This window comes from Actinomadura sp. NPDC000600 (genome assembly GCF_040492135.1).
Classification (GTDB): Bacteria; Actinomycetota; Actinomycetes; order Streptosporangiales; family Streptosporangiaceae; genus Spirillospora.
Window position 1 is genome coordinate 1 of the sequence record NZ_JBEUPD010000039.1, and the last position, 55353, is coordinate 55353.

A 55353-nucleotide genomic window follows, 5' to 3' on the forward strand; every position below is an offset into this window, starting at 1 on the left:
CAGGTATGTGCGCTCCGTGCCGTCGTCGAGCAGCAGCGGTTCCTGACCGTCCCAGCTCAGCTCCAGCATGCAGCCGCGCTGCCCGCGCTCGGGGCGCGCGGGTGGCCGGGCCCGGTCGTTCTCCGCCGGCGTTCAGGGCTTGCGGAGGACGCCGCCATACTCGCAGAAGTCGCGTCCCATCTTGGAGGCCCCGACGAAAGGGGTGAGCTCCTCCGGGACGGGGGGCAGGGGCGGCTGGTCGGGGTCGGGCCGCCACTGCATCAGGTTGACCAGGCCGGGCTCGACCGGCTCCAGGCCGTCGCTCAGGAGCGCGTCGACCTCGTCGCGGTTGCGGTTCTGCCACGGGATGCCGGCCGCGCTCATCCGGGCGTCCAGGTCAGCGGCGCGGTCGGGGTCGGAGCACACGATCTGGGAGAACGCGAGGTGGCTGCCGGGCACCGCCCGGTCCATGACCGTGCGGATGATCCCGCGCGGGTCGTCGGCGTCGGTCAGGTGGTGGCCGACCGACAGGAACAGCACCGCCAGCGGCTCGTCGAAGTCGATCAGGCGCTCGACCTCGGGCTCGGCCAGGATGGCCTGCGTATCGCGGAAGTCGGCGGTGATGACGACGGTGGACCCGTCGCCGCCCAGCAGGGCGCGGGCGTGCGCGAGCACGATGGGGTCGTGGTCGACGTAGACGACGCGGGCGTCCGGCGCGAACCGCTGGGCGACCTGGTGCACGTTGTTGTCGGTCGGCAGCCCGCACCCCATGTCCAGGAACTGCCGGATCCCGGCCTCGGCCGCCAGGTAGCGCACCGCCCGGTACAGGAACAGCCGGTTCTGCCGGGTGATGTCGATCGACTCGGGGAAGGCCGGCGCGGTCTTCAACGCGAAGTCGCGGTCGACCTGGTAGTTGTCCTTGCCGCCCAGCGCCCACCCGTACACCCGGGCGGACGCCGGGACGTCGTCGCGGATCTGGACGATCGATTCGTGCTCGTTGCCTGCCACCCTGCGCTCCCGCTCTCCCAGAGGTAGTTCGCTCACCGTAGCCGGACGCCGGGCCGCCGAAGGCACGCTTGCGATCTTTGGCCGCCGCCCCGTCCGCGCGGGCCGGCGCCGGGCCGTGGACGAGCGCAAGAACTGCTGGTCAGGCCACAGGTCTGTCCCTGATCGGCTGGATGGGAACGGCCCCGCCCAGCCGCAGACTCGAGGTAGCGGACGGTGCCGGGAGCGTCACCGCCGCCGCGCCCGGCGGCCCAGCGAAGCCGGATGCACGCGAACGAACCAGGAGGACCCCCATGAACCAGGAGATAGAGCACATGGACGAGGTGGACGTCCACCCCGCCGTCCACGCCCCCACCGAGCCCGACGAGCGGGAGGTCCTCGAAAGGCTCTACGGCCCGCCGGACCGCGACGGGTTCTTCCGCGGCCCGCCGGTCGGCGAGGAGGGGAAGGAGCGATGACCGCGGTGAAGATGGTCGCCGAGGCCCGCAGCACGATCGGCATGTCCGGGCGGCCGAACCCCATCACCCGGGAGTACGCCTCAAGGCACGGCGACGAGTACCTCCGCGCGGGCTGGTGCGACATGGCCGTCACCTACTGGGCGCGGCACAGCGGGAACGCCAAGGCCGTCCTGCCGGCGGGGGACCGCGCCTACACCGTGTGGCACGCGCGGGACTTCCAGAGGATCGGGCGCTGGCACAGCGGGACGGTCGAGAACGTGAACGCCGCGAAGCCCGGCGACATCGTGTTCTTCGACTGGGGCGGCACCGACGACATATCGGCGATCGACCATGTCGGCCTGGTCGAGTTCTCGCTCGGCGGCGGGCGGCTGCAAGCGATCGAGGGCAACACCGACGACGCCGTGAAGCGCCGCATCCGCGGCGCCGCCGACATCGCCGGCTACGGCCGGCCCGCCTACGACGACGACTGGACGGAGAAGATGGTGAGGAACCTCCCGATGCTGGCCAGAGGTGACACCGGCGAGGACGTGGAGACCATGCAGGGGCTGCTGCTGGCGCGCAGCCACCCGGAGGTCTCCATCAGCGGCACGTTCGACGCCACGACCGAGGCGGCCGTGAAGGCGGTGCAGCGGTGGGGCCGCGTCGACGACGACGGGATCGTCGGCCCGCTGACCTGGCCCGTCCTGCTGCGCGTGTCCGACCCCCTGGAACCAGGGGCCAGATGAGCCGCCGCGAACGACCGGCCGCCCCGTGACCGGACCGGGGTTCAGCGCGGCCCCGGCGACCGCGCCGTGATCAAGGGGAGGCGCTCGCCCGGGGGGCGCCGTGGAGGCCCTGTTCGGCGGCGTAGGCCTCAAGGCGGTCGGCCAGTTCGCGGGGTCGGCTCAGCGCGGGTGTGTGCCCGCCGTCGATCTCGTCGGGGGTGACGCCCAGGCGCTCGCGGGCGACGCGGCGCAGGTAGCCGGCGGGGAACAGGCGGTCGTCGCGGCAGATCAGCACCCGCGTGGGGACGTCGGGCCAGGCCCGCAGCGGCGACGGTTCCCCCATGCGGGCCTCGGACTGGGCCCGCGACCGCCGCATCGCCTCCTCCGCGAGCTCCGCCGGGACGTCCTGGTAGAACACGGCGACGGTGCCGTCGTGGCTCTCCCGCTCCTCCTGGCCGTATCGCGTGTTGGCCCAGTAGTCGCCGGGCGGCTCTCCGGGCGCCGGGATCATGGGCGCGACCAGGACGAGCAGCCGAACCGCCGCCCGGCCGCAGACGAGCGGGGCCGTGAAGCCGCCGAACGACTGCGCGACCAGGACCAGATCGGTCCGGTCGCCGACCGCTTCGACCACGGTGTCGGCGTACTCGACCAGGCCGGCCGAGTCGTCGTCGCAGGGGAGGTCCGGCGAGACGGCCTCGTGCCCGCGCGCACGCAGTTCGGCTTCGACCAGATGCCAGTACCAGCCGACATCGCCGGCGCCGTGGACCAGGACAAAGGTGGCCACCCTGCCTCCCGCTGCTCGGATGCCGAGAGGTTAGGCGACGGCGCCGACATTCTCGGCCGCCTCCGGCAGCGGAGCGACCCGTCTCGCCTTCATCGCGCTGTGCCGCGCCCCCGTGCGGCGGCGGCGAGCCCGGCCCTGCGTCCGAAGAACGACCCCTCGCCGAGCTGGGTCCCCGAACAGTAACCGGCGCCGTCCTGCGCGATGTTGGACGCGCAGGCTCCGGCCGCGTAGAGCCCGCCGATGACCGACCCGTCCCCCCGCCGCACCTCGCCGTCCACCGTCGTGGCCATGCCGCCGAGCGTGAAGCCGGCGTAGAGGGCGGTGCCGAGGGTGAGGTCGTAGACGCCCCAGGGGCCGTTGGTCTGCGGCGCCAGCCAGTCGGGGTGCTTGTGGAAGTCGGGGTCCTCGCCTCGCGCGGCGTACTCGTTGTACCGCGCCATCGTCGCGGCGAGCGAGCCGGAGGGGAGCCCCAGGCCCGCCTCCATCTCCTCGATCGTCTCGTAGCCGTCCTTCAACACCACCAGGGGCATCCGCTGCTCCTCCATGTGGTCGCTGTCGGCGATCAGGTAGGCGGCGGCGTCCGGCTGCTTGAGGACGAAGTACGACGTGCGCGCGTGGTAGCCGTCCTCGGCCGCGAACCGCTCGCCGCGCTTGTTGACGATGAGGCCTTTCACCAGTGAGGACGGCGGGTAGAAGGGCGCGGTGATGAAGGGTTCGTCCATGTGCTCCAGCGCGGCTCCGGCCGACTGCCCCAGCCGGATGCCGAGGCCGTCGTCATAGGTGCTGCCCAGCGTGAACAGCTTCTCGCTGAGCGCCGGCGTGTAGGCCGCGACCATGTCCGGGTTCATCACGAAGCCGCCGGCCGCGAGCACCACCGCGCCGCACGCGAGGACCCCGGACCGGTCGAAGTTCCTCCAGGCGACGCCGGTGACCGCGCCGCCGCCGTCGACCACGAGGTTGGTCGCGCCGGTCTCGTAGCGGACCTCGACCCCGGCCTCCTCGACCCGGTCGCGCAGCAGGTCCATGACCATCTTCGTGCCGTCGGTGTCGCCGGGCACCGGCACCTTGTGCCCCCGGGGCGCCGGGCGGATCTCCTCGCGGAACGGCCACACCTTCTCGTTGCCGGTGAACATCAGGCCCTCGGTCCCGGGCTGGATCACCGCCTTGCCGGGGAAGTAGGACCGCTCGAACTCGAAGCCCAGCGCCTCCAGCCAATCGAAGTGGGCGACCGATCCCTCGCAGTAGGCCCGGATCTTCCGCTCGTCGGGGTCCTTGGAGGTCGCCGTCAGGTAGCGCGCCATCGCCTCGACCGAGTCCTCCTGACCGGTGGCGCGCTGCACCGCGGTGCCGCCGCCGAGGTAGAAGTGCCCGCCGGACATGCTCGACGTGCCGCCGTGGACGGCGGCCCGCTCCAGCAGCAGCACCCGGGCCCCCGAGCGCGCGGCCTCCAGCGCGGCGCACCCGCCGGCGATCCCGAACCCCACCACCACGACGTCGAACCGCTCGGCGTCGTCAGGGAGATCCGCGGCGGGGACGACCTGGGGGACGGCCAGTCCGGGGGAGGTATGTGAGTTCATCGGTCCGTCTCTGGTCTCTCGGTCCGGTCGGACGGCGGCGGAGCGCCTGCCGCGCGTCAGCTCTTGTGCGGGATCTGCTGGACGGTGCCTCCGTCGACGACGAACTCCGAGCCGGTGGCGAAGGACGACTCGTCGCTGGCGAGGAAGACGACGAAGGAGGCGACGTCCTCGGGGAGGCCGGGGCGTCCGAGCGGGATCGGGACCATGTCGTCGGGGATGCCCTCGGTGAGCGGCGTCCGGATCAGCCCGGGGTGCAGCGAGTTGACCCGGACGCCGTGCGGGGCGAGCTCCACGGCGACCGACTTGGTCAGGCCGCGCAGCCCCCACTTCGAGGCCACGTAGCCGTGCGCCCAGGAGGTGCCGCGCAGGCCCTCGATGGAGGAGTTGTTGATGATCGACCCGCCCCCGGCGGCGATCAGCGCGTCGGCGGCCGCGCGGATGCCGAGGAACGGGCCGGTGAGGTTGACGTCGATGATCTGCTGCCACTTCTCCGTGCCGAACCGCTGGATCGCCGCGCCGTTGGCGATCCCCGCGTTGTTGAACAGCACGTGCAGCGCGCCGAACTCGTGGACGGCGGTCTCGACGGCCGCCGTCCAGTCCTCGGCGCTTGTCACGTCGAGGTGGACGTAGCGGCCCGCGTCGCCCAGTTCGTCCGCGACGGCCTTGCCCTCCTCGTCGAGGAGGTCGCCGATCACGACCCGGGCGCCCTCGGCGGCCAGGGCCCGGGCGCTGGCCGCGCCGATGCCGCGGGCGCCCCCGCTGATCAGGGCGACCTTCCCGTCCACACGTCCCATCGCTCGTGCCCTTTCCGTCGGGGGTGTCTAGTCGGCCAGTGCCGTCGCGAAGACGCCGCGGGCGGTGCCGAACGGCAGGTCGAGCGGCGTCCGCAGGCCCGGCGGCGCCGCGACGACCTCGGGGATCGCGTTGACGATGCGCCCGGCGCCCGCGGCGATCGCGGCGTAGTTGTGGTCGCCCTTGGCGCTGGTCGGGCAGACGTCGACGCGGTAGGACGGTTCGCCGACGATTTCGAGCCGGTAGGAGCCGCCGTCCTGCGCCGGCTGCGGCCAGTCGGGGCGCAGGTCGCCGCGGAGCCTGGTCGTGTGGTCGACGACGAGGACCTCCCTGCCGCGGGCGACGCCCCGGATCTGGAACCGCACGGCCGCCATCCCGCCCGCGGGGATGTGCCCGGCGGCCACGTCGAACGCCTCCGGCGCCGGCTCCCGCTCGTGCCACTCGGTGATCTCGTCGAGTTCGAAGCCGAAACCGCGGGCCAGCATCCGGAGGCTGACGCCCCACGACGCGGCGAGCATCCCCGGCCGCAGGATCTTCGGCAGGTCCGTCAGGGGGCGGCCGAAGCCCATGAAGTCGAACAGGACCGGACCGCCGTCGTAGGTGGCGTAGTCGGCGATCTCCGAGCAGACGACCTTCTCCACCCGCTGGCAGGTGCTGGCGATCGCGAAGGGCAGCAGGTCGTTGACCCAGCCGGGGTCCACGCCGGTGACGAAGAGGCTCGTCCCGCCCGCCTGGCAGGCGTCCTCGACGGGACGGATCATGCGGTCCGGCAGCAGCCCCCAGGGGTAGATCAGCGGCACCGGCGAGGAGGCGACGATGTCGCTGCCCGCGGCGAGGATCGTCCCGATGTCGGAAAGGGCGCCGGACAACCGGGTCTCGCCGATCGCGCAGTAGACGGTGCAGTCCGGCTTGGCGGCGAGCGCCGCCTCCAGGTCGGCGGTGGCCGCGACCCCCGTGACCACGTCGAGGCCGGCGAGCTCGCCGGCGTCCCGCCCGACCTTCTCGGGATTCGACACGACCAGCCCGACCAGCTCGAAGCGGGGGTCCTCGATGAGCTGCCCCAGGGCGATGCGGCCGACGTTGCCGGTGGCCACGTGCAGGACGCGGACGGCCGCGGGACCGGTCACCGCGCCGCCTCCGGAGAGCCTCCAGGCTCCTGGGTGAGGTGGTCGCCGCGCTCGACCGGCGGCGGCCACAGCGTCGAGGTCAGCTCGTCGTAGTGGTAGTGGCCGGGGACGCCGTGCCCGGCCACCTTCATCCGCTTCAGCAGGGTCTCGGGCGCCTTGCCGGACTCGATGATCTGCATGAACGTGTGGGCGGTCGAGGGCATGTCGAACCAGTCGCGCTGCCAGGCGATCTTGATCTGGCCGGCGTCGGGCCCCTCGGCCTGCCGCGCCACGCCGAACCAGGAGCCGCCGATCCCGAGGACCTCGTACTCCCGGCCCGTCTCGTCGTTGACGATCCCCGAGCGCTGCTTCCAGAAGCCGACGATCATCGCCTTCTTCTCGTCGATCACGGTGGCCTGGTAGTCGTAGTGCCAGCCGTCGAGGCCGTCCATCTCGATGCCGATCGCCCAGTCCCGGATCTGGTCGCGGCCGACGGCCATGAAGTGCTCGTCGGGGCCGTACATCCAGCCGTAGGTCGCGTCCTCGGCGTAGGACTCGGCCAGCACGCGCCAGTCGCCGGTCCGCTCGGCCTCGCGGTTGGCCGCCAGCCAGGAGTCCCAGAACTCCTCGATCTCGGCGCGGGTCAGGTCGCTGGAGTCGCTCACGTCGTTTCCTCAATCCTCTTCGAGAGAGAGCGCGAAGGCGGGGCAGTACTTCACGGCCGTCGCCACGTCCTTGCGGCGCGACTCGTCCGGACGCTCGACGAGGACCTCGACCACGTCGTTCCCGGCGTCGAAACCGAACACGTCGGGGGCCTCCAGTTGGCAGAGCTGGTGCCCCTGGCACACGCTCGTGTCGGCGACCACGCGCATCGGCCTCACCTTCCCTCGCGCCGGCGGTACCTGACCCGGCAGGGCTGCCGGAGCTGGATCACCATCTTGGACGTGTCGTCCCGGTAGGAGTCCAGGGGCTCGACGGGCTCGAACGAGAAGTCGCGCAGGACGACGGAGAAGATCGCCTTCATCTGCATCATCGCGAACGCGTTGCCGACGCAGCGGTGCCTTCCGGCGCCGAACGGGATCCAGCTCCAGCGGTTCTGCAGGTCCTCCTGCCGGGGGTCGATGTAGCGGCCCGGGTCGAAGTCCCCGGCCTTCGGGAAGTCGGCCTCGATCCGGTTGGAGACCCGCGGGGACGCCGCGATCAGCGTCCCGGCGGGGACGGTGCTGCCGAGCACGTCGAACTCCTCGCGGACCAGCCGCATCAGGATGATCAGCGGCGGGTGCAGGCGCAGGGTCTCCTTCAGCACCGATTCCAGTACGGGGATCGACCTCAGCGCCTGGAAGGACACCTCGGTCCCGTCGGCGTAGAGCGCGTCGAGCTCCGCGGCCACGTCGGCGAGGATCTCCGGGTGGCGCAGGAGCTCGATCATCGCCCAGGACGCGGTGCCGCTGGTGGTGTGGTGCCCGGCGAACATCATCGAGATGAAGATGCCGGTGATGTAGTCGGCGCTCATGTCCAGCGAGATGAGGACGTCGAGCAGGTCGCGCTGGTCCCTGGGCACCTTGCCCCGCCGCTTGCGCCGGTCGATGATCCCCCCGACCAGGGCGACCAGTTCCTTGCGGGCCTCGTCCCGCCGCCGGAAGCTGTCGATCTCCGCGTACGCGTCGACGTAGGCGATGGCGTCGGTGCCGCGTTCGAGCTCGTGGTAGTGGTGTGCGAACGAGCTGTCGAGCTCGTCGCGGAACGGCTTGCCGATCAGGCACGCCGAGGTGGTGTAGATGGTCAGCTCGGCGAAGAAGTCGAGGAGGTCGATCTCCCCCTCGTCGCCCCAGTCGGCGACCATGCGGCGGATCTCCGCCTCGATGGTCTGCGCGTGGCCGCGCATCATGTCGCCGCGCAGCGCCTGGTTCTTCAGCATCTGCTGGCGCTCTTCCGGGGACGCGTCGAAGACGACGCCCTTACCGAAGATCGGCGTCATGAACGGGTACGCGGCGGCCTGGTCGAGCAGGCCGTCCGGGGCCCGGAAGAACACCTCGTTCGCCTCGGCCCCGCTGACCATCACGACGTCCTTGTCGGCGAGCCGGAAGCGCCCGACGTCCCCGCACTCCTCGCGGACGCGGTGGAACAGCCCGATGGGGTCGACCCGCATCTCCGGCAGGTGCCCCGTGCCCCGGATGATCTCTGGGACCTCGGGACTCCGGTCGTCCAGGGCCATGCTCACCTCGGGGATCGCGGCGAGCGGCCCGCTCCCCCCGGTCTCGGCAGCAGTCATGACTTCTCTCCACGGGTGTGCACGCCCGGGGGCGCGGCTGCGTGCAAAGGGAATAGAACGCGTTACCGAGTATCGGCGCGTTCGCTGGTCACCTGACTGGACATGTGTCCACCTTAGACGCCGACTGCGCGACCCGGCAAGAGTCCGCGGCATCCGGGCAGGCGTCCGGACACCTGTCCAGTCACTCTTTCAGATTAAGTGGAACGCGTTCTACTATGACGCCATGCGCAACGGAGTCGTGCTCTTCACCTCGGACCGCGGCATCACGCCGGCCGCCCTCGCGAAGGCCGCGGAGGAGCGCGGCTTCGACACCTTCTACGTGCCCGAGCACACCCACATCCCGGTGCGCCGCGAGGCGCTGCACCCCACCGGCGGCGAGGCGCTGCCCGACGACCGCTACCTGCGCACCCTCGACCCGTGGGTGTCGCTGGCGACCGCCGCCGCGGTCACCGGGCGGATCGGCCTGGCGACCGCGGTCTCGCTGCCGGTGGAGTCCGACCCGATCACCCTCGCCAAGACGCTCGCGACGCTCGACCACCTGTCCGGCGGCCGGCTGACCATCGGCGCCGGCTTCGGCTGGAACACCGACGAGCTGGCCGACCACCACGTCCCCGCGGGGAGGCGGCGCACCGTCCTCAAGGAGTACCTGGAGGCGATGCGCGCCCTGTGGACCGAGGAGGAGGCCTCCTACGACGGCGAGTTCGTGTCTTTCGGGCCGAGCTGGGCCTACCCGAAGCCGCCGCAGGGCCGCATCCCGGTGATCATCGGTGCCGGGGGCGGCCCCAAGACCATGAAGTGGATCGCCCGCAACGCCGACGGCTGGATGACCACCCCGACCGACACCGGCATCGCCGCGAAGGCCGACCTCCTGCGCAAGGAGTGGGCCGAGGCCGACCGGGCGGGCGAGCCCGACGTGCGGATCCTCGTCGCCAAGAAGCCCGCGCCCGAGGACTTCGCCGACTGGGAGGCCGCCGGAGCCTCCGAACTGATCTGGGGCGTACCGGACGCCGACGAGGCGACGGTGGTCAAGTACCTGGACAGGACGGCCGCGCGGCTCGGCCTGGCCTAGCAGCCGGTAGCACGCGGCACGCGGCCCCGTCCCGCCAGACGCACCGGGCGCCGTCCGTCGCGCCTTCCGCAACCTCCGCCCGACCGAAGACCAAGGAGATCCGCAGATGGCCCACCCGCCGGGCCGGTACGCCGGCCTGACCCGCGAGGAGCTCGCGGTCGTCGTCCCCGAACTGCTCCTGATCGGGCAGCTCATCGACCGCTCCGGGATGGCGTGGTGCATCTCCGCCTTCGGAAGGGAGGAGATGGCGCGGATCGCGATCGAGGAGTGGGCGGCATCGAGCCCGATCTACACGAGGCGGATGCAGCGGGCCCTCGGCTACGCGCCCGAGGTGCCCGGACGAGGCGACGTCCCGACCATCTTCAAGGGCCTCCAACTCGACATCGGCGCTCCGCCCCAGTTCATGGACTTCCGCTACACCGTGCACGACCGGTGGCACGGCGAGTTCCACCTCGACCACTGCGGCGCCCTCATGGACGTGGAGCCGATGGGCGACGACTACGTCCGGTCCATGTGCCACGACATCGAGGACCCCACCTTCGACGCGACCGCGGTCGCGACCAACCCGAAGGCCCAGGTGCGGCCGATCCACCGGCCGCCCCGCCGCCCCGCCGACCGGCACCCCCACTGCGCGTGGACGGTGATCATCGACGAGTCGTACCCGGACGCGCAGGGCATCCCGCTCCTCGCCGACAACGAGCGCTCCCGCGCCGCGACCCTCGGCCTCGCGCCGATCGACCCGGCCGACGACGGGCTCGCCGACTACTCCGGCCCCCTGCTCTCCGACCTCGACTTCGCCGCCTTCTCCCGTTCCGCCCTGGCCCGGATCGCCGACGAGGTCTGCCTGCAGATGCACCTGCTCAACCGGGCCTTCACGCTCTCCGTGGCCAAGCGCGCCGCCGACGCCACGGAACTGCTCCGCATCCGCCGCAAGCAGCTCGCAGGCATCGCTGGAATCGCCGCGGAACGGCTCCTCCGAGCCTTGGACCTGCCGCGCGGCGCGGAGGGAGCGGCCCGCCTACTCGCGCTGCACCCGATCCTCAATCCCGCGGCCTACGTCTATGCCGACCTCGACGGTGTGAAGGTCGTCGTCCGTCCATCCCCGGCGCATGAGGACGGCGCCTGGATCTCCCTGTGCGGCCCCCAGTGGACGACCGCGCTCCAGACCGTCGTCCGCGCCGTGGACCCCCATCTCGACGTCGAGGTCACCGGCCTCGGCACTCAGGAGTGGCGGGCGACCGTCGTCCGCCGCGACCAGCCGGCACCGGAGGCCGACGAGGTCGCCGTCGTCCGCTTCAGCACCGGCGCCGCCTTCACCTTCCAGCCCCGCCGCTCACTGCCGATCACCCCCGTCTGACACCACCTCCCACCGACTCGACGTAGGCCGGAGCCCGCCCCCGAGTTGGAGTGAACGCCTCCGCAGAAGGACCTTCGACCCTCCCGAACGCCGACTTTGGCCGCTGCCGATCACCCTTTTCGCGGGAGCACCGTGGAGACGTCCCACCAGAAGGCACGAGCCGAACCGCGCGAGGAGCGACACGGCCCGCCCTGGGAAGAAGGAGGGGGCCACGATGATGTACGGCGATCACATGAACGGCTGGGGCTACGGCTTCATGACCGTCGGCATGCTGCTGTTCTGGGCCCTGCTGATCCTCACGATCATCCTCGTGGTCCGCTACCTCCCCGGCAAGGACCACCGACCGCCCCCGCCGCCCCCGCGGTCTCCGCAGCCTCCGGCCGAGGGCGCCGAACAGATCCTGGCCGAACGCTTCGCCCGCGGCGAGATCGACGAGAAGGAGTACCGCCACCGCCTCGCCGTCCTCCGAAACGACACCACCCCGACCCCGAACCCCTGACAGACACCCACCGAGCGGCCACGGGAAGCCGTTCGGAAATCACGGTGCACGTGCCCGGGTCCCTCAGGCCAGCAGTGGGTTAATAACGCTGTAGAGGCCTTCGACCAGTTCGGGGCGGTCGTGAAGCACCTCCTCCAAGACCACCCGCCAGTACCCGGCTTCTTTGTAGTAGGCGTCTTCCCGCTGAAGCCGGAGGCGGGTTTCGAGCAATCGCGCTTCGAAGCCCGGCCCAAGGCATCGGCCGACCTCACCGCTCATCCACCAGCACAGATCGCTTCCGGCGGCCGTCACCAGAACGCGCGCGGCATCGAACGCCACCCGTTGCGGGCTCACGGCGGTCATGGCACAAAGCTACGATCAGCCGTTCGCCCTGTCGATCGCCCCCCGAATTCGGTCAGCCCCGTTCTGCGGCAGTGGCGCGCCCCCTTGCGGCAAGTCGCAGGAACGGAGCCGGCAGATGCCCGCCCCTGCGCAGGACCGCACAGCAGTCGCACTGCTGACGAGCGAAGTCCGGCCCCCGCCGCAACTCGGCGAACGTCCTCGCCGCGGGACACAGAAAGGCTCGCGGCTTACAAGGAGGAAACGTCTGCCTCCCCAGGATGGAACGGAACCGAGCCAAGGGGAAGGTGATTCACGTGAAAATGCTCGCCAGAGTGTTGGGCGCCTCGGCGGCCGCAGCCGTCTGTCTGACCACGGGAACCGTGGTGCCGGCCACCCCGGCGGATGCCAGTACGGGTAAGTGCATCGATTACCTCGAATCATACGGCTGGGTGGCCAATTCCAAGATGCTGAAGGCCTGCCAAGTAGGCGCCAAGGGCGACACCAAGCAATGCATGGCCAAGCTGATGGGCCAGTACGTGCCCAAATCGATGGCAGCCGCGGCCTGCATCCGGGCGAAGAACTAGCAGCGAAACAAAAGGACGGCGGCCGAAACCGGCCAATCGCCGCAGATGTTGGCGGCCTTTGGTTCTCCCCGACGAGAGTAACGTGTTCTGTCAGTGTCGGGAGAAGCCTTTACCGAACGGACGGCAGAGATGCGTCCTCACTCCTTCGCCGCGCCCTCTCCTCCCCGTGAACGGCGACTCCGGCATGGGCGATGGCCAGGGGATACGGCGTCGGAGTGCGGGCCCGTCGCGGATGCGGGCGCACCGTGAAGATCCTGACGAAGATTGTCGTCGGCTGGAAAATCGGCAAGGGGAACAAGGCGTCCCAGCGCGGCGACCACGATCGCGCGTTCACGTTCTACCGCTCCGCCATAGGGAAGGCTTCCGGCTCGGGCTATGCCGCGGGTGAGATCCTCGCCCGGCTCGCATTGGTGACCGAGTTGGAGGAAACGGGCGCCCCGGGCGAGCTCTCGGTGCCGGAACTGGAACGTCTCGTCGCCCTCTCCAGGACCACCGACCGGGTACCGATGCTCGGTCGTACCGCCCGGATACGGATGGAGGCCCTGGAGGCGCTGGTCGGCTGCGCCGTCGAGAGCGGCGATCGGTCGGTGGAGGGCGAGCGGCGTGCCGCTCTCGCCGAAGCGGCCGAAGAACTGGGGGAACGCGGTCCCTGGATCGATGCGCTCCGCGGGCTGGGCACTTTTTGGGCCGCGGACGACGCGCCCCGGAGCGCCGCCTGCTTCGAACGGGCGCTCGAGGTGTGCGCGCTGGTGGCCGACAAGGCCCGCGAGGCGGAAGTACTCGGCGCCTGGTCCGTCGCCGCCATGGAGCAAGGGGACCACGACCGGGCCGGTGAGCTCGCCGAGCGGTCGATGGAACTGCAGCGCAGGACCGGTATACGCGCTGCGGTAGGGACCTCTTTCGCCCGCTTCGACGACTCCGCGCGACGGGCGGTGGTGCGCGCGAAGGAATCGGCCGCCGAAGTCTCGGCGCCTGCCATCCAGGTCGAGCACCTGCTGCACGCGCTGCTCCAGGACGACGTCGGCCCCTGCCCGGCCGTCTTCCAAGCGCTGGGAGCGGACCAGGCCGAACTGATCGCCGCCGCGGCCGCCGACCGGGGGCGGGGAGACGCCCCGTCCCCCGCGCCGCTGCCGTTCTCCGATGCCACCCGTGCCGTCCTGCGGCGGGCCGATCGGATGGCCGAACAATTCGAGAGCGTCCTCATCTCGACCGCTCACATGCTCCTCGCGCTGCTGGACGTCATCGAAGGCAAGTCCCCGCAGCTGCTGGCCGCACGCGGGATCGGCCTCGCGGAACTGCGCAAGGCGGTGGAGCAGTGCTCTGCGACGCGAGCGGACTAGGGGCCGCCGGCCCAGGAGGACCGAGGAGAGTGCGATGACGGGGCTCTTGACGTTGGTCTCTGTCGTGCTGGTGGCGGCGGTCGCCCCGTCCTTCCTGGACCGGGGAGTCCGGGAACACCGCTTCTACCGAGGCCAGGACTGGCCGTGGGTCCAGATGCTGACGCGGATGGAGGACGCCGGGATCCGCTTCATCGACGTCGGACCCGTCGGCCGCACGATAAGGCTCCAGTCGCTGATCGTGTACGTGGTGCCCGCCGCCGCGGTCGGCCTGGTGGTCGGCGCGCGGGCGCTGCTCGGGTTCCCGAGCCCGGTGATGATCGGACTCGCCGGGCTGATCGTCGCGGGCTACGGTGCTCGGGACGACGCCACCATGCGAAAAAGGGGATACGTGACACGGCCCGCGGCAGCGCCGTCCACTCGGTGGCTGCTGATCCTGGGTTTCGTGCTTCGCCTGGTACTCGTGCTGCTGGCGGTCCTGGCCGCCGAACGGGGCGTGCACGCGGTCAACGAGGACGACTGGCTGATCGGGCTCGGCCTGATGACGGCCGCGGTGGTGGTGCTGGGCTTCGCGCACCTGCCCGCGGAACGTGCCGAGAGGCTGGCGAGCGGCCGCGCCGTCGAGGACGATGCCCCGGCGATCCTTCTCCTGCGCTCTTTCGAAGACGACGCGATCCGCGTCCGCAGCCCCTGGACGCTGCTAGGGCTGACACGCGCGGTACTCCCGCTCCGGTCTCCTCGGTTCGAGGAGTTCATCACCACCGCGCTTCTCGGAGAGGACGGCCGGTTGGTCGCCATCGGGCGCCCGGGGGAGCGGCTTCCCGAACTCGGCGCCGTGCGCTCCTACCATTCGATGGACGGTTGGCGGGCGGCGGTGCTGCGAACCGCGACACGAGCAAAAGCCATCGTGGTCATCGCGGGGATGGGCGATGAGCTCTCCTGGGAGATCCGGCAACTGCGGGAATCGGACCTGCTCGCCAAGGTCTTGGTGGTGTTCCCGCCTGACAACGAGGAACGCACCCTCCTCCGACTGCGGCGTGCCACAGAAGCCTTGGCAGGCGACGCGACAGGACCCGTGGAATACCGCTACGACGCCTTGACCGCCCTCACGTGCGACAGGTCCGGAGACTTTCGCCACTTCCTGGCGCCAGGCCGTGATTGGCCCGCCTACCTGGCCACCATCACCTGGTTCTTCGCCTTCCTCGAAGGCAAGATATCTCCGCCGGAAGGACGGCGCCTCCCCGACGGCCGGCAGGAGGATTAGCCGGAGTCGGCGGGTTCTCCAGCGAAGGGGCCGACCCTCCACCAGGAGAGCCGGCCCGGTCGGGACAGGACGCCAGTCGTGCGGGGGAGTCCCCACTGAAGGGCCTGATTCAGCTGCGCCGGCCTGGTGGGAGGTTTGGGGCTATCGGGATGAGGAGGCGGGTGCCGCCGGTGCCCACGAAGACGGTTTGTTCGGCGACCGCGAAATCGTCGGGTGTGGCGTCCACCGGCTCCGCCATTGTCTGCGGGTTCCGGTCGAACCGGGGGTGGTTCGACGAGGCGATCTGCAGGCGGAGGCGGTGCCCTGCCGGGACGACGTGGGCCAGTGAGCCCAGCGGCAGCCGGTACGGCTCGCGGCGGCCCGGTTGGAGCGGGACGGGGGCGCCGCCGTGCCGGTACCGCGCTCGGACGATGCCGTCCACGAGTCCGGTCGACCGGCCGTCCGCGTCGACCTCGGTGAGGCGCGCCGTCCAGTCGCAGTCCTCGGCGGACGACGCCGCCTCCAGGTGCAGGACCACCTCGCCGGCGATGGTCAGGTCGGACTCCAGCGGCGCCGAGGTGAGCACCAGCACGTCCCGGCGCGCCTCGATCTCGGACTGGTCCTTGGGCCCGGAGTTGCGGGCGACGCGCAGGCCCGGCAGGAACGTCGCCCCACCGGCGGTCGGGACAGGGTTCGCCGGATCGGAGCGGTAGGTCAGCGTCCCCGGCTCAGCGGTACCGTCCCTTGTCAGGCGGCCGCCGGCGTCCAGGGTCCAGGACGTCGGGGTGGTGGCGGGCGGTGGCCAGGACGGCAGGACGTGCCAGGTGTCGGAGCCGGTGAAGAAGATCCGCGCCTTCGGCAGATCCGGCTCCCGGCCCTCGGCGAGGGCCGAGAAGAACTCCAGGTGCATCGCGGTCAGGTCGGTCTCGGCGCCGTATCCGTGCCAGCCGTCGCCCTGCCACGTGCTGAGGTTGCCGTGCGACCACGGGCCGACGACCAGGTACTGCCGGCGGCGCGCGTCGTCGGTCGCGGCCTCCGCGCTGAGCCGCTGGAAGTTCCGCAGCGTGCCTTCGACGAAGATGTCGTTCCAGCCGCCGATGTGGAGTGCGGCGACGTCCATACGCCCGTAAGCGCGGGACGGGTCGATGGCGTCCCAGAACTCGTCGCGGGCCGGGTGGTCGAGCCAGTCCCGCAGGTAGGGGGAGATCGTCTGGAGGTCGGGACGCCGCAGGGGCAGCCGGTCCATCACGCTCCAGGGGTCCTTGCCGAGTTCGTCTAGAAGCTCCCGGGCCGCCTCGCCCGACTCGCGCCGTTCGAGGTCCGGCGGTGCGAGCGACTCGATGATCCACAGGAGGACGAACCCCAGTTGCAGTGCGCCGCCGCGGTACGTCCAGCCTTCGTAGTAGTCGGAGCCGGTCAACTGGGGGGCGATGGCGCGCAGGCCCTTGGGCGCGACCGACGCGGCCAGCAACTGGGTGGCGCCGATGTAGGAGGCGCCGTACATGAACACGTCTCCGTCGCAGAAATCCTGCTCCAGGAGCCAGGCGATGGTGTCGCGGCCGTCGTCCGCCTCATGCGCGAACGGGGTGAAGACGCCCTCCGAGGCGTACCGCCCGCGGGTGTCCTGGACGACGACCGCGAAACCGGCGTCGAGCGCGCGCAGGATCTCCAGCCCGATGATGTGCTGCGCCATGAGCGATGACGACTTGTCATACGGCATCCGCTGGAGCAGCACCGGAAACGGGCCGTGGCCTTCGGGAAGCCAGATGTCGGTGGACAGGTTCACGCCGTCGCTCATCGGCACGTCGACGTCGCGGCGCACGGTGTGGGAACGGGCGGTCATCGGCGAGCGCTCAGCAGCTTGGCGCGGAACCGGTCGAACGCGACCGCCAGGATCAGCAGCGAGCCCGTGGCGACCTGCTGCCAGGACGAGTCGACGTTCATCAGCGTGAGCCCGTTGCTGAGGACGCCCACGATGAGCAGGCCGATGATGGTGCCGAACACGCCGCCGGTGCCGCCCTGCAGGCTGGTGCCGCCCAGGATCACCGCGGTGACCGCCGCCAGTTCCAGGCCCGTTCCGGTGGTTCCGGACGAGGACCCGATGAGGGAGGTGTTGAGCAGCCCGGCCAGCGCCATGCACAGCCCGGAGATGACGAACGCCAGGAACAGGTTGCGCTTGACCCGGATGCCGACCAGCCTCGCGGCGTTGGAGTTGGCGCCGATGGCGTACATCTCCCGCCCGTAGACGGTGAAGCCCATGAACAGTGCGAACACGGCGGCCACGGCGAGGAAGACCAGCGCCGGCGCCGGGACGTCGAGGAAGGGCCGGGCCAGCGCCCAGCCGAATCCGTCGACCGCGATGTTCTGGCCCTTGCCGACCGCCAGCGTCAGGCCGCGGAAGATGGCGAGGGTGCCGAGCGTCGTGATCAGCGCGTTGATGCCCAGCACGTTGACCAGGAAGCCGTTGAGCAGCCCGATGGCGATGCCCCCGACGACCGCCACCAGCACCGCCTGCGCCGTGCCGAGCTCGGGCTGGAGCTTGACCAGCAGCAGGCCGACGAACCCCACGCCGCTGCCCACCGACAGGTCGAACTGCCCGGAGACCAGCAGCAGCGTGGCACCGGCCGCGAGCACACCGGTGATCGAGATGGCGGTCAGGATGTTGGTCGCGTTGTCCCAGTTGAGGAAGTACGGGGAGTTCGCACTGAAGAAGGCGATCTCCAGGATCAGGAAGACCACCAGCGCGGCGCTGTTGGGGATCCGGGCGAGCGCGGACCCCCGGCCGGCGCTCCCCTCCGGCGCCGGGTCCCGTTCCACGGCCGCGGCCGCGGACCCCCGCTCGACGGTGCTATCGGACACTGAGAGCTCCTCCCGCAGATTCGGTGAGTCGGTCGGTGGTGATCTCGGCACCGCCGAGAACGGCGACGATCCGCCCGCGGACCATGACCGCCGCCTGGTCGGCGACCGCGACGACGTCCTCGTAGTCGGAGGACGCGACCAGGACGCCGGTGCCGTCGGCGGCGAGGCGGCGGATCGCCTGGTAGATCTCCTGCCGGGCGCCGACGTCGACGCCCCGCGTCGGCTCGGCCAGCACCAGGACGCGGGAGCCGCATTCCAGCCAGCGGGCCAGCAGCACCTTCTGCTGGTTGCCGCCGGACAGGGTGCCGATGCTCTGGTCCGGGCTGTTGCGCGAGCGGACGGACAGGGCCTCGTGCCAGCGCCGGTAGGCCCGCGCCTCCCGCCCGCGGGTCATCAGGCCGCCCCGTCCGGCCAGGCGCCGCCAGCTCGGCGCGGCGAGGTTCTCCGCCACCGACCGCGACGGCAGCACCGCCTGGCCCTGCCGGTCCGGCGGAAGGAAGCCCACTCCGGCCCGGATCGCGTCCGCCGGGGTGCGCAGCCGGAGGTCCTTGCCGTCGAGGCGGAGTTCGCCCCGCGCCATCCGGCGCATCCCGAACAGCGTCTCGGCCACCTCGGAAACGCCGGAACCGACCTTGCCGTACAGCCCGACCACCTCGCCGGGGGCGATGGACAGCGACACGTCGGTGAAGTTGTCACCGGACGCGTCGCGCAGGGCCAGAACCGCGGACTCGCGCGAGGACGGCCCGTCCTGCGGCCCGACGAACCGGCGGGCGACGACCGCCCGGCCCACCATGGCCCGCACCAGGTCGGCGGTGGTCACCTCGGCCACCGGCCGGTCGAGCGAGATGCGGCCGTCGCGCAGCACGCAGGCCCGGTCGGCGATCCGGAACACCTCGTCGAGCCGGTGCGTGATGTACACGATCGCCACGCCGGAGTCGCGCAGATCGGCGATCAGCTCGAACAGCCGTCCGGCCTCCACGTCCGACAGCGCCGCGGTGGGCTCGTCGAACAGCAGGCACCGGCTCTCCCCGGCCAGCGCCCGGGCGATCTCGACGATCTGCCGCTCGCCCAACCGCAGCTCGCTGACCGGCCGGTTCAGCGGGATGTCGGCGCGCAGCCGGTCCAGCAGCCCGGCCGCGCGGCGATGCGTCTCCTTCCGGCTCACCACGCCCAGCCGCCGCGGCCACGCGCCCAGCACCACGTTCTCCGCCACGGTCAGCGTGCCCGCGTCGGCGATCTCCTGCGAGATCAGGCGGATGCCGGCGGAGCGGGCCTCGGCCACCGAACCGAAGCGGCGGTGCTCGCCGTCGATGAGGATCTCGCCGCCGTCCGCGCCGTGGTCACCGGCGAGGATCTTGACGAAGGTGCTCTTGCCGGCGCCGTTCTCGCCCAGCAGCGCCACCACCGATCCGGCCTCCGCGGTGAAGTCGATGCCGTGCAGGACCTCGACCGGGCCGAAGGACTTGGTGATGCCGCGGGTGCTCAGGAAGGACATCGATGAGCCCCCTAGCACGCGTACGACGGGTAGTACCGCTTGACGGTGTCCTTGGTGACGAACTCGTGCGGCACCAGGAGCTCGGCGGGGAGCTTCTCGCCCTTCATCGCCTTGATCAGGTTCGGGACGAGGATCTGGCCGTACTTCTCCGGGAAGTAGGCGACGCTGCCCAGCCAGTGCGGGGAGTTGTAGATGACGCAGTTCTTGGGGTTGAGGTTCTGCACGCCCAGGTAGAGGTCGTCCATCCGGTTCTGGGCGCGGGCCGCCGCCAGGGCGCCGATGACGACGTCCTCGTTGATGCCCACGACGATCACGTGCTTCGCGCCGGGCAGCGCGGTCAGCGTGTCGGTCATCTGCCGCTGCGCCGGCTCGCTGAGGCCGCCGGGCCCGGTGTCGAGCGTCCGCAGGTTGTGGATCTTGCCGCAGACGCTCTCGAAGCCCTTGCGGATGCCGCCCATCCGCAGCTCGTTGACCTGGCCCACCGCCTTGGACTCCAGCGAGACGAAGGCGTCGTACTTGCACTTGTTCTGCTTGGCGAAGTACAGGCCGACGTTGTAGCCGACGAGTTGGCCGGCGTACTCGTTCGCGGCCCCCATGAAGGTCGTCTGGCATGGCTTCTGCTCGATGTCCACGGCCATCACCGGCACGGACGGCCCCGCGTCGCAGATCCGCGGCGCGGCACCCGCGTCGGCCTGGAAGGTGATCAGACCCTGGGCCTTCTGGGTCTTGAACTGCTTGGCGCAGTCCAGCGCGACCGCCGCGTCGGCCTTGGAGTCGCAGGTGATCAGCTTGACGCCCGCCCTCTTGGCCTGCTCCTCCACGCCGCGCTGCACGTCCTGCGGGAAGCCGACGGAGAGGTTCAGCTGGGTGAAGCCGATGGTCAGGCCCGCACCGCTGCCGGGCTCGGCGTCCTCGAACTTCGCCACCCCCGCCGGCGGGGTCGGCGGCGGCGCGTTCACGCCCGCGCCCCCTCCGCCGCCACCGGCCGCTCCAGCGTCGTCGCCGTTGCACGCGGCCAGGGAGGCCATCAGCGCGAGCGATGCGCCCGCGACGGCGATCGCACGCGATCGACTCCGAACGAACATGGGCCCTCCAGATGTACCGTCCCACCAGGCGGGTGGAACGCCTCATGGACTGAAACCGGGTCGCCGTCGCCGCCGAAGCGGAGCCGGGTACCGTAATCAACCTGAGGTTTGATCGGCGCCGGGTGACGCCCGACACGTTTTGGAAACCATCACGCAGGGCGGTTTCCCGAGCTACCCGCCATCCGTCGGCGCTTCCCCGCCAACCGGCGGGTGCCCGCGCGGCGGGAGCGGTCGCGACGATGGGGAGTCATGACGGAGATGGGCAGCAGCCGGGCGCGCACGATCGGGCCGCCCCCGCCGTTCGACGCCGAGCTGGCCGCCGGCCTGGCCGTCGTGCAGGGCGGCGCACCGGTGCCGTTGACCCCGGACCTGATCGGCGCCCTCCGCACCGGTCACGTCGCCGCCCACGCGGTCGGCGACGACGGGCTGCGCCGGGGCGGCGCCTACACCTTCGCCGACCACCGCGTGCCCGGCCCCGCCGGCGCCCCCGACGTCGCACTGCTGGTGTGCACGCCGACGGCGCTGGACGCGCCCGCCCCGGTGATCTACCACGTGCACGACGGCGGCATGGTCGCGGGCACCCGCCGGTCCGGCATGACGCCGATGCTGGACCTGGCCGAGCCGCACGCCATGGCGGTGGTGTCGGTGGAGTACCGGCTGGCGCCCGAGCACCCCTTCCCCGCCTCGGTGGAGGACTGCTACGCCGGGCTGAGCTGGATCGCCGAGCACGCCGACGAGCTGTTCATCGACCCCGACCGCATCGTGATCGTCGGGGTGAGCGCCGGCGGCGGCCTCGCGGCGGCGGCCACCCTGCTGTCCCGAGACCGCGGAGGCCCCGCGCTGTTCGGCCAGATGCTCGGCTACCCCATGCTGGACGACCGCAACGACAGCTGCTCCACGCTGCAGATGCGGGGACTGGGCGTCTGGGACCAGGTCTCGAACGAGACCGGCTGGCGCGCTCTCCTGGGACCGGCGTACGGCCGACCCGACGTCTCTCCCTACGCCGCGCCGGCGAGGGCCACCGACCTGTCCGGGCTGCCGCCCACGTTCATCGACGTGGGCTCGGCGGAGACGTTCAGGGACGAGGCCATCGCGTACGCGGACCGGATATGGCAAGCGGGCGGCGACGCCGAACTGCACGTCTGGCCCGGGGGATTCCACGCCTTCGACGCCTGGATGCCGCAGGCGGCGCTGTCGCAGGCCATGACCCGGGCCCGGCACGACTGGCTGCGCCGGCTGCTGGCGACCTGAGCCGGCCCTGAGCACAATGAACCGATGAGAGAGCTGGTCGGCCGCCTGGAGGCGCTGGACCCGGACGCCGGGGCCGCGCTGCGGGTCATCACGTTCTTCGACCAGTTGATCGAGCGCCGCGCCGGACTGGAGAACGTCGTGCGCGGCGCCGCCGTCCTGTCCGGCCATCCGGCCGTGCTCGTCGACACCGACCGCGGCGTCCGCATCCGGGTGACGCCCGACGGGACCCGCACCGAGCTCACGCCGTCCGAGCCCCAGGCCGGATGGTGCCGGCTGACCGTCGACTCCCACATCACCGTGTGGCTGGAACATCCCGGACCACCCGGACCCGTCGAAGCGATGGTGATGGAGCGGGCCGCGATGTCGGCCCGCACGATCCTCGACCGCACCCGCGGCCGGGCCCGCCCGCAGCCGCGCCACGACGCCGAACTCGTGGAGGTGCTCCTGGACGCCGCCGCGTCGGTGGAGGACCGCTCCCATGCCGCGAAGCGACTGCGGCTGAAGCCGTCAGAGCTCGCCCGCGTCGTCGCCGAGTTCGATGGCCCGCTCCACGTCGGCACCACGTCCCCGGAGAGCGACTCACGCGCCGGCGTTGGCCCCGCGGTGCCCCTTCTGGAACTGCCCAAGACGGTGGCGGCGGCACGAGCGGCCGCGCAGTTCACCGCGCAAGGCACGCCGACCGACCCCGGTCCGAGGATCGTCTACGCCGAGGAACTGGGCGGCCTCATCCTGCTGGCGGCCGCGGCGGACGCACCCCCCGACACCTTGCCCGACATCGCCGCCGTGGAACGAGCGGCGGCCACCGCCCCCTGGATGCTGCCGACCTTGGACGCCCTGGCCTCCGGCGGAAGCCTGCGCACGGCGGCCGCGGCCCTGAAAGTCCACCACTCCACCCTGCAGGAGCGAACGACCCAAGCCGAACGCCTCCTAGGCTGGCCCCTACGCGACCACCCCGGCCGAGTAAGACTCACCGTCGCCCTCATGCTCCGCAGACTCCACCGCAACAAGGCGCAGGCCTCCTGACGGTCACTCCCGCGGGTGGAGTCGCCTGACGGCGACGGTGTGCCGGTCCAGCGCGTCCGGCCGGGGATCGATGCCGATGCCCGGCCCGTCGGGCACGCGCATGAGGTCGTGGTGCAGGACGAACGGCTCGGTGAGGTCCTCGGCGAAATAGCGGTCCGAGGCCGACAGATCGCCGGGGAGGGTGAAGCCGGGCAGAGCGGCCAGCGCCAGGTTGGCGGCGCGGCCCACGCCGGTTTCGAGGTTGCCGCCGCACCAGACGGGGACCCCGTGCGCGCCGGCGAGGTCGTGGATCCGCCGGGCCTCCAGGTAGCCGCCGACACGGGCCGGCTTGACGTTGATGGCCCGGCAGGCGTCGAGCGCGATGGCGGCGGCGGCGTCGCGCGCGGTGTGGATGGACTCGTCCAGGCATATCGGGGTCGTCAGTCGTCGTTGCAGCTGCGCGTGGGCGTACAGGTCGTCTTCCTGCAACGGCTCCTCGATGAGGAGCAGGTCGTACTCGTCCAAGCGGCGCAGGTGCCCGGCATCGCCAAGGGTGTAGGCGGTATTGGCGTCCACCTGTAGCCGCAGGTCGTTCCCGAACAGTTCCCGTACCGCGCGCACGGGTTCAAGGTCCCAGCCAGGGGCGATCTTCAGTTTGATGCGGGCGTAGCCCTCGGCGAGATACCGCTCCACCACGTCGAGCAGCTCGCCGACCGAGTCTTGGATGCCGACGGACACGCCCACCGGAACGGCCTCCCGTGACGCGCCGAGGAAGGTGCCGAGCGACATCCCGTAGGAGCGCAGCTCGGCGTCCAGCAGCGCCGTCTCGAGCGCCGCCTTGGCCAGGCGGTTGCCCCTGACCGCCGCGAAGACCGGGGCGAGATCGGCGACCCGCGGCTCGGGCAGCGCGAGGACGCCGGGCAGCAGGAAGTCGCGGAGGACGATCTCGGCGGCGCCGGCGAACTCCGGGTAGTAGCCCGGGTCGGGGTCTCCGGCGAATTCGGCCCAGCCCTCGGCGGCGTCGGTGACCACGTGCAGCAGGAACGTCTCCCTGGCCGTCATGGTCCCGGTCGAGATTCGGAAGGGGCTCACGAGCGGCAGCGCGACCTCGATCAGGTCGACGTACTCGATCCTCATCATCCGGCCATCGCTGGGCTGTCCATCGGCACCTCTTCTCCGATGCGCAGGCCCAGCGGCATGATCCGGTTTCGGCCTGCACCTGGAATGGTAAGTCCAGATTGACAACGTATCTCTATGGGTTGGCCTGGACCAGGCCGTAGAGATGGCTTTGCCGGGCGGAGATCGTGCTGAGTCGACGCGTTGTCGCCAGGTCAACCGATTGGCGGGCGGCCGGGCGTCCGGGGTCGTGCCGCGTGTGCCAAGGGAATGCGCCGGCGTGCGCGAAAGTGTGAGCGATAGGCAGGTCGCGGCCGATCTCGGGGTATCCGTCACTGCTTGCACCTGATGGCCGAAATCGAGCGTCGGTCAGGTTAGGTAAAAGTCTGATTTAAGATATGCATATCAGTGAATCTTTTGAACTCTCCGCCCCTCGATCGTCTTTATCTGAGAGGGTTGGCCGTGCGCTGTCGCAGAGCCGCCGAATTCAATTTATGTCCGAACCGCCGCCCCGCAAGATTGTTTCGCATTCCTCGGTATGGCGCCAGGCGTTCGGATGCGCACTCGGTGCCCGATGTGATGCCGCCTCCCTCCGTCCATCTCCCCCTGCGCCAAAGGGTGACATAACCGGCAAAACGCCGTCTAGGGCGGTGAGCGGTCTCTTCACTGGGGCGAGATCGTTCGACGTGCTCCCGGTGGCGGTTGCCGGCCCCTTCGCGACATCATCTGCGGGCACCCAAAAACAGTGACCAACTTAGACTCGCCATTTAGGCGCAGGATGCCGGTCATAGCGGCTTGGTGGGTATCGTGGTGAATGCCGGAAACCTACTCTACTTCGCCCGACAGGAGAGCGGCCGGTGATATAACTTCCCTCCGGGGATGCATCCTTCTAGCGATGCCCACTTTCAGGACCTGGTGTCGAAGGAGTTGTGATGGTCCCTACCCACCACGATGTGATCATCGTCGGCGGAGGCGTCATCGGAGGTGGGATCGCTGAACACCTGCGATGCGGGTCGCGCCTGCGGGTCACCGTGGTGGAGCGGGAGTTCGGCGCCCGCGTCAAGACCAGCGCCTCGCAGGCGGCGGCCGGTGGGATCAACCCGCATCTCTACGACGAAGCACACGGCGCCCTCGGGCCCATGGCCCAACGCAGCCGTGACCTTTACCCAGGCTGGATCGAGCGGCTCTCCGCCGCCTGGGGTCGGCCGATCGGACTCCGCCCTTCGGGACTCCTCTGCGTGGCGCTCGAGGAAAAGGAGCACGCCCGGCTGGTCGACGATGTGCTTCCGCTCCTCCGCGAGCGCGGCGTGGCCGCCGAGGAACTGGGCGCGGACGCCGCGCGCAGGCACGAGCCGCTGCTGGGGCCCGCCGTCAGGGGAGGGCTATGGCTGCCGGACGACCTGGCGGTCGAGCCCGTGCGAGTGATGGCCGCGCTGGAGGCGGTCCTTGAGGCCGACGACGGCTTCACCTACGTCCAGGACAGCGCCGAGTCCATCCACGTGGACGGGAACGGCGTACGGGTCGTGCTGAGATCCGGGCGCGTCCTGCGGTCCGATCGGGTGGTCGTCGCCGCGGGGCACCTGAGTCATGAGCTGGTCAAGGACTTCATCGACTGGCGGGACGACAGCTTCTGCCCCATCAAGGGGCAGATACTCGAGGTCGCGACTCCACCGGGCGGCGGGCTGCGCACCCAGTGCGACGCGCTGCTGCCCGACGACGAGGAGACGCACATCGTCCGTGCGTCCCCCTACGCCGAGGGCCGGGTGGCCGTGGGCGTGACCCATGACCGGGGCGACGCATCGCCGGGGACGTCTTCGCGGGCCACGGAGGACATCCTGCGCAACCTGCGGCGAATCCTGCCGACCGTCGCCGATTGGGAGGTCCTCGGCGCCCGCGCCGGGATCCGGCCGGGGACGTCGGACGGGCTGCCGATCCTCGGCTACGTCGATCCGTCCCGCCGCGTTCTGGCGGCTACCGGGCACAACGGACTGGGCATCACGCTGGCGCCGCGCACCGCGCAACTGGCCGCCAAGCTGCTGCTCGACATGCCGCTGACCCAGGACGACCGCGCCGACCTGCATGTGAGCAGGCCGGAGCGCCTCGCTTCGAGCCGCTCGCGTTAGCTGTACCTGGCCATGATCATGGCCAGGTACAGCTAACGCGAGCCCGTCCCCGACCATTCGCTCTCCGTCCGCAGCACCAGGCGCAGGCTGTTGAGCGCCACATGGTCGCGGATCCGGTCGGTGGCCAGGTCCCACTGCCGGGTCAGGCCCTGGAACCGGTCGAAGGCGTCCCACAACCCGTAGAGGCCCGGCTGGACCCGGGCCTTGGGCATCCAGTGGTGAAGCAGGTGGTCGATGACGGGTCCGATGTGCTGGAGCGTCCGGTCCAGATCCCCGGAGCCGGGCCGCGCCCGCTCGATCTGGCGGTTGACGACGTCGAGCAGCCAGTCGTGCAACGCCAGGTCCTCGACCAGGTCGAGCAGGTCGGACACGTCGGGCCAGACGACCGAGAGCCGGATCAGGCGGGTGCCCTCGGGGAGGACGGTGAAGCGGTAGAGGCCGGGGCCGCCGTCCTCCCGCACGGGCTGCAGCGCCCACCGCCACCGGCCCAGCGGAGCGTGCAGCGGCTGCCTGCCGTCGAGCAGCCGCGACCGCTGCAGGTTGAAGATCGTGGACTCGGCGGTGCGCCCCATCTCGATGTTCAGGTGGCCGTGTTCGGCCTGGGCGAATCCCGCGGCCGCGTCTTCCAGGCGCAGCCGGCCGAGGTATTCGGCCACGCCGGGATTGGCCAGGTAATGCGACCACGCCTGCCGGTATGGCCGGGACGACGGCACGAGCGTCGTGTGCGAGCAGGACTGCACGATCAGGCCGCCTGTCAAGGTGGCCCGTGTCGCGAACGTGCCGACGCCCCGGACACGACGTCCCGAGTGCGAAGGCATGAAGCAGTCGATGCCGGTCAGCCGCTGGGGCGAGACGGCGTAGGCGCGCGGACGCGCGGCATGCCGCACCTGCTCACCGGGCACCAGGTCGAGCAGCCTGACCGTCTCCGCCATGGACAGTTGCGAGGAGTGCGCGACGAGGCCGGTCCGGATCTCTCCGATGGAGAGTGCGCTCTCAGAAGCCGGCGCCGAAGACATGGGAGATCCTGCCGACGACGTCACCGGGCAGATCGACCTTCTGGGCCGCCGCCTGGGCGGCGGTCTGCTCGGTGACGGCCGGATCGACGAACACCTGGTCGAGGATGGTCCGCACGGCTGCCTCCACGTCGGCGAACCGGGCCTGGAGCAACGACATCGTCTGGAACGCGGCGAACGGCTGGGCGCCGTCGGCGAGCTGGACCAGCGGCGGAAGGTCCTCCCAACGGTCCGGGTACTCGGCCGTCCACCGCGTGGGCGAGACCACGGGCTTGCCCTGATGGCGGAGAAGCCCCAGCCGGAGCAGCTGCCAGACGGCCGAGAGCATCGCACAGGACCACCGCCGCCGGCCGTCCCGTTCGTCCCAGATCTGGACCTCCATGCAGATGCCATGAGTCCGGGCGCCGTTCTGCTCGGGAGGGTGCCAGGGCCGGGTGGCGAGCGCCTCGTCCAGGCCGTCGGGCCGGAGCCTGTCCTTGCTGTTGGAGACCCAGCCGGTGATGTGGACCGGGGGACGGAGGCCGTTGCTGCCCTGCGGGGGGTCGGAGACGATACGTCCCAGGACCAGTTCCGCCGGAGACACGTCGCCGGCGGATGCGCACGCGGACTCCCGCACCAGGTAGTCGATGCCGAACCCGGCGTCGTGCGCCGCGTCGAGCAGCTCGGGGACGAGCTTCTTGGGCGAGGTCAGCTGGCTGAAGTAGTCGTCGACCAGGAAGCAGGTACTGATCCGCAGGGGCGCGGGGTGCCGGGCGCGGACGAAGTCCACCCATGGGCCGATCCGTTCGAAGTGGCGGCGCAGGGTCTCCGGACCGTCCAGCAGATCCTCCATGTACAGGTGGCCGAGCTCGAGCGACAGGTGCGAACGCGGCACCAGCTCCACGCGGGGCTGGCTCGTGAGGACGTCGACCTCCAACTCGGGTTCCGTCATAGCCGGCTCCATGCCGCCGGGTCGTCCAGGTTCGCGGCGAGCTTGGCGAACGCCTCGACGGTGCCGTCGTTTGCGATCTCGGCGTAGACGTCCTCGTCGGTGATGAGCTGCTCCCGCCACTGGAGCACCGGGTCGACGGGCACCGTCGCGATCACGGAGGTCCGGCCCAGCCCCGCGATGTTGGCCTGCTCGTTGAGGCCCTTGTCGACCTGGCGCAACCACGCCTCCTGCTCGGCGCGCAGCCCCAGCACGCCCTGGTCGCTCTTCGGGTCGATCACCGCCGTCCGCACGAACCGGATGCGCCGGCGCAGCTCGTCGCGGTCGTGGCCGAACAGGTTGCCGAACTCCAGCAGCCCCCGGTCCTCGAAGACCAGGTCCGCCGCGGCCGAGATGTGCTGCCTGGTCCAGCGGTGGAAGACCAGCCAGCGGGTGTCGGAGATCCGCTCCTCCCGCGCGGTGACGGTGAGGATCATCTCCGCCGCGTGGGACCGCCCGGCGCTCAGGTCGATGAAGATCACCGAGTACTGGCTCTGCAACTGCAGCAGCAGCTCGGCGCAGCGCTCGATGACCTCGGGCTTGGCGGTGAACTCACCGCCGCCGAGGTCACCGGGGTACAGGACGAGGTTCCCGGCGCCCGTCGGCCGGGGGCCGGTGCCCGGGGGCCGGCGGCTCTCCGACCAGATGTCGACATGGCTGGGCGTCACCGTCTTGCCCTGTAAGTACCGGTGGAGCCCGTCCTCGCCCTTGGTCCCGTGGGCCATCTGCTCGATCCCGAAGATCGCCCCCGCCGTCGGCGAACCGAAGTCGAAGTCCAGGTAGCAGACGTCATCGCCCTGGATCGCGCGCCGGTAGGCGACGTTGCACGTGGTGACCGAGCGTCCGGTGCCGCCTTTGTCGGAGGTGGCGATGACGAGCACGTCAACCGGTCCCTTCCGCGGCGTTCTGCCGGGCCACACCGACCTTCTCCAGCATGCGCAGGATCTCCATCGCGATCCCTACGGCGGTGGCCGGCCGCAGTGACGCGATCTCATGCGCATGGTTGAGGTTGAGCCGGGCCTCCTCCAGTTGGGCCCGCAGCGCTCCCCGGTCGACCACGTTGGCCTCGAGGAGCTCCAGATCGAAGAGGTTGTCGGTCTCGCTGAGGATGCCGCGGGCGTAGGCGTGGATGCTGCTGCTGCGGGGGAGCGGATCCCGGATCAGGTTGATCGCCATGACGATGCACTCGACGATCCGCTCGGTGTAGTACCACGACGGGCGGTCGTTGTGCTTGTCGAGACCCTCGAAGACGTTCGCCGCGTCGTCCCAGAGCCCCGCGTGGATCGAGTGCTGGATCCGGCGCCGGAAGATGTGGTCCCAGATCTCGTCCGCGGCCTGCACGAGGTCTTCCCGCAGATCGGCGTCCCTGGACAGCTTGGCCAGCCGCAGGACGTTCTTCAGCAGCAGGGGGGAGAAGTCGTTGAGCCGCCAGATCAGGTCGGGCCCGTCGCCGCCGCTGCCGCCGAGCTGGATCTCCGTTCCCGGCGTGTGGTAGCGGACGGCGGCATCGTCGCGGGTGGCCCGGCTGGTCACGCGGCCGCGCTCTCCGAGCTTCATGAGGATCTCCGCCAGCCGCGGGAGCTCCATGGTGCTCGTGCCGCGGACCTCCTGGTCCTGGAGGACGAGGGAGATGATCAGCAGGCTGAAGTGGTCGGACTCCCGGTCGTCGGTGGTGCGCCACGGCAGGTCCTCCAGCGGCCACCTGCGCGAGTCGCCGAAGGTCGCGATCGTGCCCCAGTAGCGCTGGGTGAGCTCCCACCGCAGCTTGAGCGCGCCGGCGAGGCGCTGCTGCTCCTCGTTGAGGAGGCCGAGGACGGTCGTGCGTCCGGAGAACAGGTCGGCGATGCCGTCGAGTGCGTTCACCGTGAAGTACAGGAAGGGCGCGCTCTCCGCGACGCCGGTGCGCTGGTTCGTCACCGAGGGGGCGATCTCCACCTCCGGGGCGTCCTCGGCGATGCCCCAGGTCCAACCGATCTCGAACAGCCGGTTGCGGTTCTCGATCAGCTCGGTGGCGCGCTGCTGGCGGAAGCCGAAGGTCACGTCCCCGAGGGAGGCCCGGATCTCCTGCAGCGACGAGCGCAGTTCCTCGGCGACCTGGCGATTCGAGCGGTTGGTCCGGTTCACCGTGCCGAGCAGGGCCCGGCCTTCGCCGGAGTCGGGCGTGAAGACGTTGATGACGAAGCTGCGCAGCAGGCCCACCAGCGCGGCGGTCAGCCGGACGTTCGCGATCCGCTCGAGGTGGCGCAGGCGGCGTTCGACCTCGGGGTTCATGAGCGTGTTGCCGAAGCCGCGGACGAGCGACAGCGTGCTCAGCATCAGCGAGACCGCCATCGAGTACGAGTCGACGACGTCGACCCGCATCTGCTTCGGGGTGGGCTCGGTGCCGTCCTTGGCGCCCTTGAAGTAGCTGCCTCCGGAGAAGGAGGGGCCGTCGCTGTCGGTGTAGTACTCGATGTGCTCGATGAGCAGCTCGATCAGGCGCTGGGGGATGTCCAACTCGTCGCCGAGCGGCCGTAACACCTCGAGGATGTCGTCGGCGGTCTCGTCGGGCTGGTCGAGGCGGAAGTAGGGGAGGACCGTCGCCGGGTAGATGATGCACAGGAGCTGCTCGGCATCGCTGATCGAGTTGCGTTCGTACCGGCCGCCCCATTGCCACTTGTCTCCATCGAGTGAGACCTTCACGACGGAGCGCCAGAGGTTGAGGAGTTCTTCGCGTGGTTGAATCCTCATCGTGCTCAGCCTTCAGTTGATCTTTTGATGCCGCATGCCAAGATCATCCCAGTATAGCCCGGACGGATCGGCTTTTCCTCCGCGCTCAACCGCTTCACGTGGTGCAGTTGTGTGCAAAAAGGCATAGAAGCGACGACATCCTCGATGGATATCGCCACGGCCGGAAAGTCTTGATCGCCGACCCGCCAGCCTTCGGAGTTCTCCATGAACGCGACGGCGAACGGAGCACCCGGCCGGAGTGCCATGACGAACCGCGCGAGCGCCGCTTCGAACTCCTCCCTGTCCCCGGATATGGATTCGGCGACGAAGAACATCGTGCCGACGTCCCACTGCTCGCCGGGGAGGTCGAAGACCGACGCCTGCTTGATCTCGATCCGGGTGCGGGCCCTGATGGCCTCGTGCAACGGGCCGGCGGCCGCGTACGCGGGGATCTTGGCGAACTCGTCCCAGAAGGGGGTCCAGGCGTCCAACGAGCCGCCGAGCTCGCGCGTGAGCCAGTTGATGCTGGAGGGGGACATGTCGATCAGCGTCAGCGCGGAGCAAAAGGGGAGCATGGAGAAGGCGGGATAGAGATTGGCCCCGGTGCCGACATCGACGCCTTGGAGGTCGGTTCTACCCTGAAGGTGGTCGACCATGAAGGAACCGACCATTGCGACGAAGCTCAGATCGTCCCCGTGCGGTTCCTGGTAGTTGGACCTCCAGTAGGCCGGCAAGTCCATCTGGTTCCACGAAACGTCTCGGTTGAAACTTGAATTCGCTGACCGTTCCTGGCCAAGATCAGTTTCGCGATGCCTGGGCAATAGTCCTCCCGAAACTTCCCGCATACATTGTAGAAATGTATACGTGATCGCGCATCTTGGATCAAGAGCATCGACCACAGGCAGGTGGGCATGTCCGCTTTTGTAATCCGGGAACTGCGGGAGCTCGATGAGCTGGCCGCGGCCTGCGAGTTGTTCGACCGGATCTGGGGGTTCGAGGACGGCGCACTCTCGATCCTCCGGGAGATCATGCGCGGATACGCGTATGAGGGGAACTACGTCGCCGGAGCGTTTCTCGACGGCGCGCTGGTCGGCGCATCGGTCGGTCACTTCGGCCCGCCGCACGGCCGGGCGCTCCTGTCGTACGTGACCGGCGCGGTCAAGCCGCACGCCGGCCTGGAACTCAAGCTGCACCAGCGCCGCTGGGCGATGGACCACGGGATCGAGCGGATCATCTGGACCTTCGATCCGCTCGTACGCCGCAACGCGCACTTCAACCTCGCCAAACTCGGCGCGCGCGCCGAGGCGTACCTCGAGAACCACTACGGGCAGATGCCCGACGCCATCAACGGGCATGACCAGTCCGACCGCATCAGGGTCGTCTGGCACATCACGGAGCCCGAGGTGAGAGGGGCGGTCGACCGGGGCCGGCCAATGCCGATCAAGGTTCCGGCCGACGCGCAGCGGCTGCTGGTCGTCGGGCCGGACGGGGGACCGGAGCTCCGCGTGACGGATTCCGAGACGGTCCTGCTCGAGGTGCCCCCGGACATCGAGGGCATCCGCATGGCCGGCTCCGACCTGGCCGTCCGCTGGCGCAGAGCGGTGCGGGACACGCTGGGCCGGCTCGTCGCGGACGGCGGGACCGTCATCGGATTCCATGACAAGGCCAGCTACGTGCTCCAGCAGAAGTGATCAGGCTGTGCGAAGCCTCATGTCAGAAAGTGGTTGAGCGTGTCGAGAGAACCCTTACCGTCGATCAGCACCGGCGGCGTGATCAGAAGGGTCGCGGTCGCCACGGCCGCCGGGGCCTTCGCCTTCGTCATCACGAACTTCGTCGCGGACCAGGACGTCGCCCAGTCGCTCACCCTGTCGGTCCTGATCGGCGGCGTGATCATGCTGGTGCAGCTGCTGATCGACTTCGACGGCCGGGTCGAGGGGATCGAACGGTGGATGCGCGCGACCGATCTGGCCATCGAGTCCGCGAAGTGGCAGCAGGCACTGGGCGACTCGGCCCTGGACCGCGAGGCCTTCACCCGGTTCCGCGAGGCCGTGGTGAACTTCGGCCAGGACTGCCCGCCGCTGATCAGGCGGTTCACCGAGATCCTGGTGAAGGGCGACACCGATCTGATCGACAGGCTCAGCCGGGGTGAGGGCGAGGTGACCTGCGACGGCGAAGACCACAACTGGATCCTCCAGCTCACCACCGCCACCATGAAGACCCTCGACGCGACCAGCACCACCACGGTCGACGGCAGGGGGGACAACTTCAGCGGGGGCTTCTGGACCAGCGAGCACGGCCGGCGCTACCTCAAGGCCCAGGTCGAGGCGAAGAACCGGGGAGTGGTCATCCGCCGCCTGTTCATCATGGAGGGCGACCCCGACTTCAACGACGAGGACTTCCGGTCGATCACCCAGGAGCAGCGCGGCGCCGGAATCGAGGTCAGGGCGCTTCGCTACAACCAGATTCCGGCCATCCTCGACAGTCCGACCGACTTCATCCTCTTCGACGAGGAGGTCGCGTACGAAGTCGTCCCGGCTTCCAACCGCCAGCTCGGCTTCTTCATGACCCGCCTCCGGACCCGCACCGACTACACCCGCGAGTGCAAGGAACGCTTCGAACTCCTCTGGCAACTAGCCGAAGAGAGCTCGCCCGGACGGATGTAGCCCCTCGCGGAGCATCCGCAGGTGCCTGGGCACCGAGGACGGCTGAAACGGGTCTGGTGCGAAGGCACTAGGACGCGGCGACTAGTCCGGATGCACGACGAGGAGACAGTGTCGGGCGACGATGCCCGCCGGGGGTGCTGCGGGGAAGAGTTGGAGACCGCGTGAACCTCACGCGTTCCCCTTTCCGCAGCGTCTGGAGTGATCAACAGGTGGCGACACTTCTTTACCGGATCGGACGGTGGGCCTTCCGGCGCCGTCGGCTCGTGCTCTGCCTGTGGCTGGGCGCCCTGGTGCTCGCCGGGTCGCCGCCGCCACGGCGCCGGCCGGTCAGGACGAGGACCTGTCCATGCCCGGCACCGAGTCGCAGAAGGCGTTCGACCTGCTGGACGAGCGCTTCCCCGAGAGCAATTCCCAGGGCGCCGAGGCCCGCCTGGTGTTCCAGGCCCGGACGGGCAGCGGGTGACGGCCCAGGAGAACCAGGCGGCCGTCCGGCGGACGCTCCGCTCGCTGGACGGAGGCGACCAGGTCGCCTCGACCACGGACCCCTACGAAACCGGCGCCGTCAGCAAGGACGGCACCATCGCCTACTCCACGATCAGCTACACCGCGGGCGCCGTCGACCTGACCGCGCCGACGAAGAACGCCCTCCGGCACGCCGCCGACCGGGGCCTTCGCGGCAGGCACCGTCACAGTCCTGACCGCCCGAGCCGGTCGGGCGTCGGCCATCCAGCCCTGTGTCTGAGTCGATCGGATGCCGAATGACCCTCAGCTGCCTGCCCGAGATCTCCCCTTCCCGCAGCGCTGAGGTCGCCCTGGGGTGTGGACACCCACCGCGACACCCACAGCGCCGCTGTGGTCAGCGCGCTCGGCGCGCTGCTGGACACCCGCACCTTCCCCGCCACCGCCGACGGCTACCGCGCCATGCTCGACTGGGCCCGCCAGTACGGCCAGGCGAGACGAGCAGGGGTGGAATGCACAGGATCGTATGGGGCGGCGCTGAGTCGGATGCTGCAGCGCCAGGACGTTGAGGTGTTCGACGTCAACCAGCCCGACAAGCGGGCCCGCCGCACCCGCGGCAAGACCGACCTCATCGATGCCGAAGCCGCCGCCCGCGCCGTGCTCTCGGGCCGGACGAAGGTGATCGCCAAGGCCGGGGCCGGGCTGGTCGAGGCCATGCGGCTGCTCAGGCTCGCTCGTGACTCGGCCGTCAACGCCCGCACCAAGGCGATCAACCAGCTCAAGGCAGTGATCGTCGGCGCCGACCCGCAACTGCGCGAATCGCTGGCCGGGCTGGTCCGGCCACCTTGATTCGCCGCTGTGCAAACCTGGCCGAGCTGGAGAACGGCACCGCCGTCGAGCGGACCGTCGTCTACACACTGCGGCTGCTGGCCGAGCGGATCCTGCGGCTGAAGGCCGAGGCCTACGAGCTCCACAACGCCTGAAGGCACTGATCGCGAAACTGACAGCGACGCAGACCCTGAGGGCGTCGGCACGCACGCCCCGGCCCCCACGGCACCCATGCCCCACGACACCACCCTCGAGAACATCGGCGATGACTGGGAAAGGACCAACGACCGGGCGTTGATCATTGCGGACGCGCCATATGGATCCGCGATCGACATTGCCTCGCTCAAGGCCGTCGAGGGGTCCTTGCCGTGACCGACGACCCTCTCGACGGCTTTGTCATGCTCGACTTGGGTGAGCTCGATTTCCCGGCGAGCATGCAGTTGATCGATGCGGTACTCGATCGCTGCCGTGAACAGGGGCTTCGCACCGACCGGCGGGACCCGTCCCGCTCGGCTGGTACGCCGACTCGGCAGGAGAGCGGCATCCCGCTGCCGTCGCCCGGAAATATCTGCCCCCGCCTTCTCCGAGCGCGGTGGAGCTCGGCGGTTGAGCTGGCCAACGCCAACGCATCGTCCTGTTGCATGGGATGCCATCCTTGAGGCGATGGTCGTTGCGCTGCCCTTCAGATCAGGCCACTTGAGACCCTGATCGCTGAGGGGTTGTGATGCCTTCTCTCCGCTGCCGTTGCCGAACCTTGGCCCTGGCCGTAAGGTCAGTTGTGGCGCCTACCTTCTGGTGCCAGTTGGGTCGATCTCGAGTGCCCCGTTCTGCAAAGAAGATGTCTAAAGGATGCGGGGGAGGCTTTCCTTCAGGACTGTACTCCGCTTCGGAGGAGGCAATCAAGCAGTGGCAATTCACTATCACAAACAAATGACTCTTTGTGTACTTGCCGTGGTCCTGGGAATGTGCGCTTCCAGCTGCCAGTCCCATCAATCTCCTCAGAAAACTGACCCTATCGCTCGCGCTTCAGGGATGTACTGCGGAAAGAGACTTCCCACAGGTCCAATGCGTCCAGCATTGATAAACCTTGTCCCCCAGGGGCACAGCGTTCCTTTCAAGGAGTCAATAAGATCCCAGCTCCCACCGCCCAGCTCAGATGGATCTCTGGCTCTTAGGGCGCGATATTTCAGAGCATCAGCCTCTTGTGAGCAAGGGTCGAACGTTCGCGTAAGTCCGGTGACCGGTGCTCGAGTCACCGCCGTCATCTACGCTAAGGATGGTGGGATAGCCATCGTCGGTCTTCTTGTAACAAAACCCATACGGATAACGGCGTGGAATCCTCGCGACAAGTTCCAAAGGGCGGCATGGGAAGGATCTTAGATTGAAGGAAGAGGTAGGTGCACTTGCCAGTAGGGCTACCCCTCGTCTCCTTCCTTCTGCTCTCGCGGCGCTCACCGTCTGCGCCAGGAGACGCGCCAGATTCCACCATGGAAACTGTCCAAGGCGTCAAACTGATTTGGGTCATTGACAGTAATCAACCTGACCGTAGTTTCTCCATGTGATGTCGATCCCCGCATAGGGCTCCCCCTCGACGTAAAGTGGCCCGGCTTCTGACAGTATCTTGTCGTCAGCGCAGCTCGTCATATCCATAGGCTCTGCGCCAAGGGCAACGGGCGACGCAGGTTCGTGACCGACACCCTCAAGGTACGAAGCGCCAGCCTTGTAAAAATGCAATTTTCTGTAGTTCGCCAGCATGCTCAGGCTTCCGTCTGACTGCCCAGGTCGCTCCACAATCCACTCGGCTGTAGTATCAATTTTGTCATCGATCTCCGGATATGAGTCATAGAGGACAGCCGAGTAGTTGTCAGTTAGATTGTAGATAGCAAAGTAAGCGTATTTCGGCGTCTTCCCCATGGATATATACATTTCGTCACCAGGCTTGATTGGAAAGTTGTCGATAATCTGAGCGGAATCCTCCTTGGGGACAACCTCGTAGACTACTTTATAGTCGGCCTTGCCATCGATAACTGTCTGAAGCGTTCCTGCTTGGACTAGCGGATCAGACATCGAATTTCCAGTTCCAACCCCCATCCAGACCGAACTCTTGGCGGTCTGACCTGACGGGGCAGACACTGTGGGCTCCTTCCAGCGTCCCATTATGTCCACATAGGGCCGTTGGGCGGCCACATATCCAGACCAGTTACGTGAAAGGCTGCCCCCGGCGATCACTTGCCTCCGTTTGCGGGAAGTCCCTCTCCGGCGGATGTCACTCTTAGAGCACTTGATTGAGCGCAGCCAAGTCGGTTGTCTTTCCGCAATCAGTCGCATCATTTCCTGGGGAAGGAATATTCCCTCTCTCCTTCTGAATTCCTGGGGGGAAATGCTTCGCAGGTCTTCGTATTCTCTTGGGGCGCGGACAACGGTCCCCGTTGGGCAGCTCTCGGCGGCTTTGTAGGACTCCCAGGGCGTACTGCTCTGCGCCGTTGCAGTGAAATTCGGAGCTACTTCAAGTGCTGCGACAATTGCCATCGTCACGCCTATTGTTCGAAGGTTGAACCTGCAATTGTCGACCTTGATCATATTAATTCCTCCAGGTTGATGCTGACGGGTATAAGCCTAAGCATGCGCTAAGAAGCCGTCAATGACCCTCTCCGCGAGGAGAAGTTAGTAAAGTGTCTTGATGGCCGGTATCGGTCAACTGAGCTTCTGGGGTGAATGGTATTGCCTGTTCCGCCGATCTAGGCCCTTGCTTTGAGTGAGCCTTTCCAGCTTGATCGTGCTGGTCACAAGGTGGTTGCGGTGGACTGAGGTGGCCGGTGACGCGGCGAGGCCCCTGGTAGGAGCGAAGTCGACCAAAACAACCGCCCTGCCAGGAGCCTCTGGTGTTGTTCTACCGCGCTGCGCTGGATCTGTCGCCCGCTACCCGTGCCTTCGTGGCCGAGCTGATCGCCGGCCACCGCGACCGGATCGGCTCGCGCTGGCGTGCATTGAAGCCCGGCCGCCAAGCGCTGTTGGTGCTGGTGCACCTGCGCTGCAATGAGACCTTCGCCCGTCTGGCCGCCGCGTTCGGTGTCGGCCTGGCGACCGCGCACCGCTACGTCACCGAGGTCATCGCGCTGCTGGCCGAGCGGGCGCCCGACCTGCGTGAGGCGATGCGGATCGCGGCGCGCAAGGCCTACGTCATCCTGGATGGCACCCTGGCCTCCATCGACCGGCTATCGGGGGCGGGCGACCGGCTTTACTACAGCGGCAAGCATCATCGGCACGGGGTGAACATCCAGTTCTTGACCGATCCGCACGGTCGGCTGATCTGGGCGTCGCCGGTGCTGCCCGGCTCGACGCAGGATCTCACCGCGGCCCGCGTCCACGGCATCATCGACGCGCTCACCAGCCGCGCGATCGCCTGCCACGCCGACAAGGGATACGTCGGCGCGGGCGGCGCGATCGGGACGCCATACAAGCGCCGAAAGCGCCGCCGACTCGGCAAACGCAAGAAGCTGTTCAACCGGCACCACGCCCAGATCCGGGCACTCGGCGAGCAGGGCGCCGCCACCCTCAAAAGCTGGCGCATCCTACGCAAGGCCCGCTGCTCACCCAGCCGCCTGACCGCCATCGTCCAGGCGATCCTCACCCTGCACCATCACGCCAACTGAGGTTGGAAAGACCTCAGTGGTAAGCGGTAGAACACCTGCGTGATCAAGAACACATTCTGTTGAAGTAGATGGGAAGATGTGCAATGACGGCAGTCGTAGAACGTGATCTTGTCATGGCGGGTTGAAGCGGGTCCGGTAGCGGAACCAGCGGGCGCGGGCTTGATGGCTTCGTCGCCAGGTGTGCCAGTGCAGGTGATGCTCGATGCCGTGCCAGGTGCGGGTGAGTAGGTTTACCAGGCGTTTCACCTCGGCGACGGTTAGCGGGATGAGCCCGGGATCGGGTGGTGGATCGGCGTCGGGATGGGTTGGCGGGGGCGCGAGGTTGCTGCCGGTGGCGGTGCGGGCGTGTGCTGCGGTACAGCGGCCAGGGCCAGAGCGGCCATGGCCCGTACGAGGTGGCGCAGCAGCGCCGGTTGGGTCCTGACCTGCGAGTGGTCCAGCCCGAAGGCGTCCTTGGTGACCTGGAAGTTCCCCTCCACGTGCCAGCGGCGACCGGCGACCTTGATCAGCGTCCGAATGCCACCGGCCGTCCCTCCGGGGCGAAGCACAGGTAGAACGCCGGCTCGCGGACACCTTTGCCGTTCACCACGAGGTGCGGTGGATCAGCAGGTGACGCCGTGGATCAGTGGTGTCGACCCAGGCCCGGGCGTACCGCCGTTCGTCTTTGAACCCGGTCCCGCACGAGTCGACGACCCAGTCCGAGGCGATCAGCGTCTTCAGCACGCTGTCGGCCCGAGCCGTGGTGACCGGGCTGAGCGCGATGGCGGGTCGACTTGAGGATCCCCAGCACATATCCGATGCTGACCTGGTCCGACTCCAGCCAGGTGCGCAGTGCCAGAAATGTCCCTTCACTGGATCGCGGGGAACACGCTAAACCACAGGTCAGAGGCTGTTTCGTGTGCCATTCTGTACTCGTCGGTATCGCTCGGATATCCATGATCCAGGGACAAATGAGTGCCCAGATGATCTTCGTGGGGCCATGGGGTTCACGCGCAAGCGCAAGGGGCCGAACGGCACCCGATGCCAAGCGCTCCGCGACGACGCCCGAGGCGTCCGCCAGACGGCCGGCACCTTCGCCACTCGCAAGGAAGCAGACCGAGCCTGGCAACGAGCCGAGACCCGCATAGCCGAGGGCAAAGGCAGGCGACATCTGGCGGGCTTAGTCCATTAGCGGATTTGTCGGCCCGCCGGTCGTCACCACACACGCGGCCGGACGGGTGTTTGTGACTTCATAGGAGCTTGGTTCAGAAGACCCGCCACAGTCTTGTCCGGCAGGCAGACCATCGACGAGCAGCGGCGGGTGCCGTGCTTGCGTTTGAGTGCGCTCGAACTCTTAGTGTCGCCGGCATGACATCTCGAGCAGGGACTCAGCGGACATGGATCATCACCGGCGCGTCGGCGGGCTTCGGTCGTGCCATCGCCGAGTGTGCGGTCGGGCGGGGGGACAACGTGGTGCTGGCCGTGCGGCGGCCCGGGTCGGTGGCCGACCTTGCGGACGCCCACCGCGACCAGGTGCTGGTCGCCGAGCTCGACGTGCGTGACAGCGGGCGCGCCGAGGACGTCGTACGGGCGGCGGTCAACCGGTTCGGTCGGATGGACGTGCTGGTGAACAACGCCGGCCGCGGGGTCGTCGGCGCGGCCGAGGAGGTCGGCGAGGAGGAGCTTCGCGCGTCTTTGGAACTGCACCTGCTGGGTCCGGCGGCGCTCGTGCGGGCCGTCCTGCCGTACTTCCGCGAGCAGGGGTCGGGCACGATCGTGCAGATGAGCAGCCAGGGCGGGCGCACCTCCTTCCCCGGTGTCGGCGCGTACTCGGCCGGCAAGTTCGCGCTCGAAGGCTGGTCGGAGGCGCTGGCCGGCGAGGTCGCGCCGTTCGGGGTCCGGGTGATGATCGTCGAGCCGAGCCGGTTCCGCACCTCGTTCCACGCGCCCGACGTGCTCGGGGTCGCCGACGCCAGCGCCGCGTACACCGGACTGCTCGGGGCCGTCCGCAACGACATGGTGAGCGCCGACGGGATTCAGGAGGGCGATCCGGTACGAGCCGCGGAGATCATCGTGGACCTGGTCGCCGGTGACGAGCTGCCGCTGCGCCTTCCGCTCGGGCGTGAGGCGGTCGAGCGCATCGGAAGGTCCTACCGGCAGAACCTTGAGGAGCTCGAACGCTGGGCCTCTACCGCGCGTGCCGCCGACTTCCCCGGCGCCCCCGCATCCGTCCGACCGATCTAGAGTGTCGCCATGGCCACGGACGATCTGATGTCGAGGGCGCTCGCCGCCCTCGACGAGGTCGACGGCCCGATGTCGGTCGAGGTGATCCATCGCCTCGTCGACGTCGGCGCCGCCACCGACCCCATGACCATCACGGAGGTCGCCGACCTGCTAGACATGTCGCCGCACACGCTGCGCTACTACGAGCGGATCGGTCTGGTTAAGGTGGCCCGCGACGCCAGCGGCCACCGCAGCTACGACGCGGCGGCGGTGCGGCGACTGGTGTTCCTGACCCGCATGCGCCTGTCCGGGATGGCCATGCGCGACCTTCAGCACTACATGCGGCTGGCCGACGAGGGCGACGACACCGTCCCCGAGCGGCTTGACCTGCTGCTCGAACACCGCGACACGATCCGCCGGCAGCTCAAGGAGCTGACTCTGTCGCTGGCGGCGACCGAATACAAGATCGCCACCTACGGCGGCCACGCTGGCCCGTCGTCAGCGGGGGAGGCCTGACCAACCGAACCGTGCCGAATGGGTCCACCGCCTCCAGTCGGCGCGGTCAGCCTCGTCCGGGCGAAGACATCGGCTCGACGCGGACGTCATGATCGGCGCCGACGGCATGCACGCGCGGACCCGGCAGATGATCGACCCGGACGCACCGAAGGCCCGGCTACCTGGCGGCTGGGGACATGTTCGGGGGCGGAGGGGCCGTGTTGAGGACGCAAGATCCGCCACCGTGCTGATCTCCGCCAGGGACGGTCAGACCGTGATCACGAAGCACACTAGTTGAACCAGGATGCCGCTCAGACGTGCAGGATCCCGGTGACAAATGGGTGACAAATGATCTTCAAAAGGGCGTCCAAGATCGCCCTGCAGGGCTCTGACCTGGGGAAATAAAAGAGCGGGCGACGGGAATCGAACCCGCGTAGCCAGTTTGGAAGATATCGGGCCGCGATCTTGAAACCAGCGATGATGCAGTTCAGCGAGCATAACCCATGAGCCGCAAGCGACGGTAACGCCCCGCTACCGACCGCCCTAACGGGCACGATCAGGGCACGCGATGTTAGGAGTGTGGCTCCCGTTTTCGTCGGGCTGGAACCCTGGTGACGTTTGTGGCGTCGGAGAAACGCAGATTCGTCGATGACCAGGGGGACCTGTGCACGGGAGGCCGGGTGTTCAGCGGTGGCTAGTCGCCGCCCTCGCGGCATGCGCCGCTGCGCTTTCATGCATGTCTGGTTATGCAGTCGACGGTTACGCCCGCGTGCTTCTGGTGGTCCTCACCGGAGTGACCAGCGGCTATGCGGCGCTGTCACCAGCCCATCCAAAAAAAATCCGGGGTCTTGTGCAGCGCTGCACAAGTTTGCGGCTGGCGGCGTGGCCGCTGTTCGTCTCCACCTTCCTCCCCCGGCCCGACGAGACCTGTACTCAGCGACGGACGGGTTCTGTCAAGGGTGGCCGTAGGCCATCACGCCAGTGACGCGAAGCGCCCTTGACGGGTTCTGGCCGTCGCCATCCTCAACACATCGGGTCGGGGGAGCCCCGCACTCTTCCAGGCCCGGTTGCAAGCGGCCGGTTCCGGACGTGAGCTATAGGGCCGTTGTCCTCGACAACGCGCCGTGTGGCCTGAAGGCTCACGAGGGACTTTGACGTCGGTGTACGGGAGTTGCCCCTATGCGAGCGGGGTGGGGATGGTTACTCGGGATGCTTGTCGGGGCGATCCTGGGTGCTGCGTGGGGATACCTGGGGAACGGCTACGAACCCGGTGATAGCGCGATTGGCACTGGCCTTATGGGGGCTGTCGTCGGAACCGTGGTGGGAGCCGCGAGTGACGTAGTGCGGTACGTCGCGAACCGCGGGAGCTCTGACCGCTCAGTGGACGGGTAGGGCGGCGGCGCGACCTAGTGACCGCAGGCGGCTTGCGGATGGGGCGGCGGTGGCACGATGCGCGGGCCGGCGCGGCCGTCCGGTGACCGGCGCCCACGCCGCACGCTCCGGGCGGCCAGGCGCGGGCCGCGCAGCGGCCTGAGCGCCGCCGCCCCTTGATCCAAGACAGCCCAATTCGGCAATGTTACTCGCAGAGATGCTGGTGGCCGAGTACGGCCATCTTCTCCGCGGACGCCTTGTCATGCCCGGCACAGTGCTATTACTGAAAAGCGGATCACGCCATTAGGTGATCTTGATCCGGGGTGAACCGTTCTTTTGTGGACGATGAATGGCATCTACCTGGCCTGTAGCAAGAGGCGCAGGGTGTTGCATATCTTTATAACTTTCCATACGAAGTGGGGGACGAGAATGTCAACGAGCCTTGCGGACGCAACAAGCGGTGGAGCTATCGGATTTTGGAGCTACACCCATAGAGATGACGAGGCGGACAACGGCAGGATCCGTAGGATTGCAGAGCGCATTCGTGATGAATATGAGCTCCTAACGGGTCAGGAACTCAAAGTATTCGTGGATCGTGAAGGAATAGCGTGGGGTGATCAATGGCGTGCCCAGATCAATGATGCTCTTCGTGAAACAACCTTCTTTGTAGCAATAGTTACTCCTCGATACTTGCGAAGCGAGGAGTGTCGACGCGAGATTCTACAGTTTGCCGCCGAAGCAAAGAGTCTTGGCTTGCAGGAATTGTTGCTTCCTGTTTTGTATGCACCAGTCGCAGGGTTGGACAAAGCAGAGGAAAGCGGGGATGAGGTCCTTAGTCTAATAGCGCGCACACAGTGGGAAGACTGGTCGAATTTGCGACTGCTTGACGAACAATCAACAGAGTACCGCATGGCAATTAATAAGCTGGCCACGCGCCTCGCCGAGGTATCCGATCGGCTGCTGAATGAGCCACCTGCGGTGATTGCCCCGGACCAAGCGGAGGAAGATGAAGTAGATGAGCCAGGTCTGATAGATCTGATGGCGCAGGCAGAGCAAGTTCTCCCCAAATGGGCCAATAGCATCGAAGAGTTTAGTCAATGCCTCGCCGAGTTGAGCGACGTGACAATTCCGTTTGGTCAGCGTATAGAGGAAAGCGATCGGGCAGGCAAGGGCATGGCTGGAAGGCTGACGCTTATCCGCTCCTTCGCGAACCAAGTCGACCCTCTTGCTGTACGAATGAGAGAAGCTGGCTCTCAGTACTCGTCATACCTAGTCAGTGTTGATGCTGCCATACTTACATGGCTAAGGGAAGTTTACGAAAATCCTGCGTATCGTACCGATGATGACGTTCTGGAGTTGTTTGAAGGCATCAAGATCCTTGCGCGCGACTCCGGTGAAGCCGCCTCCGAGATGCGCACTTTCTCCAAGATGATTGCGGACGCGGGCCGGACTAGTCGCGACTTCCGCAGAGTCGCAAGGAAGATCGGCATGGCTGTTCAATCAGTCATTGACGGGCAGGCCATCGTGGATGAATGGACTCGCCGAATTGAAGAGATTGAGAAGTTGAGTAATTGAGCAACTGGCGTCTCAAGTAGCGGGAAACCTCATCGGACGTATTCGTGATCGATTTCTCTGATCTTCGCAAATATGTCCCGTGAACGGCTTCCTTGGTCTCGGGAGTGGTCTCTAGCAGCGACCAAGGAGAGCGGCCCGACCTACAGGGTGCCAATTCCAGAGACGTTCGGGGCCTTGTTGTGCGACGAGGGTTACGGCATTGATCGCAATCTCGTGGCCTGGGAGTTCTCGGCCGAGTGCGGTGATGATTGGTCCAGCTGATTGCTCAGTCTCGCTGTAGGCAAGGGTCATGTGCGGGGTCCACTGGGTGGGGCCCTCGGTGTGGCCTTCGCGGCCGGTCGCCTTGAGCGTAGCCGCTTGGATGGCATTGCGGATCTGCCTCAAGGGGGCCGTGGGCTGGATCGCGACGGCGATTGCCTCGGGGTGGTAGAGGATTCGGCTGAGCGTCGCCGTGACGGGTGGGAGTGCGGCGAGTAGTTCGGATGCGGCGGCGAGCATCTCGTGTTGCTGGTCGGTGGTGATCTCCCCGCCGCCTGGTGGAGGAACGGCGCATTCGCTTCGTCAAGGTCGGGCGGTTCGTCCGCATCCCCGAATCCGCGCTTCACGAGTTCATCGCGGCCGGGCTCGTCGAGCCGGTCACCCTGCGAGGCAGGAACACAAGGAGGGCTGCTTGATGGCTGGCAAGCGACGCTTCGGGCGCGTCCGCAAGCTTCCCTCAGGCCGTTTCCAGGCTCGCTATCCGGGGCCGGACGGCTTGGACCGTCCAGCGCCTCACACCTTCGCAACCAAGCGGGACGCTGAACAGTGGCTCGTCCTCAAAGAGGCGGAGATCGCGCGGGGGGAGTGGATCGATCCGAACGCGGGCAAGGTGCCGTTCGACGTCTACGCGAAACAGTGGATCGATGACCGCGTGCTCAAGCCTCGCTCTGAGGGCCTCTACCGCAGTCTTCTCCGCAACCACCTGAGCCCGACTTTCGGCAACTACGATCTCGCCGACATCCGCGAGGCCGACGTACGCCGCTGGCGGAAAGAACGGCTGGGCGTGGTCGGACAGTCGACGGTCGCCAAGGCGTACCAACTCCTCAAGTCCATCCTGAACACGGCGGTCGATGACGAGTTGATCCGCCGGAACCCGTGCCGCATCAAGGGTGCCGGCACCCCGGACACACCTGAGCGGGAGATGATCCCGCTGACCAAGGTGGTCGAGATCCTCACCGTGATCCCGGACCGGTACCGGGCGCTCGTCCTGCTCGGCACGTTCGCGAGTCTGCGATGGGGCGAGCTGGCGGCACTCCGCCGAAAGCACCTCGACCTGAACGCGGGCGTCGTCCGGGTGGCGGGCTCGCTGGCCGAGTTGGACGGCGGCAAGCTCCTGGAAGACACGCCCAAATCCCGCGCCGGTCGCCGCGTCGTCTCCATCCCGCCGGAGATCATTCCGGACCTGCAAGCGCACCTGGACGAGTTCGCCGAGGACGGTCCGGACGGGCGGGTGTTCATCGGCCCGCGAGGCGGCCCGCTCCGCCGTTCCGGCTTCCGGCGCATCTGGAACAAGGTGCGGACGGACGTCGGCCTACCTGATCTGCACTTCCACGACCTTCGCCACGTCGGCAACACCCTGGCGGCCACCACGGGCGCGAGCCTCAAAGAACTGATGGTGCGCATGGGTCACGCCTCGTCGCGGGCAGCGCTGATCTACCAGCACGCCAGCCAAGATCGAGACAGGGTGATCGCGGCGGCGCTCGGGGAGGCGTTCAAGGTCGCTCGGGCCAGTGACAAGAGTGACAAGCGCACCCCGAAACGATCGGGCACGCAACGGGCACGGAAGCCTTAGCGATCATGGCAAAAAGCAAGGCCCAGGTGGGGAAACAGGGTTCCTACCTGGGCCTTCGTAGTGGGAGCGGGCGACGGGAATCGAACCCGCGTAGCCAGTTTGGAAGACTGGGGCTCTACCATTGAGCTACGCCCGCTAGGCGTCTCGGGGCCTGGGTGGGCCTCGATCGCCATCCCGTAGCGTACAGGGTTCTTGGGGTGGTCGTGCCTTGGCGGAGCGGGCGGGGGGCGAACGGGACTACACTGCTCGCGTCATCGCGTTCGGCGGTGGTGTGCGGGCTGTAGCGCAGTTTGGTAGCGCACTGGCTTTGGGTGCCAGGGGTCGTGGGTTCAAATCCCGCCAGCCCGACTTGGTCTAGCCCCGCTTCCTCCTTGGAAGTGGGGCTTTGTCGTGCCATCGGGTATCGCTCCTCTGAGACGTCGTCAGGGGGAAGCATGGAGCCACTGCAGTACCGGGAGGTCGGGAAGGCGCCGGAGGTCATGATGGTGTCCGCGCCTGTGCCGGGGCTCTTGAGGTTCTGCTGAAGGTGACCGCGGTCGGGGTGCCATTCGGACAGCGCGGTCATGAGCCGGCGGCTGGTGGATCAGCGCTGCCAGTTCACCGCATCGCAGGTTTGCGGACGTGGGGCGATCGGTCTGGGGCCGGTGCGTGATGATCTGCGAGGGCGGCCGCTCCGGCCGGTGAGAGCGGAGGTCGCAAGGCGGGCGGTCTTGATTCGGTACGCGTTGTACCTTGATGATCATGACGACAGAGGTGCGAGGCTGGCCGGACGGGCTTGGGGTGGTCCAGGTTCGGGTTGCGCGGCCCACCGACAGGCTGGACGAGGTGGTCACCTTTTATAGGGACCACCTGGGCCTGCCCGAGCTCTCCCGGTTCACCGGCCATGCCGGTTATGACGGCGTGATGCTCGGTCTGCCCGGCACCGACTACCACTTGGAGTTCACCTCGCACGCCGACGGCAGCCCGTGCCCGGCGCCCACCGGCGACAATCTGCTCGTGCTGTACTTCGCGGGCGAGGCGCAGATGGACGACGTGGTCGGACGGCTCGCGGCGGCCGGGCACGAACCGGTGCCGGCGGAGAACCCCTATTGGACCGAGAACGGCGCTCTGACCTTCGCAGACCCGGACGGCTGGCGCGTCGTTCTGGTGCCCAAGCCCGTCTTCTGATGGCTGGACGTGCCCGGGATTCGCGCATCGACAGCGCCGTGCTGGCCGCCACCGTCGAACGCGGCGTCCGCACGGGGTGTGCGGACGCCGCGTCCGGTCATGCCTGAGCCGCCAGGAGGGCGCGGGCTTCGGTTGCCGCGGTCGTGAGCGCCTTCGGCAGGTTCTCCGGGTGGCGGCCGCCCGCGTTCGCGATCGGGCCCTTGCCGCCCGCGCCGCCGCCCACCTCGCGGGCCGCGGAGGTCAGCAGGTCGCGGGCCTGGAGGCCGGTGGACGTGCCCGCCGCCGCTACCAGCACCGCCTTGCCGTCCGTTTCGGTGCCGAGGACGATGACGCCCCGCTGGTCGCGGCGGGTGAGGACGCCGGTCGCGATCGTGCGGAGGTCCGCGCCGGTCAGGCCGGGGACGGAGCGCGCCACCAGCCAGCCGCCGGGCACCGGTTCGGCGAGCGAGGCCAGGTGGTCGGCGTGGCGGTCGAGTTCGGCGTTGTGCATGGTCTCCAGGCGGCGCTGGGTCTCCGCCAAGGTTTCCAGGCGTTGGCGGAGGCGGTCCGGGGCCTGGTCGGGGCGGGCGTTCAGCAGCGCCGCGAGCTCCTTCAGGAGCGACGCGGTGCGGTCGTGGTGGCGGAGGGCGTCGGCGCCGGTGAGGGCCTCGATCCGGCGCAGGCCGGTGCCGATGGACGACTCGCCGACGATGTGGACGGGGCCCGCCTGGGAGCCGTGGCCGACGTGGGTGCCGCCGCAGAGTTCGCGGGAGGCGTCCCCGATGTCCACGATGCGGACGTCGTCGCCGTACCTCTCGCCGAACAGCGCGATCGCGCCCGCGCGTTCCGCCTCCGCCCGGCTCGCCTCCCAGACGCGCACCTCGGGGTCGGCGAGGAGGTAGTCGTTGACGAGGGTCTGGACGAGGTCGGTGTCGACGGGGGAGAAGTGCGCGAAGTCGAAGCGCAGGCGTCCGGGTTCCACGCGGGAGCCCTGCTGCGCGGCGTGGTCGCCGAGGGTGCGGCGCAGCATCGCGTGCAGGACGTGGGTGGCGCTGTGCGAGCGCGCGGTGGCCGCGCGGCGGTCTCCGTCCACGACCGCCTCGGCGTCGTCGCCTGGGCGGACCTCGCCGTCCACGATGCGGACGGTGTGGACGTGCAGGCCGTCCAGTCCTGGCCGGGTGTCGACGACCTCCAAGGTCGCGCCGGAGGTGCGGATCGTGCCCGTGTCGCCGACCTGGCCGCCTGACTCCGCGTAGAACGGGCTGCGGGTCAGGATCACCTCCAGTTCGTCGCCCTCGGCCGCGGTGGCCACCTCGCCGTCCGGGCCGAGCAGGGCGCCGATCCGTGTTTCGGCTATTTCGGTGGAGTGGCCGACGAAGTCGGTGAGGCCGTGTTCCGCGGCGACGCGGCGGTAGAGGTCCTGGCGCGCGACCGCGCCGCCCTTGCGGCCCTGGCCTGCGCGGTGCGCCTGGCGGCGCTGCGCTTCGAGGAGCTCGGCGAACGCCTCCTCGTCGACGGTGAGGCCGGCCGACCGCGCCGCGTCGACCGTCAGGTCGATGGGGAAGCCGTAGGTGTCGTGCAGCTCGAACGCGGTCCGGCCGGAGATGGTGGTCGTGGCGCGGCCGATCGCCGCGTCGAGGAGCTGGGAGCCCTGGCGCAGCGTCCGCTCGAACGCCTCCTCTTCGGCCGTGACGACCTGCTCGATCAGCTCGGACCGCCGCGCCAGCTCCGGCCAGGTGTCGCCAAGGGTGCCGACGACGCTGGAGGTCAGTGCGGGCAGGGCCGGGCCCTCGATGCCGAGCCTGCGCGCGTGCCGGATCGCGCGGCGCATCAGGCGGCGCAGGACGTAGCCGCGGCCGTCGCGGGCGGGCATGACGCCGTCCGCGACGAGGAACGCGATCGAGCGGGAGTGCTCGGTGACGATGCGGAAGGACGTCGAGTCGTCGCTGCCGTCGCGCCCCGGGTAGCCGCGTCCCGCCATCTCCTGGACGAGCCTGAACGTCGGCGCGAGCATGTCGGTCTCGCACGCGGTGTCCACGCCCTGCAGCACCGCCGCGAGACGGTCGAGACCGAGCCCCGTGTCGATGTTCTGTGAGGGGAGCTTGCCGAGGATCGGATATCCGCCCTTGCCAGAGCCCTCCCCACGGAGGTTCTGCATGAAGACGAGGTTCCACAGTTCCAGGTACCGCTCGCCGTCCACGGCGGGCCCGCCCTCACGTCCGAAGGACGGCCCCCTGTCGTAGTGCAGTTCGGAGGACGGTCCGCAGGGGCCGGGGATGCCCATCGACCAGTAGTTGTCCTCCATGCCGAGCCGCTGGATCCGCTCGGAGGGGACCCCGACGCGGCGCCAGAGCCGGACGGCCTCGTCGTCGTCCAAGTAGACGGTGACCCAGAGGCGCCCCGGGTCGAGGTCGTAGTGGCGGGTGAGCAGCTCCCACGCCCAGGAGATCGCCTCAGACTTGAAGTAGTCGCCGAAGGAGAAGTTGCCGAGCATCTCGAAGAACGTGGTGTGGCGCGCGGTGCGGCCCACGTTCTCGATGTCGGACGTACGCACGCACTTCTGCACGGACACCGCACGGGGGTGTTCGGGCGTGGTCTCGCCTAGGAAGTGGGGCTTGAACTGGTTCATGCCCGCGTTCACCAGCAGGAGCGTGGGATCCGAGGGGATCAGCGGGCTGGACGGCACGACGCGGTGGTCGCGCTCCTGGAAGAAGCCCAGGAAGGTGGAACGGATGTCAGTCGAGCGCATGGGACGGCCTCACGAGGTCGATGGGATGACGGAGCACACCGCCGAGCCGGGCCGGGCACGTCTGCGCGTTCCCCGGCTCGGCGCGGCTAGCTCGCCGTCCCACCCCGTGAATGACCATCGCCGCCCACGTTAGCTGCGCACGTCCTCCGCCTGCACGTCGTTTTGGCGGGCGTCGTAGTCGGCGCGGGCCGTGTCGATCTGGACGAGGTGGTCCTCGGCCCAGGCGACGAGGGTGCCGGCCGCGTCCATCAGCGTCGCGCCCATGGGAGTGAGGGTGTACTCCACGCGCGGAGGCACCACGGGGTAGACGGTCCGGATGACGATGCCGTCGCGTTCCAGGCCGCGCAGCGTGACGGTGAGCATCCGCTGGCTGATGCCGTCGATCTCGCGCTTCAACTCGGTGAACCGCTTGGTGCCCTCGCCGAGCAGCGCGATGACCAGCAGGGACCACTTGTCCCCGATCCGGTCGAGGATCTCGCGGGCGCGGCAGCCCGCGACGGTGTGCTCCATTGGTTCTCTCCAGGTGACCAGGGCAGAAAAAAGTGCCTTCTTGTGCCGGTTGGTGGGGTGTCCGCACCATGGTGACGGTTCCCAATCGGAACCGCCTTACCTTCCATAACCGTAGGAGACACGATGACGGCCCAGCTTGTCGAGATCCCCGGCTACATCGCCGGAACCTGGACCATCGACCCCCTGCACACCGGGATCGGCTTCACCGTCCGGCATCTGATGGTCAGCCGGGTCCGCGGCCGCTTCGGGACGTTCGACGGGACGATCGTGACCGGCGCCGACCCGCTCGACTCGTCGGTGACCGCGACGATCGACCTGGCGTCGGTCGACACCGGGAACGCCCAGCGTGACGAGCACCTCAGGTCCGCCGACTACCTGGACGTCGCGAAGTACCCCGCCATGACCTATGCCTCCACCGGAGTGCGCCCCGACGGCGAGGACTTCGTGCTGGACGGCGAGTTGACGCTGCGCGGGCTGACCAGGGAGGTCCCGCTCCGATTGGAGGTCGGAGGGTTCGGCCCCGACCCGTTCCGGCAGGACGACCCGTCCAAGGGCGCCCGCGCCGGCTTCACCGCGACGGGTGAGATCAGCCGGCTGGAGTTCGGGGTCGGCGCGGCGACGACCCTCGCGGGCGGCGGGCTCGCGCTGAGCGACAAGATCCAGATCGTCCTGGAGATCGAGGCGGTCCTCCAGACCGACTGAGACGGCCGAGCGCCCCGGGCGGTGCGCGCCGCCGCCGCGGAGGCGGTGCCCACCGCCCGGGAGAGCGGACGGTCAGCCTGTGAGCAGCGGGGGGAGCGCGTCCAGCGTCGTGATGCGCGGGACGTCCAGGGCGGACGGCTCCGGGGCGCCGGAGCGGTCGAGCCACACGCCGGTGAGGCCCGCGGCGGCGGCGCCCTGCGCGTCGGTGACGAGGCGGTCCCCGACGTAGGCGGCCGCGTGCGGCTCGGCGCCGAGGGCCGCGCAGGCGGTCAGGAAGATCCCGGCGGCGGGCTTGGCGGAGCCGGCCTCGCTGGAGGCCACGACGACGGGAAGCCGGTCGGCGAACCCGATCCGCTCGACCTTCGAGCGCTGCTGCGCGGCGTCGCCGTTGGTGACGACTCCGAGGCGGAGGCCGCGCGCGGCGAGCAGGTCGAGCACCGGTTCCGCGTCCGGGAACGGGCGCCAGGCGGCCTTGTAGCGGGCCACGTACCCGCTGAGCCGGGCGTCGGCGCGGGCGTCGTCCCAGTCGCCGAGGCCGAGTTCCCGGGCGAGCGTGACCATCCGGAAGCGGCGCTGCCCGATGAAGGTCAGCTCGCCCGCCACGTACCGGTCGACCGCCTCGTCGGTCAGCTCCGCCCAGCGCGGGACGAGCCACGCCGGGTCGATGTCCGGGAACGTCGCGACGATCGCCTCGCGCGAGGCCCCCTCGTGGTCGAGGAGCGTCCCGTCCAGGTCGAACAGCACCGCCGTGATCATGTGAGGAAGCCGAGGAGCGCGGCGGTCAGCTCGGCGGGCGCGTCCTCCTGCACCAGATGCCCCGCGCCTTCGATCGGCTGGAGGCGCGAGCCCGGGACGAGATCGGCCAGCTCGCGCCCCTTCTCGATCGGGATCCAGGTGTCCTCGGCGCCCCAGCAGATCAGGACCGGGAGGTCCAGCTCGCCGTAGCGGCTCTGGATCTCGTCGGTGAAGCGCTGGTCGGCCTGCGCGATCTGCTGGTAGAACGCGGGCTGCCCGGCTTCTCCCAGCCACGGATCCACGAGCGCGTCGAGGGCGGCCGGGTGCAGGCCGCGGTGGCTCGCCGACGTCACGTACTCCCGGACGAGGGCGCCGTGCAACGCGGGCGGCAGCTGCTCGAACACCTCCGCGTTGGCCCCCACAAGGCGGAAGAACGGCGAACCCCACGGGGCGAGCGCGACCGGATCGACCAGGACGAGGTCGCGGTAGCGCGCACCGTGCAGGAGATGCGCCCGCAGGGACACGGCACCGCCGAAGTCGTGCGCCACGACGGACGGCTCGGCCAGGCCCCAATGCGCCAGCAGCTCGGTGAACACCCTGCCTTGCGCCGCCAGCGAGACGTCCTGCCCATCGCTCATCTCGGACGTCCCATAGCCGGGCATGTCCCAGACGTACACACGGTGGGTAGCTGCCAGAGCGCGCACGACGCCACGCCACACGTAGGACGAGAACGGTGTGCCGTGCAGGAGGACGACCGGATCCGCATGCTCGTTCCCGAACACATCCCACCTGACCTCACCACTCCGGCTTCGGTGGATCTGACGCAGCGTCCAGTCCTGCAAGGAAGCTCCCCAATGTCGTCGAATCGGCTCAGCCGAACCCGTGGGTTTCGGCGAGTACCCGTGCCGCCTCCATGACCGACGCGCGGCGGCGCGCGAAGGCGGCGGCGTCGTCCTCCTCGTCCAGGATCACCCGGCGCAGCTGCGGGACGGCGAAGTTCCACGCGATGAGGCCGAACACGGTGAACATCAGGTCCTGGACGGCCCGCGTACGGCCCGGGTCCGCGGGGTCGTCGCCGTGCTCCGTGAAGCGCGCGGCCTTGCGCCGGAACTCCTCGCGGCGCTCCGCCTCGCCCTGCACCTGGCCCGGGGTCTCCAAAGCTTCCCAGAGCAGCAGCCTGACCAGCTCCGGGTGCTCCCTGTACCAGTCGAACAGCCGGCCCACGGAGTCCGCCAGGCCGTCCGGATCGATGTCGGTCGCGTTGCCGATCTCCGCCATCTTCGCGCGCACCACGGCGCCGAACAGCTTCTCCTTGCCGCCGAAGTACAGGTAGATGGCCTGTTTGTTGGCCCGCGCCTCGGTGGCGATGCGATCGATCCGGGCGCCCGCGAGCCCGCGCGCGGCGAACTCGGCGGTGGCGGCCTGGAAGATCCGCCGGCGGGTCGCCTCCGCGTCGTAGCCCATACGCGGATTAAACCACCCGGTTGACTTGGGCCGGTCCGGCGGGCACTCTAAAACAACCAGATGGTTTATTTGTGGAGGACGCATGACCACGACCGAAGCACCCGTCCCGGTCCGCTCACCGCTCCCGCAGAGCCTCGCCGGCCGTACGGCGGTGATCCTCGGGGGCAGCTCCGGCATCGGCCTGGCCGCGGGGGAACTGCTCGCCTCGGTCGGTGCGCGGATCGTGCTCGCGAGCCGCGACAGGACCCGGCTGGACACCGCCGTGGCGCGAGTGGCCGCGGCCGGGACCGCGGCCCAGGTGCTGGGAGCGGCCGCCGACGTCACGGACGAGAACGCGCTGGAGGAGGTCTTCGAGAGCGCCGGCACCGTCGACCACGTGCTGGTGACGGCCGGGCGCCCCGCCGGGATGGGGCCGCTCACCGGGCTCACCCGGGACGTCGTGCGGGACGCCGTCGAGGGACCGGCGTGGGCGGTGGTCGCCGTCGCGCGCGCCGCCGCCCGCCGGATGCCCCCGGGCGGGTCGATCACGCTGACCTCGGGCATCCTCGTCACGCGTCCCCGTCCGGGGATGTCCGCGCCGGTCGCGGGGGGCGGTGCCGTCGAGACGCTCACCCGCGCGCTCGCCGTCGAGTACGCGCCCGCACGCCTGCGGGTCAACGCGATCCGGTTCGGGGCCTTCGACACCCCCCTGCTGCGGACGGCCTACGGAACCGCCTCCGGCGCGGAGGGCGACGCGGCCATGGCCGAGGCGGGCGGGTCCATGCCGCTCGGACGGTTCGGGACGGCCGAGGAGGCCGCCTCCGCCGCCCTGTTCCTCATGGCCAACCCCTACATGAACGGCGAGATCCTCACGGTGGACGGAGGCCAGTCCCTCGTCTGAGCAAGGGGCGGGCCCCTGACCGGCGTCCGGTGGTCAGGGGCCCGAAGTCTCGGCTGTCTGAGGGGCTGGGAGACCCCTTCTGCGAACAGCTCAGCCGAGACCGCTCTTGATCGCGGTGATCAGTTCACCGCCCGTCGTGTCGCCGCTGAGCTCCCAGAAGAAGGCGCCGCCGAGACCCTGGTCGTTGGCGAAGCCCGTCTTCCCGCGGATGGTGGACGGGGTGTCGTAGCTCCACCACTCGCTGCCGCATTTGGCGTAGGCGGTCCCGGCGACCGTCCCCGTCGCGGGGCACTTGCCCTTGAGGACCTTGTAGTCCTCGATGCCGGCCTCGTAGGTGCCGGGCGCGGCGCCCGTCGCGGTGCCGCCCGGCTCGGACTGGGTGACGCCGGTCCAGCCGCGGCCGTAGAAGCCGATCCCGAGCAGGAGCTTCGCCGCCGGCACGCCCTTGGCCCGGAGCTTGGAGATGGTGTCGGTGGTGTTGAAGCCCTGCTGCGGGATGCCCGGGTAGGACGTGAGCGGCGAGTGCGGCGCCGTCGGTCCCTTGGCGTCCCAGGCGCCGAAGTAGTCGTAGGTCATGGGGTTGTACCAGTCGACGTACTGGGCGGCGCCCGCGTAGTCGGTGACGTCCATCTTGCCGCCGTCGCTCGCGTCCGCGGTGATCGCGGCCGTCACGAGGTTGCCGGACCCGAACTTGGCCCGCACCGCCGACATCAGCTTCTTGAACGCGTCCGGGCCGCTGGTGTCGCAGGTGAGGCCGCAGGCGTTCGGGTACTCCCAGTCGATGTCGATGCCGTCGAACACGTCGGCCCAGCGCGGGTCCTCGACGAGTTTGTAGCAGGACTCGGCGAACGCTGCCGGGTTCTGGGCGGCCTGGCCGAAGCCGCCGGACCAGGTCCAGCCGCCGAAGGACCACAGCACCTTGAGGTTCGGGTGCAGCTTCTTCAGCTTGCGCAGCTGGTTGAAGTTGCCGCGCAGCGGCTGGTCCCAGTTGTCGGCGACGCCGTCGACGCTCTGGTCGGCGGTGTAGGCCTTGTCGTAGTCGGCGTAGGAGTCGCCGATCGCGCACTGGCCGCCGGTCACGTTGCCGAACGCGTAGTTGATGTGCGTGAGCTTGTCGGCCGAGCCGCTCGTCTCGATGTTCTTGACGTGGTAGTTGCGCTGGTAGACGCCCCAGTTGGTGAAGTAGCCGACGACCTTGCCGCCGCCGCCCGGGTTGCCGCCGCCGTCGGCGGTGGTGACCGACAAAGAGGCCGACGCGGGGGAGGTGTTCCCGGCGGCGTCCTTCGCCTTGACGGTGAAGGTGTAGGCGGTCTTGGCGGACAGCCCGCCGACGGTCGTGCTGGTGCCGGTCACGGACGCGGCCTTGGCGGAGCCGTTGTACAC

53 protein-coding genes, 2 tRNA genes and 2 pseudogenes (1 of these 57 only partly in view) are annotated in these 55353 nt (G+C 68.9%); 27 read left to right on the forward strand and 30 right to left on the reverse strand.

Features of this window, described 5'->3' with window-relative positions; genetic code table 11:
• Positions 1-93, reverse strand: a pseudogene (locus ABWI07_RS44530) (fumarylacetoacetate hydrolase family protein); the annotation flags it as partial.
• Between the two features lie 39 nt (positions 94-132).
• Positions 133-987, reverse strand: a complete 855-nt coding sequence (locus tag ABWI07_RS36600; protein WP_149261531.1) for an SAM-dependent methyltransferase — start codon at positions 985-987, stop codon at positions 133-135.
• Positions 988-1277: 290 nt separating this feature from the next.
• Between ABWI07_RS36600 and ABWI07_RS36605 the strand changes: the two genes are divergently transcribed.
• Positions 1278-1442, forward strand: a complete 165-nt coding sequence (locus ABWI07_RS36605; protein ID WP_200842102.1) for a hypothetical protein — start codon at positions 1278-1280, stop codon at positions 1440-1442.
• Entirely contained in the window at positions 1439-2167 is a 729-nt protein-coding gene (locus tag ABWI07_RS36610) for a peptidoglycan-binding domain-containing protein (protein WP_353821363.1), read from the forward strand. Before ABWI07_RS36605 ends, ABWI07_RS36610 begins: the two co-directional genes overlap by 4 nt.
• 70 nt (positions 2168-2237) lie before the next feature.
• Here the strand turns inward: ABWI07_RS36610 and ABWI07_RS36615 are convergent, their stop codons facing one another.
• The 7 genes from ABWI07_RS36615 to ABWI07_RS36645 all read right to left on the reverse strand — a co-directional run bounded on the left by ABWI07_RS36615 (position 2238) and on the right by ABWI07_RS36645 (position 8677).
• Positions 2238-2930 carry an alpha/beta hydrolase gene (locus tag ABWI07_RS36615; RefSeq protein ID WP_149261533.1) on the reverse strand — a complete coding sequence of 231 codons (693 nt, stop codon included), beginning with the start codon at positions 2928-2930 and terminating at the stop codon, positions 2238-2240.
• Positions 2931-3019: 89 nt separating this feature from the next.
• Positions 3020-4507 (reverse strand): FAD-binding protein, encoded by a 1488-nt coding sequence (locus ABWI07_RS36620; protein WP_353821364.1) that lies wholly within the window; start codon positions 4505-4507, stop codon positions 3020-3022.
• Between the two features lie 56 nt (positions 4508-4563).
• Positions 4564-5301, reverse strand: coding sequence for a glucose 1-dehydrogenase (locus tag ABWI07_RS36625; protein WP_149261535.1), 738 nt, complete (start codon positions 5299-5301; stop codon positions 4564-4566).
• A gap of 27 nt (positions 5302-5328) precedes the next feature.
• Positions 5329-6426, reverse strand: coding sequence for an NAD(P)H-dependent amine dehydrogenase family protein (locus ABWI07_RS36630; RefSeq protein WP_149261536.1), 1098 nt, complete (start codon positions 6424-6426; stop codon positions 5329-5331).
• The gene (locus tag ABWI07_RS36635; RefSeq protein ID WP_353821365.1) at positions 6423-7070 is read right to left on the reverse strand and encodes a nuclear transport factor 2-like protein; all 648 of its coding nucleotides are present in this window, start codon (positions 7068-7070) and stop codon (positions 6423-6425) included. Before ABWI07_RS36635 ends, ABWI07_RS36630 begins: the two co-directional genes overlap by 4 nt.
• 9 nt (positions 7071-7079) lie before the next feature.
• Positions 7080-7277, reverse strand: a complete 198-nt coding sequence (locus ABWI07_RS36640) for a ferredoxin (RefSeq protein ID WP_149261537.1) — start codon at positions 7275-7277, stop codon at positions 7080-7082.
• Positions 7278-7282: 5 nt separating this feature from the next.
• Complete coding sequence (locus tag ABWI07_RS36645; protein WP_305790875.1) at positions 7283-8677, reverse strand: cytochrome P450; 1395 nt, start codon at positions 8675-8677, stop codon at positions 7283-7285.
• Between the two features lie 223 nt (positions 8678-8900).
• Here ABWI07_RS36645 and ABWI07_RS36650 point away from each other — a divergent pair, with 223 nt between their 5' ends.
• From ABWI07_RS36650 to ABWI07_RS36660, 3 genes are all read left to right on the forward strand, one after another.
• Entirely contained in the window at positions 8901-9746 is an 846-nt protein-coding gene (locus ABWI07_RS36650) for an LLM class F420-dependent oxidoreductase (protein WP_149261538.1), read from the forward strand.
• Positions 9747-9852: 106 nt separating this feature from the next.
• Complete coding sequence (locus tag ABWI07_RS36655) at positions 9853-11103, forward strand: hypothetical protein (RefSeq protein ID WP_149261539.1); 1251 nt, start codon at positions 9853-9855, stop codon at positions 11101-11103.
• A gap of 214 nt (positions 11104-11317) precedes the next feature.
• Complete coding sequence (locus ABWI07_RS36660; RefSeq protein ID WP_235037071.1) at positions 11318-11602, forward strand: SHOCT domain-containing protein; 285 nt, start codon at positions 11318-11320, stop codon at positions 11600-11602.
• Positions 11603-11665: 63 nt separating this feature from the next.
• Here ABWI07_RS36660 and ABWI07_RS36665 read toward each other — a convergent pair whose 3' ends face one another.
• Positions 11666-11944, reverse strand: coding sequence for a hypothetical protein (locus ABWI07_RS36665; RefSeq protein WP_149261540.1), 279 nt, complete (start codon positions 11942-11944; stop codon positions 11666-11668).
• A gap of 293 nt (positions 11945-12237) precedes the next feature.
• Here ABWI07_RS36665 and ABWI07_RS36670 point away from each other — a divergent pair, with 293 nt between their 5' ends.
• From ABWI07_RS36670 to ABWI07_RS36680, 3 genes are all read left to right on the forward strand, one after another.
• A complete protein-coding gene (locus ABWI07_RS36670) occupies positions 12238-12507 on the forward strand; it encodes a hypothetical protein (RefSeq protein ID WP_149261541.1) in 270 nt (89 codons plus the stop codon).
• A 245-nt stretch (positions 12508-12752) separates the two neighbouring features.
• Positions 12753-13847: a Clp protease N-terminal domain-containing protein gene (locus ABWI07_RS36675; RefSeq protein WP_353821366.1), complete on the forward strand. Its 1095-nt coding sequence runs from the start codon at positions 12753-12755 to the stop codon at positions 13845-13847.
• Positions 13848-14013: 166 nt separating this feature from the next.
• Positions 14014-15108 (forward strand): hypothetical protein, encoded by a 1095-nt coding sequence (locus tag ABWI07_RS36680; RefSeq protein ID WP_353821367.1) that lies wholly within the window; start codon positions 14014-14016, stop codon positions 15106-15108.
• 109 nt (positions 15109-15217) lie between these two features.
• Here ABWI07_RS36680 and ABWI07_RS36685 read toward each other — a convergent pair whose 3' ends face one another.
• The 4 genes from ABWI07_RS36685 to ABWI07_RS36700 are packed head-to-tail and all read right to left on the reverse strand — an operon-like array spanning position 15218 to position 20526.
• Positions 15218-16930, reverse strand: a complete 1713-nt coding sequence (locus ABWI07_RS36685) for a CocE/NonD family hydrolase (RefSeq protein WP_353821368.1) — start codon at positions 16928-16930, stop codon at positions 15218-15220.
• Positions 16927-17946 (reverse strand): ABC transporter permease, encoded by a 1020-nt coding sequence (locus tag ABWI07_RS36690; protein WP_353821369.1) that lies wholly within the window; start codon positions 17944-17946, stop codon positions 16927-16929. The genes ABWI07_RS36685 and ABWI07_RS36690 overlap by 4 nt, the downstream gene beginning before the upstream one ends.
• Positions 17936-19441: a sugar ABC transporter ATP-binding protein gene (locus ABWI07_RS36695; RefSeq protein WP_353821370.1), complete on the reverse strand. Its 1506-nt coding sequence runs from the start codon at positions 19439-19441 to the stop codon at positions 17936-17938. Before ABWI07_RS36695 ends, ABWI07_RS36690 begins: the two co-directional genes overlap by 11 nt.
• Positions 19442-19452: 11 nt before the next feature.
• Complete coding sequence (locus ABWI07_RS36700) at positions 19453-20526, reverse strand: sugar ABC transporter substrate-binding protein (protein ID WP_353821371.1); 1074 nt, start codon at positions 20524-20526, stop codon at positions 19453-19455.
• 249 nt (positions 20527-20775) lie between these two features.
• On the opposite strand from ABWI07_RS36700, the gene ABWI07_RS36705 reads away from it, so the two are divergent.
• Positions 20776-21777: an alpha/beta hydrolase gene (locus ABWI07_RS36705; RefSeq protein WP_353821372.1), complete on the forward strand. Its 1002-nt coding sequence runs from the start codon at positions 20776-20778 to the stop codon at positions 21775-21777.
• A 24-nt stretch (positions 21778-21801) separates the two neighbouring features.
• Positions 21802-22800 (forward strand): helix-turn-helix domain-containing protein, encoded by a 999-nt coding sequence (locus ABWI07_RS36710; RefSeq protein WP_353821373.1) that lies wholly within the window; start codon positions 21802-21804, stop codon positions 22798-22800.
• Positions 22801-22803: 3 nt separating this feature from the next.
• Here the strand turns inward: ABWI07_RS36710 and menC are convergent, their stop codons facing one another.
• Positions 22804-23919, reverse strand: coding sequence for an o-succinylbenzoate synthase (gene menC, locus ABWI07_RS36715; RefSeq protein ID WP_502912888.1), 1116 nt, complete (start codon positions 23917-23919; stop codon positions 22804-22806).
• A gap of 908 nt (positions 23920-24827) precedes the next feature.
• Between menC and ABWI07_RS36720 the strand changes: the two genes are divergently transcribed.
• Complete coding sequence (locus tag ABWI07_RS36720) at positions 24828-26018, forward strand: NAD(P)/FAD-dependent oxidoreductase (protein WP_149261548.1); 1191 nt, start codon at positions 24828-24830, stop codon at positions 26016-26018.
• 32 nt (positions 26019-26050) lie between these two features.
• On the opposite strand, the gene ABWI07_RS36725 is transcribed toward ABWI07_RS36720, so the two are convergent.
• Genes ABWI07_RS36725 through ABWI07_RS36745 form a run of 5 tightly spaced genes read right to left on the reverse strand, consistent with a single transcriptional unit; the run spans position 26051 to position 31552 of the window.
• Entirely contained in the window at positions 26051-27034 is a 984-nt protein-coding gene (locus ABWI07_RS36725; RefSeq protein WP_353821374.1) for an SCO2521 family protein, read from the reverse strand.
• A complete protein-coding gene (locus ABWI07_RS36730) occupies positions 27012-27962 on the reverse strand; it encodes an SCO2522 family protein (protein ID WP_353821375.1) in 951 nt (316 codons plus the stop codon). The genes ABWI07_RS36725 and ABWI07_RS36730 overlap by 23 nt, the downstream gene beginning before the upstream one ends.
• The gene (locus ABWI07_RS36735; protein WP_149261551.1) at positions 27959-28879 is read right to left on the reverse strand and encodes an SCO2523 family variant P-loop protein; all 921 of its coding nucleotides are present in this window, start codon (positions 28877-28879) and stop codon (positions 27959-27961) included. Before ABWI07_RS36735 ends, ABWI07_RS36730 begins: the two co-directional genes overlap by 4 nt.
• 1 nt (position 28880) lies before the next feature.
• A complete protein-coding gene (locus tag ABWI07_RS36740) occupies positions 28881-30728 on the reverse strand; it encodes an SCO2524 family protein (RefSeq protein WP_353821376.1) in 1848 nt (615 codons plus the stop codon).
• Between the two features lie 5 nt (positions 30729-30733).
• Positions 30734-31552 carry an SCO2525 family SAM-dependent methyltransferase gene (locus tag ABWI07_RS36745; protein WP_353821377.1) on the reverse strand — a complete coding sequence of 273 codons (819 nt, stop codon included), beginning with the start codon at positions 31550-31552 and terminating at the stop codon, positions 30734-30736.
• A 66-nt stretch (positions 31553-31618) separates the two neighbouring features.
• On the opposite strand from ABWI07_RS36745, the gene ABWI07_RS36750 reads away from it, so the two are divergent.
• The 6 genes from ABWI07_RS36750 (at position 31619) to ABWI07_RS36775 (ending at position 35316) form a co-directional block, all read left to right on the forward strand.
• Positions 31619-32398, forward strand: coding sequence for a GNAT family N-acetyltransferase (locus ABWI07_RS36750; RefSeq protein WP_149261554.1), 780 nt, complete (start codon positions 31619-31621; stop codon positions 32396-32398).
• A gap of 78 nt (positions 32399-32476) precedes the next feature.
• Positions 32477-33370, forward strand: coding sequence for a hypothetical protein (locus ABWI07_RS36755; RefSeq protein ID WP_149261555.1), 894 nt, complete (start codon positions 32477-32479; stop codon positions 33368-33370).
• Between the two features lie 459 nt (positions 33371-33829).
• Positions 33830-34132 carry a hypothetical protein gene (locus tag ABWI07_RS36760; RefSeq protein WP_353821378.1) on the forward strand — a complete coding sequence of 101 codons (303 nt, stop codon included), beginning with the start codon at positions 33830-33832 and terminating at the stop codon, positions 34130-34132.
• A 57-nt stretch (positions 34133-34189) separates the two neighbouring features.
• Complete coding sequence (locus ABWI07_RS36765; protein ID WP_353821379.1) at positions 34190-34678, forward strand: IS110 family transposase; 489 nt, start codon at positions 34190-34192, stop codon at positions 34676-34678.
• Entirely contained in the window at positions 34675-34812 is a 138-nt protein-coding gene (locus ABWI07_RS36770) for a hypothetical protein (protein WP_353821380.1), read from the forward strand. The genes ABWI07_RS36765 and ABWI07_RS36770 overlap by 4 nt, the downstream gene beginning before the upstream one ends.
• Before the next feature lie 213 nt (positions 34813-35025).
• Positions 35026-35316 carry a hypothetical protein gene (locus ABWI07_RS36775; protein ID WP_353821381.1) on the forward strand — a complete coding sequence of 97 codons (291 nt, stop codon included), beginning with the start codon at positions 35026-35028 and terminating at the stop codon, positions 35314-35316.
• An 862-nt stretch (positions 35317-36178) separates the two neighbouring features.
• On the opposite strand, the gene ABWI07_RS36780 is transcribed toward ABWI07_RS36775, so the two are convergent.
• A complete protein-coding gene (locus ABWI07_RS36780; protein WP_353821382.1) occupies positions 36179-37237 on the reverse strand; it encodes a G1 family glutamic endopeptidase in 1059 nt (352 codons plus the stop codon).
• Positions 37238-37539: 302 nt separating this feature from the next.
• Here ABWI07_RS36780 and ABWI07_RS36785 point away from each other — a divergent pair, with 302 nt between their 5' ends.
• The gene (locus tag ABWI07_RS36785) at positions 37540-38310 is read left to right on the forward strand and encodes a transposase family protein (protein WP_353821383.1); all 771 of its coding nucleotides are present in this window, start codon (positions 37540-37542) and stop codon (positions 38308-38310) included.
• 257 nt (positions 38311-38567) lie between these two features.
• Here ABWI07_RS36785 and ABWI07_RS36790 read toward each other — a convergent pair.
• Positions 38568-38876: pseudogene (locus ABWI07_RS36790) on the reverse strand (hypothetical protein); the annotation flags it as partial.
• Between the two features lie 781 nt (positions 38877-39657).
• On the opposite strand from ABWI07_RS36790, the gene ABWI07_RS36795 reads away from it, so the two are divergent.
• The 3 genes from ABWI07_RS36795 to ABWI07_RS36805 all read left to right on the forward strand — a co-directional run bounded on the left by ABWI07_RS36795 (position 39658) and on the right by ABWI07_RS36805 (position 43953).
• A complete protein-coding gene (locus ABWI07_RS36795) occupies positions 39658-40533 on the forward strand; it encodes an SDR family NAD(P)-dependent oxidoreductase (protein ID WP_353821384.1) in 876 nt (291 codons plus the stop codon).
• A 9-nt stretch (positions 40534-40542) separates the two neighbouring features.
• Positions 40543-41028, forward strand: a complete 486-nt coding sequence (locus tag ABWI07_RS36800) for a MerR family transcriptional regulator (protein WP_353821385.1) — start codon at positions 40543-40545, stop codon at positions 41026-41028.
• A gap of 1695 nt (positions 41029-42723) precedes the next feature.
• Positions 42724-43953, forward strand: coding sequence for a TIR domain-containing protein (locus ABWI07_RS36805; RefSeq protein ID WP_353821386.1), 1230 nt, complete (start codon positions 42724-42726; stop codon positions 43951-43953).
• A 111-nt stretch (positions 43954-44064) separates the two neighbouring features.
• Here ABWI07_RS36805 and ABWI07_RS36810 read toward each other — a convergent pair whose 3' ends face one another.
• A complete protein-coding gene (locus ABWI07_RS36810; RefSeq protein WP_502912891.1) occupies positions 44065-44475 on the reverse strand; it encodes a 2'-5' RNA ligase family protein in 411 nt (136 codons plus the stop codon).
• Between the two features lie 14 nt (positions 44476-44489).
• Between ABWI07_RS36810 and ABWI07_RS36815 the strand changes: the two genes are divergently transcribed.
• Both ABWI07_RS36815 and ABWI07_RS36820 read left to right on the forward strand, forming a co-directional pair.
• Positions 44490-44627 (forward strand): MerR family transcriptional regulator, encoded by a 138-nt coding sequence (locus tag ABWI07_RS36815; protein WP_353821388.1) that lies wholly within the window; start codon positions 44490-44492, stop codon positions 44625-44627.
• A complete protein-coding gene (locus ABWI07_RS36820; protein WP_353821389.1) occupies positions 44627-45784 on the forward strand; it encodes a tyrosine-type recombinase/integrase in 1158 nt (385 codons plus the stop codon). The genes ABWI07_RS36815 and ABWI07_RS36820 overlap by 1 nt, the downstream gene beginning before the upstream one ends.
• 65 nt (positions 45785-45849) lie before the next feature.
• On the opposite strand, the gene ABWI07_RS36825 is transcribed toward ABWI07_RS36820, so the two are convergent.
• Positions 45850-45920 (reverse strand) — tRNA-Gly (locus tag ABWI07_RS36825).
• A 138-nt stretch (positions 45921-46058) separates the two neighbouring features.
• Here ABWI07_RS36825 and ABWI07_RS36830 point away from each other — a divergent pair.
• A tRNA-Pro gene (locus tag ABWI07_RS36830) sits at positions 46059-46132 on the forward strand.
• Positions 46133-46525: 393 nt separating this feature from the next.
• Positions 46526-46951, forward strand: a complete 426-nt coding sequence (locus ABWI07_RS36835) for a VOC family protein (protein WP_353821390.1) — start codon at positions 46526-46528, stop codon at positions 46949-46951.
• 97 nt (positions 46952-47048) lie between these two features.
• Here the strand turns inward: ABWI07_RS36835 and alaS are convergent, their stop codons facing one another.
• Entirely contained in the window at positions 47049-49679 is a 2631-nt protein-coding gene (gene alaS, locus ABWI07_RS36840) for an alanine--tRNA ligase (protein WP_353821391.1), read from the reverse strand.
• A gap of 129 nt (positions 49680-49808) precedes the next feature.
• Positions 49809-50189 (reverse strand): winged helix-turn-helix transcriptional regulator, encoded by a 381-nt coding sequence (locus ABWI07_RS36845; RefSeq protein WP_149261584.1) that lies wholly within the window; start codon positions 50187-50189, stop codon positions 49809-49811.
• A gap of 123 nt (positions 50190-50312) precedes the next feature.
• Here ABWI07_RS36845 and ABWI07_RS36850 point away from each other — a divergent pair, with 123 nt between their 5' ends.
• The gene (locus tag ABWI07_RS36850) at positions 50313-50891 is read left to right on the forward strand and encodes a YceI family protein (RefSeq protein ID WP_149261585.1); all 579 of its coding nucleotides are present in this window, start codon (positions 50313-50315) and stop codon (positions 50889-50891) included.
• Positions 50892-50963: 72 nt separating this feature from the next.
• Here ABWI07_RS36850 and ABWI07_RS36855 read toward each other — a convergent pair whose 3' ends face one another.
• From ABWI07_RS36855 to ABWI07_RS36865, 3 genes are read right to left on the reverse strand one after another with little or no spacing between them, the layout of a single operon-like run.
• Entirely contained in the window at positions 50964-51647 is a 684-nt protein-coding gene (locus ABWI07_RS36855; RefSeq protein ID WP_353821392.1) for an HAD family hydrolase, read from the reverse strand.
• Positions 51644-52468, reverse strand: coding sequence for an alpha/beta fold hydrolase (locus ABWI07_RS36860; RefSeq protein ID WP_149261587.1), 825 nt, complete (start codon positions 52466-52468; stop codon positions 51644-51646). Before ABWI07_RS36860 ends, ABWI07_RS36855 begins: the two co-directional genes overlap by 4 nt.
• A 28-nt stretch (positions 52469-52496) precedes the next feature.
• Positions 52497-53090, reverse strand: a complete 594-nt coding sequence (locus ABWI07_RS36865) for a TetR/AcrR family transcriptional regulator (protein ID WP_353821393.1) — start codon at positions 53088-53090, stop codon at positions 52497-52499.
• 82 nt (positions 53091-53172) lie between these two features.
• Here ABWI07_RS36865 and ABWI07_RS36870 point away from each other — a divergent pair, with 82 nt between their 5' ends.
• Positions 53173-53970 (forward strand): SDR family oxidoreductase, encoded by a 798-nt coding sequence (locus ABWI07_RS36870; RefSeq protein WP_353821394.1) that lies wholly within the window; start codon positions 53173-53175, stop codon positions 53968-53970.
• Positions 53971-54060: 90 nt separating this feature from the next.
• Here ABWI07_RS36870 and ABWI07_RS36875 read toward each other — a convergent pair whose 3' ends face one another.
• Positions 54061-55353 carry the 3' portion of a glycosyl hydrolase family 18 protein gene (locus tag ABWI07_RS36875; protein ID WP_149261590.1) on the reverse strand. The gene runs 537 nt beyond the window's last position, so 1293 of the gene's 1830 nt are visible here — the last part of the coding sequence; its start codon lies beyond the right edge, outside the window; it ends in the stop codon at positions 54061-54063.

What these genes read in the sequence shown, in the direction of transcription:
- ABWI07_RS36720 (WP_149261548.1), top strand. Translation starts at nt 24,828, where the DNA reads ATGGTCCCTACCCACCACGATGTGATCATCGTCGGCGGAGGCGTCATC.
- ABWI07_RS36605 (WP_200842102.1), top strand. Translation starts at nt 1,278, where the DNA reads ATGAACCAGGAGATAGAGCACATGGACGAGGTGGACGTCCACCCCGCC.
- ABWI07_RS36750 (WP_149261554.1), top strand. Translation starts at nt 31,619, where the DNA reads ATGTCCGCTTTTGTAATCCGGGAACTGCGGGAGCTCGATGAGCTGGCC.
- ABWI07_RS36795 (WP_353821384.1), top strand. Translation starts at nt 39,658, where the DNA reads ATGACATCTCGAGCAGGGACTCAGCGGACATGGATCATCACCGGCGCG.
- ABWI07_RS36835 (WP_353821390.1), top strand. Translation starts at nt 46,526, where the DNA reads ATGACGACAGAGGTGCGAGGCTGGCCGGACGGGCTTGGGGTGGTCCAG.
- ABWI07_RS36730 (WP_353821375.1), bottom strand. Translation starts at nt 27,962, where the DNA reads ATGACGGAACCCGAGTTGGAGGTCGACGTCCTCACGAGCCAGCCCCGC.
- ABWI07_RS36680 (WP_353821367.1), top strand. Translation starts at nt 14,014, where the DNA reads ATGGAGGACGCCGGGATCCGCTTCATCGACGTCGGACCCGTCGGCCGC.
- ABWI07_RS36845 (WP_149261584.1), bottom strand. Translation starts at nt 50,189, where the DNA reads ATGGAGCACACCGTCGCGGGCTGCCGCGCCCGCGAGATCCTCGACCGG.
- ABWI07_RS36660 (WP_235037071.1), top strand. Translation starts at nt 11,318, where the DNA reads ATGATGTACGGCGATCACATGAACGGCTGGGGCTACGGCTTCATGACC.
- menC (WP_502912888.1), bottom strand. Translation starts at nt 23,919, where the DNA reads ATGATGAGGATCGAGTACGTCGACCTGATCGAGGTCGCGCTGCCGCTC.
- ABWI07_RS36620 (WP_353821364.1), bottom strand. Translation starts at nt 4,507, where the DNA reads ATGAACTCACATACCTCCCCCGGACTGGCCGTCCCCCAGGTCGTCCCC.
- ABWI07_RS36710 (WP_353821373.1), top strand. Translation starts at nt 21,802, where the DNA reads ATGAGAGAGCTGGTCGGCCGCCTGGAGGCGCTGGACCCGGACGCCGGG.
- ABWI07_RS36625 (WP_149261535.1), bottom strand. Translation starts at nt 5,301, where the DNA reads ATGGGACGTGTGGACGGGAAGGTCGCCCTGATCAGCGGGGGCGCCCGC.
- ABWI07_RS36805 (WP_353821386.1), top strand. Translation starts at nt 42,724, where the DNA reads ATGAATGGCATCTACCTGGCCTGTAGCAAGAGGCGCAGGGTGTTGCAT.
- ABWI07_RS36610 (WP_353821363.1), top strand. Translation starts at nt 1,439, where the DNA reads ATGACCGCGGTGAAGATGGTCGCCGAGGCCCGCAGCACGATCGGCATG.
- ABWI07_RS36700 (WP_353821371.1), bottom strand. Translation starts at nt 20,526, where the DNA reads ATGTTCGTTCGGAGTCGATCGCGTGCGATCGCCGTCGCGGGCGCATCG.
- ABWI07_RS36665 (WP_149261540.1), bottom strand. Translation starts at nt 11,944, where the DNA reads ATGACCGCCGTGAGCCCGCAACGGGTGGCGTTCGATGCCGCGCGCGTT.
- ABWI07_RS36650 (WP_149261538.1), top strand. Translation starts at nt 8,901, where the DNA reads ATGCGCAACGGAGTCGTGCTCTTCACCTCGGACCGCGGCATCACGCCG.
- ABWI07_RS36865 (WP_353821393.1), bottom strand. Translation starts at nt 53,090, where the DNA reads ATGGGCTACGACGCGGAGGCGACCCGCCGGCGGATCTTCCAGGCCGCC.
- ABWI07_RS36725 (WP_353821374.1), bottom strand. Translation starts at nt 27,034, where the DNA reads ATGTCTTCGGCGCCGGCTTCTGAGAGCGCACTCTCCATCGGAGAGATC.
- ABWI07_RS36745 (WP_353821377.1), bottom strand. Translation starts at nt 31,552, where the DNA reads ATGCGGGAAGTTTCGGGAGGACTATTGCCCAGGCATCGCGAAACTGAT.
- ABWI07_RS36705 (WP_353821372.1), top strand. Translation starts at nt 20,776, where the DNA reads ATGACGGAGATGGGCAGCAGCCGGGCGCGCACGATCGGGCCGCCCCCG.
- ABWI07_RS36870 (WP_353821394.1), top strand. Translation starts at nt 53,173, where the DNA reads ATGACCACGACCGAAGCACCCGTCCCGGTCCGCTCACCGCTCCCGCAG.
- ABWI07_RS36640 (WP_149261537.1), bottom strand. Translation starts at nt 7,277, where the DNA reads ATGCGCGTGGTCGCCGACACGAGCGTGTGCCAGGGGCACCAGCTCTGC.
- ABWI07_RS36820 (WP_353821389.1), top strand. Translation starts at nt 44,627, where the DNA reads ATGGCTGGCAAGCGACGCTTCGGGCGCGTCCGCAAGCTTCCCTCAGGC.
- ABWI07_RS36855 (WP_353821392.1), bottom strand. Translation starts at nt 51,647, where the DNA reads ATGATCACGGCGGTGCTGTTCGACCTGGACGGGACGCTCCTCGACCAC.
- ABWI07_RS36685 (WP_353821368.1), bottom strand. Translation starts at nt 16,930, where the DNA reads ATGACCGCCCGTTCCCACACCGTGCGCCGCGACGTCGACGTGCCGATG.
- ABWI07_RS36740 (WP_353821376.1), bottom strand. Translation starts at nt 30,728, where the DNA reads ATGAGGATTCAACCACGCGAAGAACTCCTCAACCTCTGGCGCTCCGTC.
- ABWI07_RS36850 (WP_149261585.1), top strand. Translation starts at nt 50,313, where the DNA reads ATGACGGCCCAGCTTGTCGAGATCCCCGGCTACATCGCCGGAACCTGG.
- ABWI07_RS36645 (WP_305790875.1), bottom strand. Translation starts at nt 8,677, where the DNA reads ATGACTGCTGCCGAGACCGGGGGGAGCGGGCCGCTCGCCGCGATCCCC.
- ABWI07_RS36780 (WP_353821382.1), bottom strand. Translation starts at nt 37,237, where the DNA reads ATGATCAAGGTCGACAATTGCAGGTTCAACCTTCGAACAATAGGCGTG.
- alaS (WP_353821391.1), bottom strand. Translation starts at nt 49,679, where the DNA reads ATGCGCTCGACTGACATCCGTTCCACCTTCCTGGGCTTCTTCCAGGAG.
- ABWI07_RS36800 (WP_353821385.1), top strand. Translation starts at nt 40,543, where the DNA reads ATGGCCACGGACGATCTGATGTCGAGGGCGCTCGCCGCCCTCGACGAG.
- ABWI07_RS36655 (WP_149261539.1), top strand. Translation starts at nt 9,853, where the DNA reads ATGGCCCACCCGCCGGGCCGGTACGCCGGCCTGACCCGCGAGGAGCTC.
- ABWI07_RS36695 (WP_353821370.1), bottom strand. Translation starts at nt 19,441, where the DNA reads ATGTCCTTCCTGAGCACCCGCGGCATCACCAAGTCCTTCGGCCCGGTC.